The sequence below is a fragment of the Paenibacillus sp. LjRoot153 genome, from assembly GCF_964253085.1.
In the GTDB taxonomy this organism is placed as follows: domain Bacteria; phylum Bacillota; class Bacilli; order Paenibacillales; family NBRC-103111; genus Paenibacillus_E.
In genome coordinates this window covers 1607058-1662500 of record NZ_CAXUQH020000001.1, presented here as the reverse complement: position 1 = coordinate 1662500, position 55443 = coordinate 1607058, and the positions used below count along the sequence as shown (strand labels likewise).

The following is a 55443-nucleotide window of genomic DNA, read 5'->3' as shown; positions in this document are numbered from 1 at the left end:
AAGATCGGAGATTCAACGTTTATGTACAAATATTTGCATATAGTGAATGACATTGAACAGCAACTCGAACAGGGACAAATCAAAGCTGGACAGAAACTTCCTTCTATTAGAGACTTGTCACTTCAGTACACTTGCAACAAGAGCACCGTGATTCGCGCTTTTACCCATCTGGAAAGTCGTCATCTCATTTATTCGATTCCACAAAGCGGCTATTACGCTGTTCAACAGAGAGGAGATGGTCTGCAGTTACCTGAGAATATGGTCTTTGACTTCTCCTCTGCTGCGCCAGATCCCGAGCTGTTCCCTTATTTGGATTTTAAACATTGTGTAGATAAAGCCTTTGATATGTACAAAAACGAACTGTTCATTTACGGAACGCCGCAGGGTTTGCCCTCTTTATTACGGTTGCTTAGTAAGCATTTGGCTAACTATCAGGTGTTTACGAAGCCCGAACACATTCATATCACTTCTGGTGTGCAGCAGGCTCTTTCTATCTTGGCATTGATGCCTTTTCCGAACAAAAAGCGCGGTATTCTGTTAGAGCAGCCTAGCTATCATTTGTTGATTCAATTAGTCGAAAGCTATCAGCTGCCAGTACACGGGATTAGTCGGTCACCTCAAGGAGATATCGATTTAAATCACTTAGAGCATCTCTTTCGTACGGAGGACATAAAGTTCTTTTATACGATGCCACGTTTTCATAACCCGCTTGGCTGCTCCTACTCTGAGCGCACAAAGAAAGCAATTGCCAAGCTAGCCAAACGATACGACGTGTATATAGTTGAAGATGATTATTTGGCAGATCTGGAACTGGATTCGAAATCAGATCCGATCTACACCTATGATTCTTCTCACGTCATTTATTTAAAAAGCTACGCTAAAATCCTGTTCCCTGGGTTAAGGGTCGGAGTTGCCGTTCTCCCACCAGTTCTGAATGAGGTATTCCGTATGTTCAAAAAGGTTTCCGATATCGACAGCCCCATGCTTTCACAAGCAGCCTTGGAGATTTATATTCAAAGCGGCATGTTTGAACGGCGCAAACATGCCATCAGGGATGCTTATTCGAGACGATTAGAGCAGTTGCACAAATCCTTGCATGCCTACAATGAGGACAATTATGCAGTGGCTTTCCCCCGCCAGTCCGGTGTACACACGCATATCGTACTCCCTGCTCATTTGCCGATTCCGCTTTTGCTGGAAAGATTGCGAAAGAAGAAGGTCATTATTCAAAACCTTACTCCCAATTACTTATCTAGCTTTGAACCGCTGCCGCTGATGAATCTTAGCATCACACGGGTATCGGAGGATCGCATCGACACGGGTGTACGCATTATTGCGAATGAGATCAAGCATATGGAGCAACAGGGAAGACGAGTCTAAATAAGTAAAAGCTGAGCGCCGGAGACCGCGTCACTTCCTGTCGACACGGTTCTGGGCACTCAGCCTCTATGCGATTATGGTGTAATCGTTAATTTGGGCCGATCGGTGCTGGTGATACTCTCGCTTGATGCAAAGGAAACATTCCCGTTCGAGTTCACTGGAGATGTACTATACACGCGAATGGAGAGCTTCTTGCCAGTAGACATGGCCGCTTGTACCTGAGAAGTTACATTAATGGTAATTGGCGTACCTGCAACGATCGTATACGTGCCAAGCACTGTACTCGAAGATGGCTTCGTATCCCATGTGATGGCACCTTCTGTCCAGGTGTTGTCGCTAACGAGTGCGACCTCATTTTGGATGCCGCTCATTGCAGTTACAATTGGCTTAAGGGTAATCGTTGCTGCAGTCACAGATCCACTATAGTTATTGAAGTCGAATTTAAAATAACCATCTCGTTTGTAGCTGGTTAAGTCGTTCTTCGTATCCACCGTAACAGCCGTTGTTCCAGCTTGATTCGTTGTGGCGTAAGTGCCATCTCTCACATTCGTATCATCTACAGCTATCCATGTATTAGGAGTAGTCAGGACGACACCAGCACCATTGTACGCACCGCGATTCGGTGCAGTCGACGATGAGACGGTGTTACCCCAGTAGTCTTTGCCTCCATTGCTGCTAATCAAAACCCCAGAGGACAAGGCAGGGGAACCTGTTCCCAGCTTGTAGCCATTGACTGTGCTTAAACCAATGCCACCACTGCCTGCCCCAGCCAAAAGGGGATCACTCGTTAATTTATGAGCATCGTTTGGCTCACTGGCTGGATGGTTACCATAGAAAACGTTGTAATCATAGACGTCATTCGCTTTGACAGAATAGCCGCCGCTACCTGCATTGAATACGATGTTATTTTTGAAATAGAGCGGATTACTTCCGCCAATCCCTGTTGTGATATTTGTGCTTAAGCCAGAACCAATATAGAACGTATTATTATAAATTTGGCTATTCAACGGGGTGTAGCTGCTATCGAATTGGAAAATACGCGCCCGGTCGTTCTGACTGATATTATAGCGAACAATCATATTGTCGTTACGCTTCGTCCCACTCCCCATGATCAATAGGAATCCACCCTCATTGTCATGACTATAATTGTACTGAACCGTACAGCCAGTCAAGTTAAAGTCGCAGTCAAAGCCTTGGCCGTCATTTGTTGTTTTGGTATTGTAAGCTTCGTTATATTGCATAACTGGGTTCGTACTATTGATCGCCCAGATTGCCACATTATAATGTGTATCCCTCGCATGAGCTGTATTCACGACGTTATATTGAATCAAACCATTAATGGAAGCCCGCATAACAATCCCATCCCCACCAATATCATTCAGCGTGTTATTGCTAATAACGAGATTCGTGTAGGGCTCAAAGTTACCTGCCCCGTCATTGTTCCCCCATGAACTGCCGTTGCTAATTCCCGTGCGATCTGTGCGCTCAATCGTATTGCCATCAATAAGAACGTCGTTCCATTTGGTTCTTACAGCGGTTCCCGACACGGTCACAAAGATACCTCCGGTCACTTTTAGCGCATCAGTATTCGTTCCTGTGACATCGTGAATATACATATTGCGGATGTAAAAATGGTTGTAGGTTCCCACATCATGCGCCTCAACCTTGACCCCGTAACGGTCACCTGCCGAAGCGGAAGTGTTCGTTACTTCCAAATTATTAAGTTCCCAGTATTGCTGATTGTAAAAATACACCGTGCCCCCGGTTAATCCATTCCCATTAATAATCGGTTTATTACCTGTGCCGTATTTATCGATGATTATGGGGGACCCCGAAGCCCCAGACCCTAGAGGGTGCAATTGTCCCGTCCATACGGAGCCTGATTTAAAAAGAATTTTATCTCCTGGCAGAAAGGTCGTGCTGTTGACTTTGGTTAACGTTTGCCATGGTGCACCAGTGCTCAACCCATCGTTACTATCACTGCCTCCGGCCGAATCGACATAGTAGGTTGTATTGTTCGCATAAGTTGTGGTCGATAATGCAGGCACGGATACTACGATCGTTAATAGGAGTGTGAAAATTAGGCCGACAGCTAGGCACAATCGAAATGCTTTTGATATTATCATTATTCATTCTCCTCTATCCTAAAATATAAGCGCTTACATTTGTGGTCTTATCAATAACACGACTTATTGCAGCATCATTTCTTGATATATGTGCTGCACAAGCCTCACTTGTACAGCAGTTGCCAATTGCTTCACTTTCTCTGCGTAACTGGCGTCTAGCGCGCGTTGCTTTTGATCATCCGTTAAGCCACTAAGGTCCGTGTCACCTCCCTTCGGTGCAGTCTGTTCTTTAAAAGCCGCTTTCACTTTCAAAACTAAATTGGAAAAGACATAGGTATAATAGCCTCGTTCGTCATACTGCTTAGGTCCGTAGATGACTTGATTATTCTTAATTGCCTTTTCCCTGCGCTGATTTTCCGTTGACCAATTCTCGAGAAAGGTTGTATAGCTAAGGTCACTCACAAGGCCGTATTCCTGGGCTAAAAGCTGTTGAACTTTGACCTCTTTCAATCGGTCTAGTGCCAGTTGCTTGGCTTTCTCGATCGGCACCTCCCCCTGAAAGCTTGTAGTCCAGAAGGAGGATGAGTCATCCGCATTATACGTTTGCTTAAAGTAGCCAGCAGTCTGAGCCTTCGCATCATTTAAAAAAAGTTGAAACTCGCGCTTATCAATCGCGGAATCATTGATATAAGCCACAGTTGCGGGTAAGGGACCCGTTAACGAATGATTTTGCCACTCGGAGCAGCCTGTTGTCACAAAGATAGATAGAAATAAGATGATCAAGCTTAGCTTCATAATTCCCCTCCTTCATGATGGGATGCGTTGATCCTACTGCTCCGCCATCCGAAACACCCAATTGCCTTGTTGTACGGCATGACGAAGTTTAAATTGGATGCGATACAGGCTGTCGCCCCACACCCGCGTCAAGCTTTCGTCTGTTATCGTGATGTGTTCAAACTCCGCCTCCCATTGCTCATGCTCATAAAAAAGTACGAGCTGATTGTTCGCATGATCTTGCAAACGTATCTGACCCTGCTCTTGATGCTGGGGGAGTTGGCTCGACATCATATGAAGAAGTACTTGATCGGTAGACTCAGTAAGCAAGCACGATTCCCGCAGCTCAATGGCTGGGTTCAGCCCTCTATGCAGCGTTAGACTACGATGCCAGCTCAGAACACCCGCTTCAGCCGGATAAGCACGGGCTAGCTCTATCCCGAAACGGACAGCGTCTTCGCTGTGCACATAGGTTACGTCCTCCGCGTGGAAGGAACGGCCCTCCTTTTGCTCAAAACCGTTGATGACCGGAACACTATGATAGCTAGACTGCATCGTCCAAATCTCATATCGCTGGGGGCTAAAAGTCTTCTGGGTATACGTTTCCACCCCGATATCAATCAGGAACGGCTTTCCATGCACATAAACCACAAAATGACCGATGTCATTATGATTGTGGCTTTCATCGTTGTGACCGCCTTTGATCGCAACAAATAGGCCATGCGACGAACCTTCGGATTCCCTAGCGGCCATCACTTGCAGGTTCGGAAGCCACATATCTTGGACAAGTGGCGGGGCCAGCGCCGCCTCCGCATGAATACTTGCGAAGCTATGCAAGCTGATCATTTCTTGGAAAAAGGAAATTCCCTTCCCGCTTCGAACAGACACCTGATAGGTGCGGAAGCCAATCTGCCCCAATGCGCGCAGCTGATCATCCTGAATACGCGAGCCATATAAGTGGATCATGCTGTAGTCCTGTGAAGCGATCGCGGAGCCATCTGCGAAATTAACATAGTAAGAACCGTCAATATTCATGTTGTAGACGAATTGTCCTAGCTTTTTAATTAACGGTTGATCGTAGACCTGCAGTACACCGTCTGATGCTCGGTACAAAAGCTCCAGATTGACCAGCAGCATCCCGGCCGCTCTAGCCCAATAGGACGAGCCTTCATCACAGCCGCCATCCTCAAACTGCACCTCTAAGTACCGATCCAAGCTGCGCAGCACCTTGTCGAAGATCATGGCTTTCCGTTCTGGCTCCAACTCCTGCAGCATCAAGACGGTCAACATATTCGCATTGCACCATGGGTTCCAGTTGTTAACTTCTCTTTCGCCAAAGCCCATCCACCAGAAATCATTCCGCTTCATATAAGGAGCTATTATTCGCCGCTCCAACTCCACCTGAATTCGTGCTCTAATGAGGGGAGAAGTCTCATCTAGCGGCGACTTCAGCAAGTGAGATGTCCAAGAGAGCAATGCAGCGGTTTCACCTGCGGATAGATCGAACAAATGTTCTTCTAAGTCAGAAAGGACATCTTCGGGTCGAAGAGATAAATAATGATGAGCCGGAGCGCACCACGTCGTCTGCTCACAGAAGAGCCAAACGACATTAAGTATCTCCCGAAGGAAGCGACCCTTGGCTTCGATGCATTCTGCGATCAGGAGTGTGCAAAGCGCATTTCGTCTTTCTGTTTCAACCGAATCGTATGGCTTACGACTTCCCTCTTCAAAATAGGCCATGAATGCGGTAGCACGCAAAACAGGCCATTCGTAGTTCAGATACGACTCTGCTTGCGTAACCCATGCTTGCTGTAAGACCTCGGGTACGCTCGCCCAAGCCTCGCGATCATCCCGTGCAGGGAAAATGCGTCCCTCCATGCTTTTGCCTAAAATATGATTTTCCACATCGGATATGGTGATGAAATCCGTCAACTTCATATCGCTAATTTCCTCCTTGTCTGCATAAAAGAAAAGACTGCCTCATTTGCAGTTTGGCTACGAATGTGACAGTCTTCGATTCAATGGTTACTCATTATTTAATGACATCGGTGTACTGCTTCTCAATCTCGTTGGCACCGGCGGCTCTAGCCTTTTTAACATACTCGTCAAAAGTATCAATGGATTGCTCGCCTGTAATGATTTTGATGTAATTTTCGGTCGTCAGCTTCTGCAAATCAGCTGTGTACTTGCCAGAAGCCTCTACGCTTGGCAGATAAGATGGCGGCGTGCCTGTTCCTTTCACTTTATCTGCAACGGCAAATTTGGCTTTGAACAACTGCTTCACCACATCCGGATTGTTCGTAACCATCCCAAAGGTACCCACACCGCGTTGTGCTGTTTCAGTTGGATTTTTGAGTTTGGAAGCGACAGAGCCGTCTGCGTTAATGACATAATCCTTGTCTTTGACACCGTAGTTAGCCAACATGTAATAGTCCTTATCAGTGACCAGTGTATCGAGCATTTTTAAAATTGTGTCCAATTTTCTAGGATCCTTCGCAGCATTCTTCGTGATCACAAGTGATTCATTGTTATAGCCCCAAATGTTCGCACCATACGCTTTGCCATCAGGCCCTTTGATGGCTTTACCGAATGACCATGTTTCCTCATATTTGGCATCTGGCTTCACTTTCAAGAATTCTTGATAAACCGGTCCACCTTTATCTCCTTCTGTAAGAGGGGGTGTCCAGTGGTAGTACATAACGTTACCCGTCACGCCAACACGATTGTTAATAAAAGCATGAGAAGTCGCCCAGTACCCTCCCTTATTCTCACCAGTTACAAACTCAGGATCGATGACGCCGTCTTTGTACCATTTGGCCAGCAGCTTAAGGCCTTCTTTCATTTCTGGTTGAATGGCATCCATCGTCACTTTATTATCCTTCACGGTATACCAAAGGGCTGAGTAAGGTGTTGTGCCTTTGATGACATCCGTCGGGATCGGTCCGAAGGCACCAAGCACCGTTTGCATCGCCGTACTGGAGAGGCCGTACGTGTCTTTTTTGCCATTTTTATCTGGATCATTATTCGTAAACTTGTAAATCGCATCCTCAAACTCAGCTAATGTTTCAGGCACTTTGGTGATGCCAACATTTTTGAGCCAATCCGTACGCCATACGAGGCTGGTCGGGTAGGTGCCATCTAAATTGAAAGCAGACAACCCATAGTTTTTGCCTTTATACGTGCTGGAACGGAAGGCAGATCCTGCGGTGTCATTGTCCATGATTAATTTATAGTAGTTAGGTGCCTTCTGCTTAATCGTATCTACCGGAATTTCCGCCGCTACCCCGCTGTCCACAAGTTTGGATAATTCAAAGCCCTTCAGCCTCAAAATATCCGGAATCTCTCCCGATGCCATGCGGACGTTGAACACTTCGCTATATTTCTGTGAATCCGCTGTCCAGACATTGATTTTCGCATTAAAGCGTTTGGATACTTCCTGCAAGACTTCGGAGTTCGGATCTGGGGCAACATCGTTGATGTTATAGCCTGCCCATTCGATTGTGACCGGTGTTTCATTCTTAGCTGCTGCTGTTGCTGTTGCTGTTGTACCTGTAGCTGCGGGTGCTGGAGTACTTGTCGTACTGCCCTCTGTGCCGCTGCTGCATGCTGCCAAACTCCCTACTAACATTGCTGCGCTCACAAAGCTGCCTACATGACGAATTACTTTTCGCTTCATTTTTAGACCCTCCTAGACATGTATGTTAGTGAACCATCCCCTGTGAGGGGGCTGGGGTTAACCTTTCAATGAGCCGATCATGACACCTTTGACGAAATATTTTTGCAGGAACGGGTACACAACAAGCAGAGGAATCAGGGATACCATGAGTGCAGCCATTTTCATCGTGTCAGTGTTGGCGTAGATCGTATTGGCTGACTCGACGGCCTGCGGCTCGGAGCCTTCGAACATAATTTTGCGCAGTACAAGTTGTAATACGGCTTTCTTTGAATCCTTGAGATAGATCATCGCATTAAACCATTCATTCCAATGATAAACCAACGTCCATAGACCCACTGTGGCAAGGATCGGGATAGAAATCGGCAATATGATACGTGTTAAAATGACGAATTCATTCGCCCCATCGATGCGGGCTGACTCTTGAATTTCCTCTGGGAGGGACATGAAGTAATTGCGAATAATCAGCATGGTGAAGGTATTAATTGCGACAGGAAGCACAAGTGCCCATACGCTGTTATAGAGACCGACGCCTTTGACAATGAGGTACGTGGGAATCAAGCCCCCGCTGAAAAACATCGTGAATACCATGAAAATCGTCCAAAACTTGCGATGCACCAAATTCTTTTTGGACAAGGGATAGGCCGCAAGAATCATTAAGGTCATGGAGACGACGATACCTAGAATGACGCGAACGATTGTATTCTGATACCCGGTCCAGATTTGCTGATAGGCCAGAATTTTGCGATAACCATCCCAATCAAATTGCAGGGGAATCAAGTGAAAGCCATAGCTGCTAACCACCGCAGGCGGACTCATCGACACCGTGACAACCTGCATGAAGGGGATAATGGTCAGCGCACTTAGCAGGATAAGTGTCGTATAGACAATCGTGTCCACGAAATTATCTTCAAAGGTTCGTTTCTTTTTCTTACGTTGTGTTGCCATTGCAGCGATCACCTACCATAGGGAATAGTCATTGGTCTTCTTGGCTACATAATTGGTGAGAAGAATTAATATAAAGGCAATGATATTTTTGAACAAACCGACAGTTGTTGCGAAGCTGTAATCGCCTTTCACAAGCCCAATCTGATACGTATAGGTGGAAATAACATCCCCCACCGAGAGAACGGAGGCATTCAGCAAGTTGTAAATTTGATCAAAATCGTCATTAATGATGCCGCCTACCGCGAAAATGAACATGATGGTTACGACCGGCATAATCGATGGCATCGTGATGTTCCATATTTTCCGAAGTCGCCCCGCCCCATCCATATCCGCCGCATCATACAGCTCTGGATCCACACTAGTGATTGCTGCTAGGTAGATGATCGTCGACCAACCGACTTCCTTCCATATCGAGGAGAGGACTAGGATGGACCGAAAGTAGGTCTCACTCGTCACGAAAAGAATCGGTTTATGACCAAATTCCATGATGATGGCATTGATCAAGCCTCGTGTCGGTGACAGAAATTCGATTACGATACCACCGAGAATTACCCAGGAAATGAAATGCGGTAAGTAGGTGATCGTCTGAACTGCTTTTTTAAAGAATACAAGACGAACCTCATTCAGAATCAGACAGAGAATGATCGGTGCCGGAAAGCCGAAAATCAATTTGTACGTAGAGATGATAATGGTATTCTTCAGTACTGGTAAGAAATACAGCCCCGTGAATAGCTCCTTAAAATGATCTAGCCCTACCCATTCGCTGCCTGCTACACCCTTCAATGGATAGTAATTTTGAAAGGCAATCACAATCCCATATAAGGGGGCATAGTGGAAGATCAGGTAGTAGGCGATGACGGGAATTAACATGAAGAAAAAGTATTTTTGTTTCCAGTACAGCTTGATTGCACGTTCTTTATTGAGTTGCGGCAGCACGCGCTCCTTCACTTCTCGTGCTGCGATGATTGCGTTACTTTCCATTCCATGCCTCCTGTTCCGAAATCTTGTGTGCGATTTGATGCCCTAATCGTACGGCCTATGCAGGGAGATCGACAACACCCAAAAACTTTACTGGCGTGCTGTTTTTTTTACGTCTTGTTGCGAATCATGGATTCGTGGCGTGTTTCTGCTGTGGGATGACAGATTTTTTTACCTGTGTTGTTTTTTTGCTTTGGAGGGTACGAAAAAGCTGCCATGCATAAGTGCATCGCAGCTCTTGTGGGAAGACTAGCTTTCGAGGCTGTCTCGATAGCTTTTGGGGGTACAGCCAAAGTTCTCTTTGAACACATTTGCAAAATAACGGGGGCTCGTATAGCCGAGCTTCGCTGCGATCTCTTTAATCGATAAGTCCGTCTCTCGGAGGAGGCTTTCGGCGTGTTTCATTTTGATCCCAGCCAAATGTTCAGAGAAATTCGACCCCATGACCGATTTGTAGATTCGACTCACATAGCTGGAGTTCATATGAATGCCCTCACTCAAGGAGGATAGGGAGATTTCGTTATAAATATTTTGCTCAATGTAGGCGAGGATCTGACGTTCGAGTGCAGTACCCGGGTCATCGTCGGTCACATCAGTGGTGTGGTACTCCATGATTTGAACAGCTACGCCGGTGAGCCAATCCGTTAAATCAGCAACATTGTCCATTTTCCGCCCATAATCCCGAATGTCATAACCAAGGAATCGCTCTAAATCAATCTCCATTGAAATGGCGGTTGTACGGATGATCGAGATCGCATCAAACACCGTATTACGGCAATAATCAATGTGATACCTGCCCGAAACGAGCGCTTTGCGCAGTATATCCAGGATCGAGAATACCATCTCCTGATTCCGATTGCGTACGGCAACAGGAAGCTGCTCGATAATTTGCAGTCCACTGCCGTGCTCTTTACGTTGTGCGATAGCAAGATCATCATAAGCAATGCATGATTCCGCAGGCATGATGTAGGCGTAGTTCAAGCACTCGCAAGCTTCTACATAGGATTGAGCGATGTTGGAATAGGAGTGATCGTATTCATTTCCGAAGCCTAGCACAAATTTACCTTTCATCTGCTGGCTGATGCTGCTGTGAATTTTCTCCTTTTCCAAAACGTGGGAATAATTGAGTAGTACAATAATATGGCCTGCGTTATCCATCGTTGAACAGATCCAATAATCACCAAGCTCTTCCACATGCTGCAGCATACTGTATTGAATCAACATCTCGTTCTTCAGGCCAATTCCCTCTGTGCCAAAAACCTTGAGCGCCATACAAGCCGTCTTCTCTCGGTCAAAATGCAGCTGCAGCATCTTCTCCATATTCGCTACTTGCGGATCGGTTTGATCCAGGTCGCCTTGCAGTAACCGCATGATAAACTTATCGCGAATAATCGGTTTATTCGTCTCCATTTGATGATTCAAATCGGTGATGGTATGGGACACACGATCGATCACCTGATGGAGCATCGTATACTCGTTCTTGGCCTGCTTCTCTTGGCCATCTGAGCTTCCCAGATTGCGAATTGTTTGAATGATGCTGCGCAGCGGTTTATTCGCCCAATGGGTCATATAGATCGAGAAAAGCAAGCTTACCGTGAGTAGAACAATTGTGGTGATCAGTAGATAATGCTTGAGCTGCTTCGATTTTTGATACAAGGTATCGATTGAAATGACTGAAACGTATTTCCAGTTGTTATATTTGGACTTGGCGTAGGAAACGACACTTTGAACACCGTCCACCGATGCCTCAAAGGTACCCGACTCTGAATGTTTCAGGAGCGTTGTGATGTAATCCTTCTGGCTGAAATCTTGTCCAACCCATTGGCTGTCACTATGGACAAGCACTTTTCCTGACTCATCTACAATAAACAAGACTTCTCCGTCTGTTGGAGAGGATTGGATTAGATTGTGCATCGCGCTTTCTTTGATATTAATGGCGACGACCGCTTGCCGATTCGCAAGGCTATCGATCAGTGGAATATTTGAAAGATAAGTGATTACCGACGTATTCGATGGTGTGGTTACACGAGGGGGCAGCCACCGATTCGGGGTGGTCATGGTACGCAGAACATTAATCCATGCTTCATCCAAGCTTTTGAGAGAGCCTGCCGAATCCAAATACGAACTATATTTATCATTAATATACACGTTCCCCGCTGTATACCACACTTCAACGGATTGCAAGAAGTTCAGCTTGTAAGGGATGTCCGTCAAAAAGTTGCTAACTTCAGCAATCTTGTAGCCATTGCCGCTAATATCGTGCGTGAGCGGATACGCGAGCACCTCATTGCTTGGAATATCCGAGAAATAAATATTCACTAAACGAATGACGCGATCTAGGATCGTTTCATCTACGGCATATTTCAGCTTATTGACATCTTGCGTACTCTGTCTATTGATTTCTTGATTATAGGCGGTAGAGAAATAATGAATATAAATGAGCTGAGGGGCTAATGAAAGGATGATCACGAGCAAGATGTTAAACAAGAGGATTCGTGAGTAGATGGTGCTCATCCTGGCTCGGATATTGAACATGGAACATCTCCTTGCAAGGTGGGATGGTTGAAAGGCTGGATGTGATGAGAGTAAGCGTAAAATTTATAAAGCGTTTTCACAAATCGCCTCTTCTACTATAGCATAAATTTGTGACTTGTCATGGGGGTGGAAAAAAGCGAAGGAGAACAGGTAGGCATCTGCACAAACAACTGGTCACTCACCTACATATTATGAATCATGCATGATAAGTACCTACTTTTAAGGGAGTGGAATGAAACGATGAGTTTACAACAACTGCCTCCTCCGCCAGTATATACTCCTTCAAAAGCTTCTGGTTCGTATATGATCGATTGTGTGAATCAGTACACCTATGTATGGCTAAAAAATGGCGATAGTTTCTGGTTTTACCCGATTCGTGTTGAGTCCTTCGGAACATCAGGTTTTAGATGGACTGGTTCATTTTGGTTGTATTATGGCATAGATTCACGGTTTATCGATACCGTAGTCTGTCCTCCTATTCCTACCCTTTATTGATCTCACGATAAAAACCGTCAGGAGAATCATTCCTGACGGTTTTTTAGGTTCATATTTTCCAGGTATTTTCTAAAATACGCCGATTTGATGAAATTTACATGTAGGTTTTCCAGTTAATCGCTCCCAATTACAAAGAAAAAGAAAATATGACAATACTCCAATAACACATAGGAATATTGCCACACTCTACTGATATCATTCCACACTCTTACTTCTCATTATTTCTTCGCAGTTGCGTACCAATCGTTTACTTCTTTGTAACTTGCGTCTCCGCCTGAAGTTTTGAATTTTTGTTGGAAAGCTTCAATACCCGTTATCGGTTCAGCCCCAAAGATTAGCTTGGTCGTGTAGTCGCTAACCATCGTGTTAAGCTGTAGGAAGCTCTTCGAGAATTCAGGTAAAAACGGAGCAAAGCCTAACGGATCTGCAACTCTCGTATTTGCTGGTTGAAGAGTATTCATGAAATTCCAAGCGTCGAACAAACGCATATCCTTACGAACACGAGCTTGCCAATACGTTTGGTAGATTCTATCGTCTGTACCCGTCAAGAAGTTGTTGGCTTGATTGCGCTCATCGGTAAAAATCGGTTGAATTGGCGTATAAGCACCATCTTTAAGGGTAAAATGTTTATTTTCTTCACCAATTGCCATCGTTCTAAACGTATCTTTTTCAAGCTTAGCATTCATCCACTTAATCGCGTCTTCCGCATGCTTGGAAGCTTTAGGAATAAAAGTAATCCGATCAAAGCCTGCTGAAGCACTTAGACCCGTTTTTCCATCTTTCCCTTTCAAAGTTGGGATAAAGGCAGCTTTAGCTGTAGGAATATTTTTGACTAAAGCATCTGTAATGACGGGAACGTCAGCCCAGTGAAGCATGATCACACCCGCTTTACCACTTGAGAATTTCTCTTTGGCGGTAGCATCTTTATTAGCAGCGAACTCTTTATCGAGCAAGCCCTGTTTGAACAGATCACTAACATAGGTCACATAATCTTTGTAAGCAGGGTCTAGCACTCGTGGCGTTAGCTTGCCATTTACATCATTCCAAAAATTCGGTATACCAAAAGCACCGGCAAGGTTAGAAATAATCGGAGCTTCACCCTTTACCGTTAAAGGAATATTCTTGTCACCGTTTCCGCCAGGATCTTTCTCTTTGAAGGCTTTAAGAACAGCAGTTAGCTCGTCTGTCGTTGTTGGCGCTTTCATTCCTACTTTTTCAAGCCAGTCTTGACGAATGTACAAACTTTCACCTGCAAAAGAGAGCGTTGTTGTTGGGATCGCGTATAGCTTCCCATCTATTTTGGCAGCTTCCAAAGCGGAAGGAGCAATGGCTGCTTTAATGTTCGGACCAAATTTGTCGATCAACGGACCTAAGTCCGTTAAAGCTCCTTTCTTGGCATAATCTGCATATAACGCTTTGAAGTCTGTTGATCCGCCCGTCGTAATGGCATCATAAGGTTCTCCGGAAGCAATTAAGATATTCAGCTTGTCTTGCGGCTTGTCCTGTGGCAGCATATCGTATTGCACTTTATAACCTGTTGCTTGTTCCAAGTATTTAGCAACTGGATACGTATTATAGTCATCCTTTTGCCATACTTGAAGCGATTTCAATTCTGGTTTAGGTCCAGCTGAAGCAGTAGCTGCGGCTGTTGTACTGCCTGGAGATGTTGTGCTGCTTCCTGTATTCGTGCTTTTGGAAGAGCAAGCGACAAGAGATGTTACCGATAAGCTTGCTGCAACAGCTACTAGCATCACTTTTTTGTTTGCTTTTAACATGTGTAAACCTCCCTAGTCTTCTGTTTAATATATCATTAAACCCTTGATGCTCGCATCTTAGGCGTTAATGCAGATTTACCCTTTTACAGATCCAATTAGTACACCTTTGACAAAATGCTTTTGCAAATACGGATACACGAGCAACATCGGTATGATTGAAGCAATGACAGTTGCAGCTCGAATGCCTTCCGCTGATACATTCATCATATCGTCAACGCTTTTGTTCACGGCACTGGAGCTGTCTGCATCCATGACGATATCACGCAAGTAGAGCTGTAAGGGCTTAAGACTTGCATCATTAATGTAAAGCATCGGATGGAAATAATCGTTCCAGAAGTAGACCGCATAGAAAAGAGCAATCGTTGCGATGACAGGTACACTTAACGGAAGAACAATTTTCCAAAGAATCGTGAAATTGCGAGCGCCATCCATTTTGGCGGATTCTTCAAGCGCCTCTGGCAATGATTCATAATAACTTTTGATAACAAGCATATTGAACACACTAATCAGGGCAGGCAGCATCAGCGACCATAAGCTATTGATTAAATGCAGTTTCTTCATTAATAAGTAATTCGGAATAATTCCGCCATTAAACATCATGGTGAATATGAACAGTACCATAATAATGGAAATACCGGGAAGATGCCTTTTGGACAAAGGATAAGCTGTTAATGCTGTTACCAGAATCGCGATCACTGTACCTACAACCGTAATTAGGAGAGATATCCCAATGGAGTGGAGGAACTGGCTGGAGGATACCACGTATTTCATCGTATCTAGCTGGAAACCGACTGGGAAAATCCCAACTTTGCCGGATACTACAGCCGATTCATCACTAATCGCTTTGGATAAAACATTCGCGAGTGGCAGCAAAGTAGCTAAGCCGCAAAGCAGTAGAACAAGATAGATACAAATGTCAAAGGTCCAATCACTAAGTGTTTTCTTATGCATGCTCTTTCACCCCTACCATATGCTTCGCTTGATCAGCTTTTTGCTAAGTTCATTTCCAGCGATAATCAGGATGAACCCAACAAGAGAATTGAACAGTCCGACAGCTGTACTAAAACTATAATCCTGTTGACCGAGCCCTTGTCGATAAACAAAAGTACCGATTACATCGCCAGATTGATAAACGACTGAATTGTACATTGTCAATATTTGCTCCGTACCCGCTTCAAGCAAGTACCCCATGCGTAAAATTAAGATCAGAACGATCGTTGGCATAATACCAGGTAAAGTAATATGAAGCATTTGTCTGATGCGGCCTGCACCATCAATGGAAGCAGCTTCATACTGTTCTTGCTCGATACCTGCAATGGCTGCGATAAAAATAATGGCGTTCCAGCCCGATTCCTTCCAACCTGCGGTGAATACGACCACACTTCGGAAGAATTGGTTGTCTAGGAAGAAGGAAATCGGGGTCCCTCCGAACCACTCAATTGCATTGTTCACTAGACCGCCTGATGGCGACAGGATATTAATAAATAACCCTGATATGATGACCCATGATAAGAAATGCGGCAGAAAGATAATCGTTTGGATCGTCTTTTTGAAGAAAGCCTTTCGAACCTCATTCAAGAAAAGTGCAATGATGATCGGTATTGGGAAAAGAAGTACAATTTTGTAAACACTGATCAACAAGGTGTTCACGAAAACCTGATAAAACTCTTCCGAATGAATGAGCTTCTCGAATTGATCCAGACCCACGAATTTACTTCCTGTAAAACCATCGAAGATATTGAAGTCTTGAAAAGCAATGATAATCCCATACATAGGCGCATATTTGAATAAAAATAAAAATAGTAATCCCGGCACTAATAATAGGTATAAATCATAATTAGTTACAATCAGCTTCCAACGGCCGCTACCTTTGGTCTTGGGCTTGACGTGAGCTGTTTTTCGTTCAGCCTCTGTTAGTGTAACACTCATGAATGGCTCACCTCCGTGTTCTTATAGGACAATTATATAGGTCACCAGAGTCGACTTGTAGATGGTAATATTTCTGTTTCTGGTGCAATCTTATGGTATTTCGCAAAAAAAAAGCCGACCTCTTTACAGAAGAGGCGGCTTGTTTCATGACGATTTATTGATGTGACACTTGCCCTTGCTTATAAAAGACAACATTCTGACTGCCCAGCGTGCTATGAAGCGTTTCGATGGAAACGTCCTGGACAGGGCAGGCGTCATCCGTGGCGATGGATGACGCGATTCCTGCGGCTTGCCCCAATGCGTAACAAGTTGCCTGCACCCGCATGGAGGACATCGCCACATGTGTTGCCGATATCGATCGTCCCGCTACCAACAGGTTATCCAACTGCCCTGTCACCATGCATCGGTAGGGAATGTCATAGCCATCGACCTTCCGCTCATCCGTCGTTTTTTGACCATCAGGACTATGAATGTCGATTTCGTAGTTCGTTTGTGCAACCACATCCGAAAATCGTGTTCCGCGCACAACGTCTTGCTCCGTTAATGTGTAGAGACCTTGAATCTGGTTGGTTTCCCGGACGCCGACTTGATTCGCGATATGCGAGAGCACGTAGGTTTCAAATCCGTTACGCTGTAAGTAATTGACGACGGAAAACACCTGTTTCAGTGCCTCAGTCTCCGCATAGTTGACGTCTTCGATTTTCGCCCCGTTGCCTTTAACACGCGTCATATTCACAAGCAATGTGCCATCATTGTTCTTTTCCCAAAATAACCGACGCCCTTGAGGTAAATCCGATATCTCTTCATATAGATAGCAACCTTCAGGCAATATTTGCGTTACTGGCTTACCTGTATTTTGCATCATAAACATCAACGTCATGGGCTGGGTCATACCATCTTCATCTCTTCCCGACGTGTAGGGTACCCCTGCATCTAGCGCGGCTCTAGCATCTCCCGTACAGTCGATGAACTGCTTGCCTTCGAAAGCTTTCAAACCTTCACGCGTCGATACGATGACTGCCTTCACGCTTCTGTATTCCTTCACAGTGCCGATAAACTCCGCATGATAGATGACCTGTACGCCTTCCTTCTTCATTTTCTCATTTAAATAGTGTCTCAGCACGAATGGCGAATATTGCGGGGCGATCGACACGTCGTGATCCTTCGGCAAATGATCGGCCATTACTTCCGCGATCATCTCTCGATAAAGGCCAGTTACGTTACCAATCGGCATAAAAACACTAACGTTTCCGAGCGTTCCCATGCCGCCTAATTGGCCCGATTTTTCCAACAAAGTGACTTTCTTCCCTAGTCTCGCCGCGCTTATGGCAGCCGCCGTTCCGGCTGGCCCCCCGCCAATGACAACGACATCTGCCACATCGTATGTTTCGATCTTCCTTTGAAAATCATAAGTTTGGGTTGGCTGGTTGCTCATTGTCATCCTTCTTTCATTAAGTTATTGGTTGCCAGCTTCTTGCTGTTTCGCCCATGCCTGGAAAAATTTCTCCCGTTCTGCTAACTCTACATCCGCAACTTGTCGAACATAATCCAGGTCCTCACCGAACAATTCAGGCGTCCACTTGCGTCCGAATGCAGCATGCGTCACTTCGTCTGCCCAGTCGTAATCCTGGAACCGCTCCATCAATGGATGCTTGGCTTCGTCACGGCAGAACTCGTACTCCGCGATTTTGCCAGGGCGCCGCATTGCCTTTTCCTCAAAACCAATACTCAAGAGAGCATATCGCTGTGCCGGAAGCTTCTCGATGAGTGGATCATAACCGCCCACATATTGACGCAACGACATCCAATCGATTCCTTCTGCCTCGAGCGCCGCTTGACCGAACAATGCGTGTCGCACTTCATCCCACAGATGCCGAGCCAAATCCTCGTAAAACTCCCATGGCATAAGCTTCTGGTCATAAATGACGCTCGCCAGATTTTCCACTGCGGACATTTCCTCTTGTCTGGCCTTCATCATTCCGATCAATCGAATTTTCAAAGGATCCTCAGGCAGGTTCGGCACGGCCGTACGTCCCATTGTTGGTGGTCCCATCTTTTTGGCATCACGAATAGCTTGTTTCGGCATCTCATATACTTTGCTGGACCGCCATCGGGCGGGTACATGTGTGGAAGTGCCTTGTTCGCCGCTAATGCCCCCGGCTGCCTCCAAATAATCTTTGATTCGGCTTTCGAATTCCGCCGTTAGTTCCAATGATTGCCCTTCTTGCTGCAACGCCCCAATCATGCCTTCCCCCCAAGCGATCTGTTCGCGTAAATCGGAGGAAAGCGCCTTGAGCAAGCGAACCGTCGGATAATCGACTAGCTGCTGGGTATCCGTCATGTGTTGCGTAAACGCTTTCAGCAGTGCTGGTTTTATCACCCGATACACACCGACAAGCAGCTCCAGATCGGTATCCGCATGAATCAACTCGTCAAAAAGCAAAGCAAGTGTGACGTTCGGTTCTTTTTGCAAGAGCATGGGGGAAGTTCTTAACTCCAGAATTCGCCGACGAAGGGAACCTGCCGCTTCTGCATCCTCATAAAGATGCTTGCCTAACGCTGCCTTCAAATGCCAGTTCTCTCTCGCTGGAAGCTGACCGGCTGCACATCGGAACAACTGCTCATGGATGTACCTGTATCTTCGCAGCACCTTCGAATTCATCTCTACACTATATGTCCCTGTACCGAACGGATTTGCAATACCAGCATACGAGATCATAATGGCCTCCCTAAGCTTGAATGGATATGGTGTATGGCATCATTATAAGGCGAGATTACGTAGTTTGGCTTTGTCAAAATACTTAATAAATGTATCAAAACGTCTTTTCATTGTTTTTGTCTCCTATGGCTTGGCGGACATCCGAAGCGAAGTTTATACATTTTTGAAAAATGATGAACACTCGAAAACCCACAACTGTCGGCGATGTTTTGAAGTGGCATTGAGGTGCCACGTAACAGGTCCGTCGCATGATCGAGCCTTAGTTTAAGTAAATATTGATGAGGCGCCATGTCGAATTGGTTTCGGAATAGCATGGAGAAATAGGAGCGGGACATGAATGCTTTACGGGCCATTTCCTCTACAGAAAGCGGTTCAGATAGCCGATACTGCATGTAAGCTGGCACCCAGTTTAAGGAGACTGAACTTTTGTGTTCAGAGCTGTCTTGGGATGTATATTCTTTTAATAATTCCAGAATAATTTCTGAGGCATACACATGCGCTTGAAGCTGAGCCAGTGCATGCTGCTGGTTCCAGTACGCGATAATTTGCAGAAAGACATCTGCCATCCACTCATTCCTAGAAGACTTAAATACAACGGGCACAGCAATGTCAGTAAAAGTTGCTAGGTTGGGTTGCATATTGCCCAATTCTGGATGGGTACCACGCTCCACCGGCACAATCATAGGAAGTCGCTCCCCGCCTCCAGATGGGAACAGCTCAAAGTGGAGCGCCATGACCGTCAGTGGCGACTCCGATTCGAGCTGATGTACGACACCCGGTTGGATTAAACTGAACTGCCCAGGATTCAATAGATACCTATTCGCATCAATGGTTAGTTGTGCTGAACCTTCTTGCACATAAAGCAACAAATAATCGGTTATGATTCTCGCATGCGTATTCCACTGTTTAAAATGCAACAGATCCGTATATCTAATATGCGGTCTCAACTCTTGGTTTAGGATGGACTCAGTCACCAATCATATCCTTCCTTTCGACGGTCGGCGCAATGATATCTATGGTGCTAGCTGCTTAATTCTATGATTTGCCGTTGGCATTTAAATCTTGCTGTAATCGTGGTTCCTTCTCCAAGCTGCGATTGAATGTTCAGCCCGTAGTCTTCACCAGAGAACAAACGAATTCGTTCGTTGACATTGTATAAGCCATAGGAGCTTCCCGATCCATCTGTTCGCATGGCCGGCCTAGGTTCTGTAAGCAAGGTTTGGGCAAAATCAGGATCCATCCCAATGCCATCATCGGACACGGATAGGAGCAGATCATCACCATCAATATAAGCGCGAATCGTGATTTTACCTGTTTTCCCTTTTGCTTTACGTATGCCGTGAAGTAGTGCATTTTCAACAATTGGCTGCAAAGTGAGCTTGGGAATGAGACACGATTCTAATATAAGTCCAACTTTCGGGGCTTCATCCGATTCATCCTTTCCTGCTAGCTCAAAGGCGAATTCGAAGCTTTTGGGAAAACGCGTCTGCTGAATTTCTAGGTATACCTTCGCAAGTTCCAACTCGTCCGTAACCGTTACGACATCTTTCCCCTTATTCAAGCTAAGCCTGAAATAACGAGCAAGACCATCAATCATTTGGCTAATGTCGTGCGCCTTATGTCCAATAGCAATCCAATTAATCGTATCCAATGTATTGTAGAGAAAATGAGGATTAATCTGCGCCTGCAGGGCACGCAGCTGCGCCTCTCGCTCTTGTACCTTCGATCTATAGGTTTCCTCCATTAAATCCTTAACCCGATGGATGAGATGATCAACACTTTTTTCTAGTAGATTAAAATCGCCATCCGGTGTGACAGACCTTTCTTCCAGACCAGCTACACCCTCGCGTTTAATGGCTTTAATGACGGTCTGGACTCGGCGATTCATTCCTCGAACGATAAAAGCGACTAAAATGAACACGAGGATTAGGAATAATATCGTCACCCCAGTTAACGTGGCTACACTGGAAAATTGATTTAACGAAGCAGCCCGTGAGTTGATGCCCTTCTTCGGTACTTCTGCTACAAGCTTCCAACCTGTGGCGTCTATCGTAGTGTAAACAACATACTGTTGATTTTCATTTTCAACAATCTGTGATACACCTTCCTTGTTTACTGCAATAGCCTCTAGAACCGCCTTCGATTCTAGCTTTGTTCCTAGTAAGGACTTATCGCTGTGAAACACAATGGAACCATCCGGAGCAACGATAAAGACACGCTGATCTTTGTTCAATGAGATACTTGCGACGATATTTTCAAGCGTCTTAGCTTCTACGTCTAGGGATAAGAATCCTGATATGCTGTCGTAATGATCCGGGTCTCTTAGAAGGCGTATACCAGAGAATATAAACTTATCATCCTCCAAGTTGATAAATTTCTCTTGATAAACACCTGTCCATACGAGATGACCGCTAGCATACTTCACTTCCTCATACCAAGGACGTGTCATGAGTGTTTCAATTGGAAAAAAATTTATTTTCTCATGGGAAAATAGCTTTTTCTCATCTACATATAAACGAAAACGAAACACATTCGTATTCGTTTGGCCATTATCAATTAAGTATCGCAGTTCCTTCAACGCATCTATTTGCTCGTTCAAGGGTGTCGAATTACTTAAATACTGAATCAGTTTTGGATTCAAAAAAAGAGAATTCGACGTGTCGCGCAGAGAATCTAACTGATGATCCAAATTAATTTCTGCCTGTTTCAACGTTTGAAGCATCGAACGCGTCACTTCTTCTTCCAGAATGTGCGAGTATCGCTGGGAATAGGCGTATAGAAAAATGGAAGCTGGGATTATAATCAACACCACATAGGCGATCAACCATAGCCTTGCTGCAAGAACGCTTTTGAAAATCATCGTAATAAACGTCCAGCCTCTGTTCTTGAAATTCATGATGAGCCCTACTCTCTTTACATGACTTGATCTCGGAAGGAGCTCGGTGTATATCCCGTATATTTCTTAAATATTTTGCTAAAATAACTAGGATCCGAATATCCCACCGCATAACAAACTTCATAAAACTTATTGGCGGGATCTTTCAATAGCGCTTTCGCCTGCTCCACGCGAACCTTGGTCATATATTCGTTAATCGTTTCCCCAGTTTCTTGTTTAAAAAGCAAACACAAATACGTCGTAGATAGGAATACTTCCGTCGCGATATCACCTACTTGCAGATTCTCCGCATACCGTTTATCAATAATCGCCCGTGTTCGTTCGATCACATTTTTGGATTTGCCATTTCGTTTCTCACCAATGCGTTCACATGCCTCCAACAAAAACATTTCAACAAGACGATGTAAAGCGCCTAACGTTTCTTGCTGAAACACTTTGGCCATGAGCTCGTTTTCTTTGCTTTCGAGATCTTGCTTCTGTACGTGCAGTTCCAACAATATTCGAGTGGCTAGAAGCAGCAGCTGAAGGCTGATGTTACGTCCATAAGCAATACCATCTGTCCGATTACGTGAGAGTGCATTGTACATCTCGCGTAGCTCCTCCTGCACTTTCAATGTATCTGCGGACTTCAAGGATGAGACGATACGCTCTTGCTGTGAGGCATCAAACCGATACACACTCTCCTCGGCTTGCTCCAAATTGTCCATGGAAATAATCTGGTTTTTGCCTAAAAACCATCGTTGATCGGCCGCTTCCTTCGCTTGTGAATAGGATTGCGGCAGGCTAGCAAGTCTGGAAATCCGTTCACCTACCCCGATCGTCACACTGATCTTCAAATAATTATGAAGGCTTTCACGTACTTCCTCCGCCAGGGTGAACAGTAAGCTTTCCTGATCATCTTCCTGAGCCATGCGAAGAATCCCTACGAATTCTCCGATCTGATTTTCAAAAACATAGCCGCCAATATCTCGCTCAATCAGCTCCTGGACAATATTCAGAACCGAATAGGACAGCAGCTGTTGGTCTCTCTCGGATCGGGTTTGCGCAACCTCAGTGGCATCATCGATACGAATGGCAATGACCCAATAGGCGCCCTCCATCGGCAAGTTCAAATTAAGGAAATCAATACGATCTTGCACACGTGATGGGTAAATAACACCTTCCCGAATCAGAGACATAAGAAATTTCTCTTGCAGCAGGGGCATGCTCTGTATGAGCTTGACCTGCATATCTTCAATGAGCTTGCGCTCTTGCTGCTCAGCATTGAGAGAGCTTACTAACCGTTCGATAACAATCTCCAGCTCTCCCAAGTTGACGGGCTTAAACATATAATCAACCGCTTTAACCTTCAGCGCAGATTTCAAGTATTCAGCATCATCGTGACCGCTGACAAACACAATTTTGATATGAGGAAACCGTTCACTTAATTGGTTGGACATCTGAATCCCATCCATATTGGGCATTCTTACGTCCGTTAGCACGAGATCCGGTTTCTCACGCTCGATCACCTCTAGCCCAACGTCACCATCATCCGCTTCGCCTACAACCTCAATCCCAAACGCCTTCCAGTCAAAATAGTTACTCAACCCAAAACGAACTGTCGGTTCATCGTCCACAATGACAAGTTTATACATCTGGTGTCGGCCTCCCTTGTAGCAGTTCTCTTCATTATAACTTGGACAAAGCCAGGAGACATAGGAGGATCTTATGATTTCTGGTGCGATCTTAAGGTGAGGTTAGGAAGGCTGGCTTAGGATGAGATCCCTGTGGTTGTAAGACCGATATGGAATTCTCCCTGAATGCGAATATGTTCAAAAGGCAATGTCGGATTGGCAATCCGCCAAAGCATTCGATCCGCTGCGCGGTATCCCGTTTGTGAGATAGGGAGAAGCGGACGTGTAAATTCTGGTAAACCATCAGGTTGCTCGTTGAGGAAGCCGACTACAGAGATATCCTCTGGGATTCGAAGTTGCAGTGCCTTGCAAATGCTATTAACCATAGACACTTCATGATCGATGCCGCAGATGATAGCAGTTGGCTGGTGTTGTTGAATTTGATTGAAGAGATTGTTATGCCACTCCAAGTTGATGTCACGGGGGCCGATGCAATGCTCAGAAGGCGTGATCGTAATGCCAGAAGTTTGCATCGCATAGCCAAAAGCCTGCCAACGCAGAATAGATCCTCGCTGCATCTGGATATCGCCAACGTACATGATGCGCTCATGCCCTTGACTTCGCAGATAGGCCACAGCCTGGCAAGTCGCTTCGTAGACATCCCAGATAACACTGTCGATTTTGACACCGGGTGGTGGAAAGCTTAGCAGAATTCGGGGAATGGGAAGGTCAAAAAGCGCCGTTTCCCACTCCTGAGGCAGAATGCTCGGCGCAATGAATATACCGTCCGCATATAGGACTCCTGCTTCCTCTAGCCAATCTGCCATCTTCTCTTGTTTCATGCGCTGCGGCAGCATGAGCAGCTCGATGCGATGCCCGAAGGAGAAGAAACGATCTTGCAGCCCTTGCAGCAGCAAGCGATTATATGACACAGATTCCGCTGTCTGAACAAGCAGAAAGCGCAGTCGCTCATTCGGGTAAGGCGCGATATGATCCAGCCTTAAACTGCGGATCTGATCCATCGTGTAGTAGCCGAGCTTCTCGGCTGTTTGGACAATGCGTTGCCGCGTTGCCTCCGACATACCCTGCTTGCCCTTTAGCGCTTTATTCACGGTTTGTACCGTTAAGCCAAGCTCGATGGCGATCGTTTTCATTGTGACTGCTTTGCGGGTTGGCATGGGGTTACTTGCACCTCCAAGACGTAGCAATAAGTTACTTTATTACGGACATGACTGACATTACGAATTTCAAGTCCACTATATCACGCTTACTTTTTAGATGAAACAAAAATTAAACTAGTTCCTTCGTTACAGCGATCTATAATGAAAACAAAGACGGTCAACATAAACAACTGTGAAAGCATTGCGAAGCTAAGATTGGCCAATGTTCACCCACTAGGAGGAAAATTTGAATGACGAACTCAACTAATAACAACTTAACCGTAACCATACCTGCTCAAAAGTTATCTGTGAGTCACACCCCTGATGTCGTCGTTGTTGGCGGCGGTGCCACAGGTATTGCGGCTGCAATTGCGGCTGCACGTAATGGTGCCAGCACACTCTTGATTGAGCAACGAGGCTATCTAGGCGGCATGGGAACTGCTGCACTTGTACCTGCATTTTGCCCATATACCGATGGAGAAAAACCTGTCATTCGAGGTATCGGCCTCGATTTGCTAGAAAAAATGAAACACGCAGCTGGCGAGGATTTCCTTAACCGTTATGAACAATTGCTGGACTGGGTTCCAATCGATGTGGAAACGCTCAAACGCGTCTATGATGCCGAAGTGCTTGCTAGCGGCGCACAAGTGCTATTCCATACCGTTGCTGATCAAGTGCTGCTCGATGGGGATCGCATCAGCGGTCTTGTCATTAGCAATAAATCCGGCCGCTCCGTCGTGCAAGCTAAGCTGTACATTGATGCATCTGGAGATGCGGATCTTGCGGCATTGGCTGGCGTTCCTTTTCAAGTTGGCGGTGAAAATGGCGAGCTTCAGCCAGGTACGATGTGCTATGTCGTGACTGGTGCAGATAAGGATCGCTTCAGTCAATTTCTAGCTGAAACGGGCCAGCATCCGCAGCTTGAAGAACTCGTGACATTAGCCCAGCAAAATGGTGAACTGCCAGAAGGACGTAAACGAGTTTCAGGGATGGCTTGGATATCGAATTCCGTAGTTGGCTTTAACTTCGGCCACGTCTTCCATATTGACGGAACAAAAGCAGAAGATTTAACTCGTGCCGCGATCGAAGGACGTCAGTTGATTGATACACAAATCCGATTCTTGAAGAAATATGTGCCCGGCTTTGAAAATATTTTCCTTGTCCATTCCGGCGATCAAATCGGTATTCGCGAAACCCGCCGCATTCAAGGCGACTACACCCTTGTCGTGGATGATTTCCTCACGATGCGTACCTTCGAGGACGATATTGCCCGTAATTCCTACTTTATTGATATCCATTTGGCAAATGCCGGATCTACAATGACGATTAAGCATTTGCCAAAAGGAAAATCCCACGGTGTGCCTTATCGCTGTATGCTTCCGCAAGGCAAATCGAATCTCATCGTCGCAGGACGTTCGGTATCGTCTGATCGCCCCGTGCAAGGTTCGCTTCGCGTGATGCCGAACTGCTTCGCCATGGGTGAAGCCGCTGGTGTTGCTGCTTCGATGGCGAGCGCCTCCGGTATTGGTTTCCGCGAGGTGTCAATCCCTGAATTGCAACGTAAATTGATCGAGCAAGGTGCTTATCTGGGAGACAATCCAGGATTCGCGTACGCAGACCGTGAAATCGCTGTCGGTGCTGTTCATTATGAAGAAGAGAATTAATTGAAAGGGGACTCACTAACTTGCTTAACAAATGGAAGGGAAAAACCTGGGGTACCCTTGGAGACAGCATAACCGAAGCTGGCGGCTATCAGCCGCTAGTTCAACAAGCGTTGGGCTTCACGAGCGTGATCAACTATGGCAAAAGCGGCTGTCCCATGACAGCCGGCGGTGATCGTGACTATGGTGCGACGACTCATGTTGGTCGGATGATCGACCCTTCCTTGGATTGCGTCACCATCTTCGCTGGTGTGAATGATTTTCGACTAGATAAGCCAATCGGGGAGTTAGGCAGTAAGGACGTGTTTACGTTTCACGGTGCGTATGCTACCTTGATTGAGGACATTTTGACGAAAAATCCAACCTGTCGTTTGAGTCTATGGACGCCGCTTCAGCGTGACAAAGATCAATATGACATTTTCTATGTCAACGCAGCCGATCATCGACTCATTGATTATGTTGAAGCTATCAAGCAGATTGGCCTGCTTTACGGACTGCCTGTGCTTAATCTATATGCAGAAAGTGGATTAAACAAGCTGACACTGCCCCACTTCACTTCGGATGGCTTACATCCGAATGAGGCTGGTCATCGGCGGATTGCTGATATGGTTGTGCCGTTTTTGTTGGGTTTGTGATGATCAAAGGAACAGCTGCACTTGGGGGTTAGACCTGTGGTGGCTGTTTTTTTGTTTCCGCGGGGAGTGCATTGGTGGTGCGGGGGTATGGTGAGGACTAGTGAGAATTCTGGTGGGCGGGGCGGGGTTGAGTGACTAGAAGAGAGGTCTGGTGGGCGGGGGAGTGAGTGACTAGCTAGATTGGAAAAGTTTGCGAAATAACTGGATTTCATACAGCTAATTCAGCGAATTTAGCCTGTTTATTGAGAATAGATGGATTAAGTCCATCTATTCTCAGTCTTTTTGGCACTATCAGTTGTCTTCCCTGAAATTAGCTACATAATTTCCATCTAATTGGATAAATCGATGATTTCTCGATAAATTAGCTGTATATTTTCCATTAATCAATGTTAGCGAGCAAACCATTTACAGCTAATGTGTACTTAACTATGCGCTTGCCCTTTCCGCTATGAGCAGGTGTGAGCATGCCTTTCGAGCAAAGCTTCTTAAGCATCATGACCGCTGTCCGATGATCAATATCAAAATGCTGCTCCACATCCTTCGGCCGAATCGGCTCTGCACGCTGAACGGCGAGACGAAGAACCTCTTTTTCCGCCATATGGGCGCGTAGAACAGGCGTTGAACTCGCTTGGTATCTCGCCATCACCATTCGCAGCAAGGCTATGCACAGCTCAGGTCTTTGCTCAACATCATCATAAGCGAAGGAAATCACTTGATATCCCATCGCATGAAGAAACGTTTCACGATTCAATTCATTGCAAAATTTCTGCCTGTCCAGATCACGAACATGCGAGGCGTAGCCTTTTATTTCTATAAGCAGCTTCACAAAGCCTGGCAACCACGCATAATCCGCAAAGTAGGAACGCCCGCGCCAATCAAGCACCTCATATTCAGGGTGAAGATGCTCGAAGTCCCCACGCAAAACCCACCATATTTGTTTCGCAAAGAGCGCTTCCCCATGCCCATGTCCTCTCTCCAATCTGCCGCGCCGCTCCCCACTGCGATTGTCCAAATGCCTTCGAATAAACGTTTCATGCTCTTCCACAACATTCATTTTTCTCATCCCCTTCTAGATAAATAGAAAAACGCCCCGCATCCACTCAATCGAATGGAACGGGACGTTCTTCGTCACTTATTTGTCATTATAAGGGAAATATGGGTGAATGACTACAGGAAATAATACTGACTCAGATCCTTACCCTTCAAAGCATAGCGCTTGTAGTGCTGGTAATGCGCCTTATACAGGTCGCCATCCTTAGCAGGTGCATACGTTAGGAACAGCTGCTTGCGGCTTTTATCCGATGTATTCGTTCCACTTTGGTGCGGTGTAAAGGAGTGGAAAATAATAACGTCACCCGGCTTCGTCTCGACGATTTCACCAGTTCCAGGATCAATTTCTGCGATTTCCTGCGCATTCATATTCCGCAGCTCCCCTGGCGTTGAGCGAAGACGCTCGTGATACCCTGGGAACAGCTCTAGCCCCCCATTCACGACGGTAGCTCCGTCAATTGCTACCATCACGCTGATAAGCCCCTCGATCGGGAATCCTTGCCACCATGCCGCATCCTGATGCATACTGTAGCCATTTGCGCCTGGCAGCTTGAAGATCAGTTTATCTTTGAACAGCTGCGGTTCATCCAAATAAATGTCACGAAGCGGCGTTAGAATCCGCTCATCCTTCACCAAATCTGCGAATACCGCAGAAATATCATGTACCGGATCCAGTCGCTCGATTTTCACATCACCGTTTGCATACCCTTTATGCCCTGCTCGAACATTATTCGGTGCCGTGTACTCCTCTAGCGTGAGGAGCTTGTCACATTCTGCTTGAAGCACGATCGCCTCTTGCTCGCTGAACACATTTCGCAGCACAAGATAGCCTTTCTCGTTATAGCTTTGGATCTGTTCTGTGGTAAGAATATTGATTTTATTCATACGTGTAATCTCCTTTGTTTGTTGCTTGTATTTGCTTCCATGACCTAATAGTACTCCGAGATATTTACATTGCACATGCACTGGTTTATGATATTTCATATACTTTTTTGCAAGTGACACTTCACGATGAAAGGTGAATCTCGATGCCACCTATCCAAATGATTCGATACTATTGCAGCGGAATTAGGGATAGCTTCATGCTGGAAGAAGATATATATAAAGACTGGGTCTTGCTTGCCCCCCAATCCGGTGGATTCTCTTACAACTTAAGCTCCAGTACAGAAGAAAATTTCCAAGAAGTTTCGGTCGGTGAGCTTGTCATTTGTCCGCCAGGCACGTTGTTAAAGCGCAAAGTAACGTCATCCCTCTCCTTTATTTTCATAGAATTTAGTTCAGAGCGCACGTATCCCCATGGCAAAATTATGATCCGAGATATTCAGCGTTTAACATCTACCTTCACTTATTTGCGACAGCTATCCGATGAGCCTTCAGATAAAAACGGAGCCTACGCAAACCACTTAATTGCTGACCTTTTGTACCAAATAGAGAAAGAGCAAGATCATATCCCATCCTACCAGCAGGACAAAACAGACCCGATCACCTATCGAGCCCTCGCCTATATCGAGCAGCATGCTTTTGGAGCTCACTTTCAGTTGCAAGACCTCGCGAAGGAGCTTGGCCTCAGCGCTTCACAGTTAACAAGACGTTTTCAGCAGGTGTATAAGCTCTCCCCCATTGCTTACGCCACCACACTTCGTCTTCAAAAGGTACGCTCCTTACTCGTCGACACCGATCTAACGCTTGAGGACATCGCTGAGCAGTGCGGGTATCAGAACGCTTTTTATATGAGCCGCATGTTTAAAAGCAAAATAAAAATAAGCCCCTCGACCTATCGAAGGACTTACCGTTTCTAGTAGCTAGAAGCTCTAACTACTTCTTCAATTTATAGCTAACAAACGCTAATTTCTGGCTATCTGGTGACCACGAGTTGACGTTGATCGTCCCTTGTCCGCCAAACAGCGAAACTAGGGTCCGAGAAGGACCACCCGCACTTGCCATTAAGCGGATTTCAACTTCTTTATTTGGGGGATGCGCATTAGGCTGGACATCTCCCTTTCGATAAACAATATAGGCAACCGTATTCCCGTCTGGGGATACGTGCGGGAACCAATTATTGCTCTGTTCATCTGTCATTTGCGTCTGCTCACTGCCATCCACGTTCATTCGCCACACCTGCATCAAGCCGGATCGTGTGGAATTAAACCAGATATGCTGACCATCTGGAGAATACTCAGGACCATCATCAAGTCCAGGAACATCTGTCAGCTGTCGCTCCACACCACCCTGAACGGGAATTGTGTAAATATTGTACACGCCATTCCGCTCAGCACAATAGGATAATTCGCGACCATCCGGTGACCACCCATGCAGATAGCTTGGGGACATCGCTGTAATCAAAGTAGGCTGACCACCAGCTAACGGAAGGACATAAATACGCGACTGCCCATCTTCCTCCGTGTGATGACTGACTGCAATCTGCTTATTATCTGGTGATAGCACATGGTCATTATTACACCAATTCGCATACCCCGAATCGATTACTGTGCTCTCGCCTGTAGTAATTTCATAGGCATAGAGCAATCCTCTCCGGTTATAAATGAGACGTTCACCATCACGCGTCCAGTTCGGCGCCTCAATTAAATCATCGAATTCGGCCAATACTTGACGTTCCCCTGTAGCCACATCCACAATTTCAAGAGTACTAATGACATGCCGTTCTTTCCGCTTGCGAGGCTTCTGCAATGTATTCATGGGCTCCACCGTCCTTTGTAGTCCCATCATACTCACTCCTCAAAAGCACTGTCAAATCCCACCAAGATGATGCCTTCCCTAGCAAAAAAAGAGCCGCTAAACCATCAGCAGCCCTTGTTCAGGTAAAAATTGAACAGTCGTCGTATGACCATCTGCGGTAATGTCTAAGTGATCCTTAGCGAGAAGTCCTAGCATCGCCCTCGCTCCAACACGATACACATGAATGAAGCTTGCATGCTTACCCATCTGGCGATGAAGCAATGCAGTCAGCGGTACGCATGGGTCGATCGAATTGCCTGGCGTTTGGATCGTCAACAGTTCTTGGCCTGGAAGCACCAATGCCGTTTGATGGATCTGGACACTGTCCCTAAGCAAATACGTCATGCCAACATTCCATGCATCAGGGGAAAAGCGCCCCACTATAGGCAACTCTGGCAAGTTTGGTTGGATGTGAATGGGTGGATACTGGACTTTATCTGCAAAAGAGAGGTCTTTCAACTCCTTTGACTGTGGCGCGACAATAGGGTGCATCCACCACTCGATCGACTGACTATCCTCGCTCATGAGCGTGACCTCGAACCAATCCAACAGCCAGTCGCTTGTTAAAAGAAGATGACGATTCAGCCTGCAACCGACGTAGGCCATATCACTTTGCAGCCAGGCATAGGTGCTTGCTTCCGTTTGATCAAACCGCAGACACCGCCCTGTATGTTCGGCTTGTGATTTACCGCCTAGTGAAACCGTGTTATGACTGGCGGTTTCACCAAACCATGGACGCAGCGTAGATCCATACGGAACTACGCCGAAATCTGGCGTAAGTGTTTGATCCTTATGCATCAACGTTACATGCAGCTTATCTAGGTGCCCATGTGCACCCCCGTGTTCGCCAAAATCCACAAGAAAAGAGAGCGGATTACCCGCCTGCCGTCCGACAACAAAACCGGATGCTAGCCAAAGCTTCGATCCACGCGGTTTTGCAAGGGAGGAGTGCGAAATCGCAACAGATACCGTCGCGCCATACAGCAGCGCTTCAAGCCCGCAGCGCGAGCCATCCGCGGAGTCCATCTGCCGATAAGCCTCGCGCAGAATCGGTACGAGGCCTTCCACCGCATAGTGGCTCAGCCCCAGCTCGGCTACCTCCGCGATTTCCCGGGCGTAAGGCAGCCGCTCCATCGGCCCGTCGTGCAGCGCTGGCAGTACGCCTTGGTCATCGGCGAGCTCCGCTAGCGCCTCTACCATGCCGCGCATCGATTGCCCTTGCGAACCCTCGCACGCGTACAGATCTTTCTCGCATCGCTTCGCCATCTCAGCGAAAATCAAATACGCCCGCAGCACGAAAACATGATAATACGTGCTGCCTTCGAACTCCAGCTGATCGGGCTTCACGCCGATCGACAGATGATGACGGAAGCCGCCCTCGGCTTCTACTAATGCCTCCAGCTCCTGCCGCTCCCCTCTGGCGGCATATACACAAGCCAACGATGCGTTCAACCAAGCGGTATAATTGTTCTCCGCATTGTTCCGCTCGTGGATCAATATCCCACGATACGCACGCATGCTTTCTTCCAACAGATGAAGGAACGTATCTACTTTACGCTGCTCATCAGCGCTAAAAACTACTCCTTCATCCAACAAGAGGACATACGCCCGAATCAGCGTTGTAGACCAGATCGACTCCGTCAGCGCTTGATGAAACGCGCGCCCTTTCAGCATCCACGGCTGTGCATCAGGATGCACAGGATACAACGGGAACTGCACCGCATACTCCACGATTAGCCGCTTACTCAGCTCGGCATAGGCGTAGTCGCGCAGCCCCGCATAAACCGCAGCCGCCTGCAGCGCAATCCGCGCGAGCTGCTGATGCTTATACACCAGCCAGGCGCCTCGATACTCGGCGCCTTCCACCACACAGCCGTGCGGACAATGAAACTGCATCGCATCGGCTACCGAAGGATCGAACAGCAGCTCCGTATGGTGCTGCTGACACACATACTGGTGCCACCAGCCGCCTGGCTCCAGTGGAATGATCAGGCTGCCGCTAGCCTGCAGCCCATCCATCTCTTCCTTCAGCGAGTTCACCACCTCACTCGCCCAAGCTAAGCGCTGCACCTTCGCGCTAAGCGTCTCGCTCTCCTTAACGGCATCGCTCATCGCATCATCATCCCGCCGTTAACCTCAATTGTTTCCCCCGTCAGGTAGCCAGCAAGCTCAGAGGCCAAATACAGAACCGCACCAGCCACATCCTCTGGTGTGCCTTCGCGCCCAAGTGGAATGCCACCGATGGTAGCTTGACGCGCAGCGTCACTCGTGAAGGTGGCGTGGAACATCGTGTTGCCAATAAACCCTGGCGACACGTTATTTACGGTAATGCCACTTGCCGCTACTTCCTTCGCAAGCCCCTTCGAATATGCCATCACAGCAGCTTTGCTAGCTGCATAAATACTAGATCCAGGCCCACCGCCGTTATAGGCAGCGACCGATGACATATTAATAATGCGGCCGGCGCCTTTGGCCTTCATGCCGGGCAGCACTCTTTTGCACATAAACACCGTGCTTTTCAAATTCACATTCATGATGCGCTCATACATATCCTCGGTCATCTCTGCGTTCGGCACTCGCTGCACCAAATGACCTGCGTTATTCACCAGAATGTCGATGGAACCGCCAAATGCCTGCTCAACCTCGTTCACTAGCCGATCAATTTGCTCGGGATCCGTCACATCCGCTTGCACAAGAATGGCCTCCCCGCCAGCCGCAAGAATAGCCGCTACCGTTTCTTCGCCCTGAGCTATGTTAGAAAGACAATTCACACCAACCTTTGCCCCATTAGCAGCCAAAGCCAGAGCAATCGCCCGTCCAATCCCCGCATTCGATCCTGTTACAAGCGCAATTTTCTCAGTAAGATTAAGTCCATTCATATGATTTCTGCCTCCTATTGAATACCTTTTTATATGTTGATCAACCTTGTGCAGCCCGTAACTTATCCACAGAAGGTCGTAAAAACCCAGCCAATTGCTCAGCCATCCGACTATGTCCATAATCCGAAGGATGAATCAAATCACTTGTCAAAGAAGTAAAATCAATCATGATCTGCGCCCCATCTAACAGGGTCAAATTTGCATGCTGACGACTCTCTACGTATCGCTTTAGCACCTCATTAAATTGCTTTTCAGCCACACTAAACGGATGTGTCGTATCATGAAAATACGTTGCCCGATTCGGATATATCGTTGTCACAAGAATCGGTTTCGTAGGGTGATTGCGAATGATTCTATCCAATAAATATGTCGCGCGATGCTGAAATTCCTCGGTACTTACGGTTCCCCTCATATTGACGCCTAGTTCCAGATAGGCCAAATCCCAATCCTCCCGCTCCGCCAAATGATCGGCCAGCTCCGGCTCACAATAGCAAGACCCGCTGAGTCCTAGATTCAACACATCCGTACCAAGACGGCGTGCCGTCTGCTGGACATACCCGTTATAATGACTCAAAGCGCCAGCCCCTTGTGTAATCGACGAACCATAGGCAAGCATGGTCAATTGCGGTACTTCCTGACGCTCAGGAGGCCTAATCGCAAAGCCATAAGCATCTATGTCATAAAAGATCGCTGTAAACCGGTCGCAATAGATACGCCACACTTTGGAGGAGAACGCGACATTATCCAGTAACGCAGGTGGTACCTCAGCAAATCTTTCAGGTGCTTCCAATTGTAAAGTCGTGACGACACCAGCCTTCAAATCATACGCAGCATGGAAAAAATCGCCTCTGAAAACAAGCACACGTCCATCCTTTTCTTGCGCAGCCAACGTCAGCTTGATGTTCTTAGCCTCTGTCACAAATCGAATCTCACAGCCGCTGGACTCGGCAGCTTTGGTTCGACCTTTTTCGGTTAGCGATTCACGAACCTGCTTGGGAAACCGCTGCAACCTAAGACCAGGTAAATACATTCTCGATTCCAACTCCGAAACATTATGAAACGCCACATTCTCCAGCATCGCTTCTCTCCACGCTTTCTCTCTATGTTTGAATTACGGGGTAATGGTTGTAAAAATAAGGGTTGGTGCCTTGTTACTATCCGTATATTCTCTGGTATATACCGTAGCCGGATTGTCGTCCGACACCATCGTTAGTCGGAAGCTGAGTGTGCCATCGCTTTGGGTCTGAACATACTTCGTTACGTCAAACGTCACGTAACTGCCAGCGGTCACAGGAAGGTCACCTGCATCCACATCGGTAAATGCTCTTGCTGGCTGATTCGCCGCAGTGATGAGCGTTGGATCCCAACTATCCCCGGCAATCCCATGGAGCAGGAGATCAGCGCCAGCTTGCGCACTCGCCACATACAATCGCAGTTGAACCGTATCGACAGTACCTGATAATGTTGGGATAGCTACTTTCATGTAACCCGCCTGCTTCCCGCCATCTGTCTGAATGAGCATCGTTGTTGTTGTACTGTAATTTGTGTTGGCATTGGTCGATGTAACGCTGTCCACGTACGTATCTGCATCCACAACTTTCGTTGTTTGTGATGGTGTTTTAACCGTGATGGTCATGGCGGAAGACGTAAATCCGTTATACGATGCCGATACAGTTGCACTGCCTAATCCAACACCAGTAATACCACCGCTGCTCGATACCGACACTATACTTGCCTGACTACTTGTAAAAGCAGCACCTGCTGCGGTTGCATCTTCCGTTGATGAATCTGCGAAATGAGCCGTTACTAGAAGCTGCTTCACTCCACCGCCGAGTGCAATACTTGCAGGTACACCTGAGATCGTAATGCCTGTCATAGCTGGTGTAACCGCAGTAATGGTATTACTTGCTGTTGTTCGATTCGCTTGATCCATCGCTTCAACTTTAAACGTATACGAAGTACCTGGCAGAAGCTCAGACGCCGTATAAAAGGTCTTATTTCCAAAAGTAGTATCGTACAGAACGCCGTTGCGATAAATACGATAACCAACGATGTTTGTATCATCATTTGCCGCCGGCCAGTTCAACGTTACTTGACGCGGAGTTACAGTTCCAAGTGATAACGGTGTGCCTGAGCTCCAGCTTGGTGCCGTGAGATCTGTCAGAAGATCAGCGATGTACTCATCTGCTCCGACATCGGGAACACCCTCTCTTGCTTCGTGCTCTACATCTTCCGTCACGAAGGACAGTGCGCCGCCATTGCCATAATTGCCAACCGAGCTATTGATCCCTGGGCTGTTAGCTGCAAGCTTTTTATAAGAAATCGTTCTAAGTCTGTCATACTCACTTGAAGTCCAAAGCCATGCGTAGTCCGTCGGACTCAAATTCAACACCGCTTCTTTCATCATCGGATAAGCAACTTTCACTTCTGATTCAGTAAGTGCAGCCGAATTCCCCGTAATTAGGGGCACACCTTGCTGTGGAAACATGATATTGCCAGACCAGCTTAAGCCTGGGATTGGCGTCATAATTTTAATGAGTTCTTGCTGACCACCAACAACCACATTATTGGCAAAAGTTACATTCTGCGGAGCCATGCCGTAACGCACAAATCCCAGCTCGATCCCGCTTTTATTGTCCACGAGTGTGTTGTTTGCGATCATAATATTCTTGGCAATGTAGTGATTATTGCTTGGGATCGGCTGCGTCAAATTATCGTTATCGCCTGTAGTCAGGGCAATCGTCGCATCCCACTCTGTGCCTGTCAGCCCTTGAAAATAATTGTTATACACCTTGTGATTCTGACCGTAAACCCGTACACCGCCTGTACCTAACGTTCGGCTATCTGGGGTGGTTGGAATCACTTCACGACCATTTCCAATAAACATGTTCCCATAAACGCTAGAACCATTCCCCGATCTAAGGGATACTTCGCCTAAGGATTCGATGAAATAGTTGTTGCGAATGACATTGCCTCCGCTTTTGACAGAGACATATTCAGGGTCACTATCCACATGGTCGAAAATGTTGTACTGAATCGTCGCATACGCATTCAGATGCACCAAATCCGTCACGCCGAGGCGGATGCCTTCGGATTCATTTTCCTGACGAGGCAGCGTATTGCGGAAAATATTGTACTCCACCACATCGTACTGGGTAATTTCGTACGTACCCGCTACGGTGTCTCGGTTCCCGTCAAAGAGAATAAACTTCCCGCGATCCTTTTTATTTTCCATCAAATTGTGGTCAACTTGGTTGTGATGTGAGTTCCAACCGTCGATGTACACCCAGCTGGATTTCGTTGCATCTGTCGCTGAGCTTGGTGAATGGAAATAATTATTCGTGATCCGCATATGGTTACAGCCCGTGATTCGAATCCAATTCGAGGCTGTGCTGTCCATAACGAACGTCATGTCTTGGATGGTGATGTAGGAGCTATCTGTGAATTTGATAGGACCCGCGTTGAAAACCGCCATCCCTTTGTTCTTCGCTTTGATCACGATCGGATTGCTGGCATCGCCATGTTTGCCTGTGATGCTAAAGGAAGCATAGTTCCCATTCTCTAGCTCAATCACAGTGCCTGGGTTTGCTGCATTAATGGCTTGCGCGAGCTGGGTTGAGTTGCTGACGGAGACAGGCGGATTCGCAATGGTTTGCGGTGTCGCTGATACAGCTGGCGTACTATTCGAACCTTCACCTGCTGTATTCACAGCACTAACGACGAAATAGTAAGTCTGACCAACCGTTAAGCCAGTCACCGTATAGTTGGTCGCCGAGATCGTAGAGGTGTTCACCGTAGTGAAAGGTCCACTCCCACTGGACGCCATCTTCACGTTGTAGCCAGTTGCTGTAGCCGAAGCTGTCCATGCGACGTTCACGACACCTGTGCTAGGTAGGGACGTCGTTACGTTCGTCGGCGCATTCGGTACTGTCGGGGATGGTGTCGATCCACTTGTTGCCGTTGCTGTTACATCGTCAAATGCCGTCGCACCCGCATAACTATAAAGGCCGACTTGACCTGATGTATACGGTGTCGTGTCTGTTCCTGAGAGGATAAGCGTGCTGCCATAATAGCCTTCGAGTTTCAAGCTGCCATCTGTGTTCTGTGTCGATTGGAGCTTCATAGGCAAGTAGCCTAGACTGTCGAAGGAGGTGCTCATTGTTGTGTTCGTGACGGAGACGCCGCTAGCGTTCGGGGTCCCAGCTGTTTGGGGCACGGAAACCTTCGAGCTGCCTGTCACTTTTTCCAAATAAAACTGATAACTGGATGAGTTTTTCTTCATCGTAAAACGGTAATAAGTCGCCGTCGTTCCGCTGCCCGAGTATCTGGCGACGAGTCCAGCGTAGGTGCTGTTCGCGCCGGTCACTTTTAGCTTACCTGTTAGCGTGAGGTCACCCGTCTGGATTGCAGGTGTCGATGCTCCCCACTGATCATTCGTTAGGACATACGTGACACCTGTTGTGGTGTCCGTTTGTTTGAGGAAGTGATTGAGTCCGACTGCGGCGGTCTCTTCCCCCATCTGCCAGCTTGTGCTGCCGCCAACGACGGTCTTCCAAGGCTGTGCACTGGTGGAAGCGCTGCCAACTGGTGACGTGTAACCACTAGTGCCATTGCCATAGCTTTCAAAGTCTTCTTTGACCGTTTTGAGTTCTACTTTGACATCGTCAAATGCTGTCGCGCCCGCATAGCTATACACGCCGACTTGACCGGATGTGTATGGCGTTGTGTCCGTTCCCGAGAGAATGAGCGTGCTGCCATAGTAACCTTGGAGTGTTAGGCTGCCATCCGTGTTTTGGATCACTTGCAGCTTAACAGGCAAGTAGCCGAGACTATCGAAAGATGTGCTTAACGTCGTGTTCGTGACAGAAACACCGCTTGCATTCGGGGTACCTGCCGTTTGGGTCACGCTTACCTTCGTGTTGCCTGTCACCTTTTCAAGATAGAACTGATAGCTTGATGAGTTTTTCTTCATCGTAAAACGGTAATACGTAGCCGTCGTTCCACTACCCGAGTATCTAGCGACGAGTCCAGCATACGTGCTGTTCGCACCTGTCACCTTGAGTTTCCCGGATAATGTGATCTCACTTGTCTGGATTGCTGGTGTCGCTGCGCCCCACTGGTCATTCGTTATTACATACGTGACACCTGTGGTTGCATCCGTCTGTCTTAGAAAGTGATTCTGTGTCGCTCCACCGGATGCGACTTCCTCGTCCATGGACCAGCTCGTGCTGCCGCCGACGACAGTTTTCCATGGCTGGGTGCTCGTCGAAGTGCTCCCAACTGGTGAGATGTAACCGGATGTTGCGTTGCCGTAGCTTTCGAAGTCCTCCGTTAACGGCAATCCTGCTGCTGAAGCTGCAGGTGTAGGGATGATGGCCAGACACAGGGATAAAAGCAAAAGTACGGACAACATGCCACTCAAAAGCTTCCGTTTCCTAACCATCATGTCATTCATAAATATAAATTCACCATCCTTTATATTGAACTAAGACTCATTATAGTTAGGTGTGACGCTGAAACACATGATCGAATTTAAGCAGCATTGTGTTTTTTTAAACAGGTGAGGGAACGCTGGTGCGCTAGTATTATGAATTTTAGCCTTTGTACGAAGGCAGGGGAACGTCAGTGCACTATTTGCCTCACTTACGTGTGAATATGATGGTTTTGGAGGAAATAGCGCATCCTGATTCCCTTCCGACTAGAAAAAGTCTGTTTTGACCGGAATAGTGCACCCTCGTTCCCCTTGGTGAAAGGACGCAGCAAAAAGCCCCGCTCCACAAACGGAGCGGGGCTAAACTCCCCTCACGTCCCTATATTCGGAAACCGAATATAGATGCGTGTGCCGACGCCGAGCTCGCTTGCGATGCTCAGGCCGTATTGCTCGCCGAACACCAGCTGGATGCGGCGGTGAACGTTCATCAAACCGATGCCGCCACTGTTGCCGGCACCCTTATGCAGCTTGGCTTCCGCCAATTGATTGGCGCTTAGCTGCTTGTTTAGCGAAGCTAGATGCTCCGGCGTCATCCCGACGCCGTTATCCTCGAGGACGATAATCAGATCATCGTCCTGAGCCCACGCATCCAGCCGAATGTAGTGATACTCCTCGATCCCATCAGCGAAGCCGTGCTGGAAAATATTCTCGATCAACGGCTGCAATGTAAGCCGTGCTGTCTTCTTCAAGAAGAATTCCGGCGGAATTCTTACATCTAGCTCGAACTCCCGCCCCACCCTGTGCTTCATGATCGTCATGTAGTTCAGCACATGTTTTAGCTCATTGACGATTGCTGTCTCTTCGATATGCGTCTGCACCGAGTAGCGGAACATTGTAGCTATGGCATCTACAATCTCCGTAATTTCAGTGGATTGCTGAATGACGGCGTAGACGATAATATTTTCCAGCGTATTGTATAGAAAATGAGGATTTATTTGCAGTTGTAAGGATTGCAGCTCGGCCTTCTGTCGCTCCAATTCAGCGTCCTTCTTGCTGAGTTCTGTTCGGTACAAGGTGTCCATTAATTCCGATAAGGAGACGACCATCAGATTGTAGCGCTGGATCAACTCATCCAGCTCATTATTCGTTTGCAGCTGGGGGATTTTCACCCAGTTCCCTTTTTCCGTCTGGCGCATGCCATTTTTCAGTATTTGAATCGGCTTCGTGATATTTCGGCCAAATCTGTAGGATAACAACAACGCCAACAGCAGTGTAAGGCCCCCCACCCAGAAGGAGGAGTAGCGAATGCTCGATAGCGGGCGATTAATATCTGCCGTCGGAATCGACACCATGAGGTTCCAGCCCGTATAAGCTGACTTCGAGCTGACGACCATACGCTCTTCCCCAAACGAGGAATCCTTGAAGGATTTCAAGTCATTCCCTTCTATTTTCGCCATCAGTGCCTTGTTCACCGTAGTTCCAATGTGCTGCTTGTCCGGATGATACACGATGCGCCCGTCATTATCGACAATGGCAAAAAATCCACTCGGCCCCAAATTGATTCCCTTCCACAAGGTTGCGAACTCGTCCGCCTTAATTTCGATGGCCAAAATACCCTTGAACTCATTGAACACTTCGCCATGAATTTTGCGCGCCAATGTTATAAATTGGTTATTGCTCTCTGTAAACACGCTGTTACTGATAATTGTCATGTTACCTTGGGCATCCGTCTCTTTGTCCAGCTCTTCCATTGTAAAAGCAGGCACCGGATCAACAATCGACTTCAGCGCCGGATTCTCATAATACACCCAATGATCGTTATAATCGGCCAAATAGACGGTCATAATCTCCGGTGACTTAATAAAAAGCGGATTAATGACGTTATCCATTAAGTTGTCCGTGAACTGATAATACTCGTAATCGCCTGTTGGCGGGTCGTCGAGGAACTTTTTGACGGAGCTATTAGTAAAAAGCGATAGATGCGCGCGCTCATAATTTTTCAAATATAAATCCGTATGGTTGACCGCGTTCGATACAATTTCCGTCAAATGCTGCTCGGTTTGCTCCTTCAGCTTATTCGATGAAATATAGTAAGAGGAAAAACCGATCGACATGACGGTAATCAGGACAATGGCGGCCACATAGGCGAAAATGCTGCGAGCTAAAGATGGTTTCATTATTTGATCCCCATCATATGCCGGTATTCAAGCGGCGAGAGACCTGTGACTTTTTTGAACATCCGGGAAAAATGCGGGTAGTTCTCATAGCCGATCTCATAAGCGATATCGTTCGTCTTGTAATGAGGCATTTCCAGCATCCGCTTCGCCAACTCAATTCGTTTCGTGATGCGATATTGCACAAAGGTTTCCTTGAACACCTTCTTGAACAGCAAACTCAAGTAAGGAGGTGTAATCCCGAGATACTCAGCAACGTCCTCTAGGGAAAGACTATTCGTGATGTTAGCATCCATGTAAATTTTCGCTTTCTGCATGAGATCCTGACCACCTCGTTGCAGCGCCAGCTCGTCGATCATCTTCATGATTTGCTCCTGTAGCTGCAGGAAGTACGCCATCATATCTGTTGTATCGGTCATTTCTTCGGTTTTGGGCTGAAAGCTGCGAAGAGAGAGTCGCTTCTTGATCATGGGCAGACAATCCTGCAGCAGCTGAATGAACTCGGAATCCGAGGAGGAAGCCGACATGCAATACAATCGCAATTCCTCCAAATGCGCCTCTACCGCATCAATCCGCAGCGTCCAGATGGCCTCTACAATTTTCTCAATCCAATCCTCATACTTGGAAATGGATAAAATGGCATGACCGCTCTGCGAAACCAGCTTCGTCAGCAGATCATGGATTTTGACCGGCGTAAACGGTTTCAATAAATATTCTTTGACCCCATATGACATACCAGCCTGAGCATATTCGAAGTCACCATAACCCGAAATAATGACCTTTTGGATCAGTGGATATTTCTCATGTACCTGCTTACACAGTTCCAGCCCATCCATTTTCGGCATTCGGATATCTGTAAAAAGCAGCTGCGGCATCGATTCCTCGATCATTTGCAGTGCCTTTACACCATTGCTAGCTGTGCGTATCGAATCAAATTTATGCGAATGCTGCTTCAGCATAATAACCATACCTTTTAGAATAAGCGGTTCGTCGTCTACAATCAGAATTTGCTTCATCCAGCCGCCCTCCTTTATGGCAAAAAACATTTATCCTCAACCCGAGAATAAATGCTTTCCACCCAATGCACAAGCTATTTTTTAGTCACCCATCACGACGCCGTCTTTTTTGTTATAACGCTCGGTTGCTTCCTTAATGATTTCATTTCCACCTTTGGCTTTCCAATCTTCCAACGCTTTCGGCCAATCAGAGATCGGTTCCTTGCCGTACACCATTTTCAGCATATGATCTAGAATAACCGGTGGCATATCGGAGAACTTCAGACCCGCATCTGTGAACTTCGCTGTTGTTGTAAGCTCCGGTGCGAAGGAGATCCCGTTTCTTCCTTCTTTTGTCACGATGGTGTCAAATTGTGTGATTAGCTTTTTACCATCTTCGGTTGTGTTTAAAAGTGTTCTGTTAAGTGCTGTATCTTCCACAAGTCTCAGCATAACGGAGCGGAATTGCTCTTCAAGCGAGCCTTCTGGTGTAGTCGGTTGTTTGTAAACGACTTTATTATCTTGCATGGTGTAGGTATCGCCTTCAATACCGAAGTTAAAGAATCGATCGCCCGCTTCTGTCACCATGTAGTTCATCATTTTCACAATCGCGATCGCTTTTTCCTTGCTGACCTTGCTATTGATGTAAGACAATCCGCCTGTGTAGCTGTATTTCATCATACCACCCTTGCCATCATCACCAACTGGGGACGGAATAATGATGACTTCGGATTTGGCATTAGCAGGCTTCGTTGTACTAATCCAGTTCATCAGCAAGTTCGCGTTGTGATTCCATACCCCGGATTTACCTGCGTTAATATTGTTCGTCCATTTGTTACCATCAAGACTTGCGAAATCCTTCGCCATCAAGCCTTCATCGTACATCGTTTTGTAGACAGTCAGTGCTTTCTGCATCGCTTCCACTTTGAAAAATTTCGGTACAACCTGATCGCCGATCTTCTCGAACATCGTACTGTACGGCATAACATCATACGCTCCGAAAATCACATCGGAATAGACGAAATCTTTCCGGAATGCATACGGTTCAGCAACACCATTTTTCTTCATTGCCCGCAGAACGTTGAGGAAATCGTCTACCGTCTTCGGAACTGGCAACCCTGTTTGATCCAGCAAATCTTTCCGTATAAAAGTGGAGCGACGGCTTGCGTTGGACAAATATTCAGGAATTGCATAAATTTTGCCGTTATACTTCACTTCGTTCCACGCTTGCTCAGGAATCGCTTTCAATAAATCTTTGCCATATTCTTTGAGTAGATCATCAAGTGGCATGAACAATCCGCCCTTGATCGCTCCGCTCATATCTGGTCCTTGAGGAAACATACCTTGAATCGTGTTCATGACATCCGGCAGATCTGTGCTGGCGAACATTAAGGCTGTCTTCGGTTTGAATTCCGCATGTGGTACGAGACGAAGATCGAGCTGGGTATTCGTTAATTCACCTAGCTTTTTCACCCATTTATCATTGTTGATATCTGTGCTGCCGAGCGCATATTTATTTAAAGAGTCACTTAAGGAGATGGAGATTTTCACCGGTGCTTGCGCTTTTGCGGAACTTGCTGGGCTTGCTGAACTTGCTGAGCTCCCACTTGTTCCCGTCGTACTCGTCGAAGAATTGGAGCAACCCGCGATAACCGCCACCATTAGCGTTGAGACGAGACCCGTTTTCAACCAAGCTTTCATTGTATATCCCCCTATTCGATATGTTATTGATTCGTGATCATCTTATCGTGAAAGAAAAGCTTGGAACATTGTGTTTTTTAAGCTCAGTTGATCTTTATTATACAGATTTTACGATTTTATCGAACCGATTAACATCCCTTTGATGAAATGCTTTTGCAGGAAAGGGTACACGAGCATGATCGGAATCGTCGCTATGACGATAACAGCCATCTTCAGTCCTTCGGGCGATAAATTAGCAATATCCCCTGCCGTATTGGCTAAATCGGATGAATCGGTCACGACAAATTCACGTAATTTCACTTGAAGCGGGAATAGCGCACGTTTGTTGATAAAATAGAGCGCATTCGAATAGTTGTTCCACAACGCCACCGAATAAATGATACTCATCGTCGCCATCGCTGGCTTCGAAAGCGGCAAAATAATGCTCCAAATCGTGCGAATCTCCCCAGCACCGTCAATACGTGCGGACTCGATCAGCTCACCTGGAATGGAGAGAAAGAAAGAGCGCATCACGAACAAGTTAAACGCACTGATCGCCCCCGGCAGCATTAATGCCCACAAGCTATCCAGCAGGCCCAGATTACGAACTAGCAAGTAATTTGGGATGAGCGGAGCATGAAAAATCATGGTTATGAGCACGAGAATTAAAATATATTTGCGCTCTCGATATTCATTTCTAGACAGCGGATACGCTAAGCTTGCCGTCATGACAAGACTGATCAGCGTGCCCAAAACAGTAATAATTACGCTTACACTAAAGGCGCGCCATATGGCGATTTGCTTCAGAACCGTTACGTAGTTATCCAGCGTGAATTGAACAGGCCATAACACGACCTTCCCCGCACTGAGTGCAACAGGTCCACTGAAGGACTGAGCGATAATATTTAATATCGGCAAAACCATGATTAAGCTGATCAGAATGAGCCCGATCGGATTCAGTATGGATATCGGACTTGGTTTATTTAAAGCTGACTTGCTGTTAGACATACTAAGGTGCCTCCTTTCTTCAATAAGTTAGTATAAGCCTTCGCCGGTTGCTTTTTTGCTGAACATATTAGCGGTTACGATCAGAACGAAACCAATCACCGACTTAAATAGGCCAATGGCTGTCGTGTAGCTATATTCGCGCTGAATGAGCCCTACACGATATATGTACGTATCCAGAATATCCCCTTGCGAATTGTTCAAAGGATTCAAGAACACGAACACGCGCTCAAAGCCTAAATCCAGAAAATTACCAATTTGTAGAAGGAAGAGGATCGTAATCGTCGTTAAAATACTCGGAATCGTAATGGACCATGTTTGTTTCCAACGTGATGCTCCATCAATTTGCGCTGCTTCGTACAAGTCTGGATTAATCCCGCTCATTGCTGCCAAATAAATAATGGTACTCCAGCCCGCATCGCGCCAAACACTTGAGCTGACGATAATGGTCCGGATGAAGGAATCCTCACCCATGAAATAAATCGGTTCATGTCCGAACAGCGTCACGATATAGTTGACGACACCGCTTGTCGGATTTAAGATTTCGATCACAATGCCTCCAACCACCACCCATGACAGAAAGTGAGGTAAATATACGGCCGTCTGGACGAAACGCTTGAAAAACTGGTTGCGCAGCTCGTTCATCATTAACGCCAATAGGATCGGTATCGGGAAGGCGAAGAACAAAGTGTAGAAGCCGATGGCCATCGTATTTTTTAAAATGCGCCAGAAATCCGCGTACTCGAACATCCGCCGGAAATTGTCCAAGCCCACCCAATGGCTTTTCCATATCCCCGTGAAAATACTGTAGTCCTGAAAGGCCATAACCGACCCCGTCAGCGGGATATATTTGAAGATTAAAAAGTAAACAATGCCAGGAATCGACAGCAGGTACAGCACCTTGTAGCGATTGTAATAGGTCAATAACCCTGGTTTTCTCGCCATTTGCTCTTGAGGCTTGCTCAGCTCTTGCTTTACCTCTGAATAGCTCATGTTCTCCATCACCCTATCATCGTTGTTATGTATGAAGTGTACCGTAGGCGAGCCGAAAGATGGATACCGTGAATTAAGGGCACTTATCTTTTTTTAATATTGGTTTGAACTTTGAAGCCCTCTCGCTTCTTCTTAACAGCTTCCTCAGCCAACACTTTGCCCCCCTCTGCCCGACGAATAACAGGATTTTCTCCAGCTAATTTCGCTCATTTCGCCGAGTAATCGGGATTAACTGGATAAAGTACATCTAAATTCGGCCATTTGCGCCATATCGAGCAAAATCAGCCGAATTAACTACATGTTTTACATCTAAATGGTGAAATGGACGATTTCGGATGAATTAGCTGTATGTTTTCCAGTTATTCGTTGCTGGGAGGGGACTGGAGAGTGTTTTACTGGAGAGTTACTGGGGGCAACTGGGGAGCGTTACTCAGGCTACTGACGACTGCTCGAGCGTTACTGGAACCACCCACTACTTAACTCCACGTAACTAAGTGAACTAATAGTGCCTTCTTGTCGGCCAACCCCACCTCCCTTATACTTACACACAAAGGTAATGAGAGGATGATTGTAGCAGATGAAATATAGAAATATGGGACGCAGCGGGTTAAAAGTAAGTGAAATCGCTCTAGGAAGCTGGCTTACCTACGGAACAGCCGCCGAGCAAAAAGCCGCAGATGCTTGCATCGCGAAAGCTTTTGAAAGCGGCATTAATTTCTTCGATACCGCGAATGCTTATAATCGTGGCGAAGGCGAGAAAGCGATGGGAGCTGCGCTGAAGGGGTATGACCGCTCGAGCTACGTGCTCTCGACGAAGGTTTATTTCCCGATGGGCGATGGCCCGAACGATCGCGGACTGTCCCGCAAACACATTATGGAGCAATGTGATGCCAGCTTGAAACGACTTGGCGTCGACTACATCGACATCTATTTCTGCCATCGCTATGACATTCACACGCCGCTGGAAGAAACGCTTCGCGCGCTTGACGATTTGGTCACGCAAGGCAAAATCGTTTACCCCGCCGTCAGCGAATGGAACGGCGCTCAAATCACCGAAGCCGCTAGCATCGCTGAGTGCCTCCGTCTACGTCCGCTGATTTCGAATCAGCCGATCTATAATATGTTCGAGCGCTATATCGAGCGCGAGGTTCTTCCCGTGTCCGAGCTTAAGGGGCTCGGTCAGGTCGTCTTTTCGCCGCTTGCGCAAGGCATTCTGACGGGTAAATATAAGCTGGGACAGCCCCTTCCCGCTGATAGCCGTGCAGCGAACAATTCCGTGAATGGCGTCATCAATAGCTATCTCAATGACCAAGTTCTGCAGACAGTTCATGAGCTGGAGCAGCTTGCTCAAGGGTTGGATATCTCTCTCGCTCAGCTCGCGATCGCATGGGTGCTTCGTCAACCAGGCGTAAGCTCCGCACTGATTGGTGCGACAAAACCTGAACAAATCGAAGAGAACGTGAAAGCTGTTGATGTTACGCTCGGGGCAGAAGCATTGGACCAGATTGAGGCTATTTTGAAGAAAGTCGCGGACTTCTCTCCGGCACGATAATCGCTGGAGGATTATCCTTCGGCGGAATAAGAAGTCGCAACGAAAAAGCCTGTATGCCCCCTCTTTAACGAAGGGATATACAGGCCTTATTTAATAAACAGACGAGAAGTCGCACGTTAAACTTTCAATGCAGGATACAGAAATCGCAGCGCATGGGAACCTCATCCCACTCCGAATAGTCAACCTCTGGAAAGTAGGTATCTCCATCGAATTCATGATCGATTTTGGTCACATACAGTTTGTCCGCGTAGGGTAAAAATAGACGATAAATTTCTTCCCCGCCAAAAATGAAGATCTCTTCTTCTGCGCGGCACATCGCTAGTACTTCTGCAACCGAATGGGCGACCTCGCACCCGTGGGCGGAATAGCTCGTATCCCTAAACAGACAATTTCATCCGTATGCCCGCTATGGTTTGCCCAGTATGATTCGTTTTCTTCTCTACCAAATAGGGCTTAAACCCTAGCTTGGTATAAAATATCAATCCTCTTGTGTTCACATTATGACAAACAAGATGCAGCTCTTGTACGTTTAGTTCATCTTTCACTTTAGCAACCATCGTGCGGATTAAAAATTTCGGCTGCTCCCGTACCTCTGGCTACTGAAGCAACAATGACGTTGCCAAGCCAACAGTGCTTACCCTCCTCTAAACCATAAATATTTGCATACCCCAGTATCTGCCCCTTCTCATCCACCACGACTGTTTGCTTCAATCTACTCTTGGTTGACTCCATGAGTTGTTCAGAAGTAAGCGGGTATTGCAGCACAGGTGACATATAGTACAGCTCTTCTGCATTGCGCGGAAAAGAGCTAATTGTCTCGAAATCCTCGATTGTTGCTGATCTACATGTGAACATGGGAACCCCTCCTTTTATGGAAAAGTGGAATATTAAACGGAGCACTTTAAGGCCCGAAACGGGCCTTATTTCTCCTGCGCGCCGGCGCGGCTCTAGCTTTAACGCCCAAAAAGGGCGTTAAAGTGCCCTTTTCGCGCTGCGCGGCGGCCCCGGGAGCACTTTAAGGCCCGAAACGGGCCTTATTTCTCCAACACGCTGGCGCGGCCTAGCTTTAACGCCCAAAAAGGGCGTTAAAGTGTCCTTTACTCCCCGCGCGGCGGACGCGGGAGCACTATAAGGCCCGAAATGGGCCTTATTTCTTCAACACGCTGGCGCAGCCTAGCTTTAACGCCCAAAAAGGGCGTTAAAGTGCCCTTTTCGCGCTGCGCGGCGGCCTCAATCCTCCACTTGCGCATCGCCATACAATTTCGAGAGGAAGCCCGCGTTTCCTTTTTTTGTACTCCTCGATTCTATCAAACGACAAAATCAGAGCGTCCATGTCGAATAAGGAAATATATGGGTAGGTCCATGTGAGCAGGACCATAAGCACTTACTAGACTAGTCGAATCTAGTATTTAATTGAAATGACCATAGGTCAAATACATAGATTAGTTTCAGTTTCATACTCTATTTTGCAGGAGGTCTCCTATTGAAGAACTACACCTCGAAGATGACTAGAGTTTTACTAGCAACAAGTTTAACCGCAGGACTTTTCTCAACAGCCGCTTTCACAACAGCAACATCTGCATTCGCAGCAGAAACTGACCACGTTGAGGCACTTGAAGCACCACCGGTCGATTTCAATATCGTTGATGATGACCGACTGGCCAAAGGCTTAATGGACCGAGGTCTGTTAAGTAAAAGCGCTACGCCTGAACAAATCAGTAAAGCTGTCAAATCGTATGTTGCTGCAAAGAACAATAAACTGGCTCCAACAACCAAAATGGACAAGCAAAATAATGAGATCGACAGAAGATCGAAGGAGTTCATTGCGAAGCAAAAAGATAAGCTTTTATCACAGTTAAACAAAGGCCATCTGGATTTGAAGAATGGTCTCCCGGGTGGCATCCCTATTCCATCCGCCAAACAAGATTCCTACAATGGTCCTGTTCGTGAGGATAAAGTCCTTGTTCTTTTGACCGAATTCTCGGACTTTAAACATAACAATGTCAAACAAGAACCAGGTTTCATGTATGCAAAAGATTTTAACCGTGATCATTATCAAAAGCTCATGTTTGGCAATAAGGATTTCACCTTATTCGATGGTTCTAAGATCAAAACCTTCAAACAATACTACGAAGAGCAATCCGGTGGCAGTTATACGGTGGACGGCTATGTCTCAGATTGGTTAACCGTTCCAGGAAAAGCCGTGGAATACGGTGATGACAACCCTGCAGGAGGTCATGATAACCTCGCCCCCAAAGGGCCTCGGGATCTGGTGAAGGATGCACTGAACGCTGCAGTTGCAACCGGCCTTAATCTTGCTGATTATGATAAGTTCGATTTATATGATTTGGATGGCGATGGCGATCAGAATGAACCCGATGGTCTAGTCGATCATCTGATGATTATTCATGCGGGTACGGGCCAAGAAGCTGGCGGCGGTCAATTAGGCGATAATGCCATTTGGTCTCATCGTTGGACGCTAAGTAGTGTGTATGCGATCCCGGGAACAACTGCGGGGGTTGACTATTGGGGTGGCCGAATGGCTGCTTATGATTATACAATCCAGCCTGAGGATGGTGCTGTGGGCGTATTTGCTCATGAGTACGGTCATGACTTAGGACTACCGGATGAATATGATACCCAGTATTCCGGGCAAGGTGAGCCGATTGCCTCTTGGTCCATCATGAGCGGTGGTAGTTGGAACGGCAACATTGCGGGCACAACGCCTAGCTCTTTTTCACCTCAAAATAAAGAGTTTTTCCAGAAAACCATGGGTGGCAACTGGGCCAATGTGACTGAAATTGACTCCTCCGACATTACGAAATTAGGTAAGTCCGCCATCATTGATCAGAGTGTAACGAAGTCCAACAATCCAGGTATCGTCAAAGTGACTTTACCGGATAAAGCAGTGGCAGGCATCCAACCAGCGTTCGGGACTAAATATTATTACAGCACGAAGGGCGATAACCTTCATACAACGCTCTCCACGCCTGAGTTTGATTTATCCCAAGCACAGACGGCTACATTTGATTTTAAAACGCTCTATGAGGTCGAGTTTGAGTATGATTACTTAACGGTTACAGCCTCGACTTACAACGAGCAAGTAATCCTCGATATCATTGGTGACAATGACACGAATGGCGACGCGCGTGCAGAAACCACGAACGGAGCTTGGGTAGACAAGTCCTATGATTTAAGCCATTTTGCTGGTAAAAAAGTAACCCTCCACTTCGACTACGTCACGGATGGCGGGCTAGCATTGAATGGTTTTGCTATGGATAATGCGAAGTTAACCGTCAATGGTCAAGTCGTATTCTCCGACGATGCCGAAGGTGCATCCCAATTTACTTTAGACGGCTTCGTTGTCTCGAACGGAATTGAATTTAAGAAGCACTATTACTATCTGGAGTGGAGAAACTACGCGGGATCTGATAAAGCACTAGCTTTTAGCCGTGGTGTCAAGTACAATACCGGCCTTGTTGTTTGGTATGCAGATGATAGTTATTTGGACAATTGGACCGGTATTCACCCTGGAGAAGGCTTCCTTGGCGTGGTAGATTCTCATGCTGATGCGATGATTTTCAAGAAGGATGGACAGGATTCTGTCGCGCAAACGACGCGTTATCAAGTAGCAGACGCTGCTTTCTCGTTAGACAAAACACCAGCCTGGTACATCAACAACCCAACGAGAGGCGAATATACGTATAAATCCCTGCAAGGGGTTGAGGAATTCTCCGATGCCAACAGCTACATGAATACATTGATTCCAGATGCCGGACGCTTAGTCCCGAACTTTGGATTAAAGTTCCGAGTTGTGGGTGAGGCGAAGGATAATTCTGCTGGATTAATTTGGATCCATAAGTAAAGATAATAGGAACAAGAACCCCCTAGCCTAAGCTAGGGGGTTCTTGTTATTCATATTTTACTCGACGTTGCCGTAGTACCAAGCTTCACCTGTCGTCATAATCCGATAATTCAGAGCAATTCTGTCGTCCTCCGTCCAAGCTAGCGTGCTTGGATTTTGACGTATTAGGACAATGTTTAAATTAGAAAAGTCCCCTATAGCCACCGCAGAGCTGGCCAACTGGCTAAGTGGAATGACCATCTCCATCTCGCCTGTAGTTGTGTCCCACTGAGGAATGGTAACTCCTGTAATATGGTTGGTAAATGTCCAGTTTCCGCTTTGAACATTAAATTTAGAAAGATTCGTTCCATCACTCCAACGACCAACTAAATATTGGAAAGGTCGATCCAAGGTTCCTCCATACATGCCTGTTGATTTGCTCGAGGCTGCACTGTGCTTAAAGTCCTCAGCGTATACCATCATTCCAAATCGCGGAGTGGTATTGAAGCCTGATAAGGTACCGCTATTATTTTTGATACGGACGTATAGATTATTAGCATCGTTACTAACATAAACCTTCTTAATGTCGGTATCTGCTGAACTTGAGGAACTGTCTGAAACCTTATCGATATAGTAAGGAACATTACTCCATTGAGACAGATCGTTCGCTACAGTAGTCGTAACTGTGATAGCTTTGTAAGCTCCGCTATTTGATTGCGGAGGTGTAATCCGAATATCCGCTTTTCCCTCATACTGCAGGGCCGCAAGGACAAACCAAGCCGCCGTTACTGGCTCAACGGATGTACTCGGCAGCGGCTTGAGTGTAATCCGTGAAACAGCTTCTCCCGCTGACATATAGCCGACCGCCGTTCGGGATACGACCCATTGTAAATAATTAAGAGCGTTCGCTGTTTCTCCACGATCCAGATGATAAAGCGCCATATAGAGACTCATCTGCGGCCATGATGGCTCATCGCTTTGCGCTTCATTACCTGCAGGACTGAACGATGCGGTGTAGTAGAAGGTATCCCCATCATAACGGGCTATGCCATAGTTATCATGCTGCAGATTCGTTTTTATTTTGTTAATATGGCTGCTTGCCCGTGAAGAATTGGCGTCAACTACCCCATAAGCCATCAGCGCCGCTGATGATGCATCTACCAACGTATTGGCGCCTCCGGAGGTTGTTACGGCCCGATTGTAATAGTTATTCACGACATTCCACAAACCTTTGGGATTCCACGTATCTTCTCTTTGAATACTGGAACGAATTTTACTGGCTGCTCCATTATAATCGTCGGCTAAGCTGTTCAAGCTCTTCGCCCTCGCCATGTACTGTGCCGCATCCAAACCAGCTACATAGACCGCTTGTGTGAAGGCGTTGTACTCCACATTCTCCTCCCAAATACTATTATCCGGCACGCCGAATTGATACGGGTCAGACCCTAAATTCGACCAAATGAAATCAGCGGATTTTTTATATTTGGTCCAAATGTTGTTGAGGAAGGTCGTATTTCCCGTCTTTACGTAATGCAGGTAAGCGCCTATTAAGAAAATGCCGATGGAATCATGCTCAGGCTCGACAAAAGAAACATAATTATTAGTCCATAAATCGAACGTGGTCTTAAAGCTGCCGTCAGATAGCTGGCGATCCTGCAGCCAATACCAATATTTCTCCGCTTCATCGGTAAAGCCTGCTTGATCGAGCGCCATCGCGGTCACAGCTGAATCCCTTGCCCAAACCTTATACCCATAAGCGATCGGATTCGTTGCTGCCGGCATGGCTCCTGAAGTTGGTTGAATCGAATTTTTGATTGTAATTAAACCGCGCTTATACGTATCGTTGATACCGGTATCCGTGAAGTTGACGGTTTGCTTACCGGTTCCTGTTAACCAATTTGTGTAAGCCGTTCCGGTTTGGGTAAACCAATAGGAGGCTGTTTGTGCTCGCGCAGTATCAATTGAGCTTTGTGCATTCGCAAGTGAATTGCGCACTGTTGCTACAAAAGAACGCGTGACTGAGCTGTTTGCCGGAATCGTAAATCGATCCTGAAACGCTACACTGATGTCTACAGCTGTCTTGCTGGCATTGTTCTTAACGGTTCCGTTGTTGTCGAAGGTGTACCATGCCGCAACATCGGAGGCAGCTAGCGAGGACTGCGTATCGTCAGCTACCTGATAACCATCCATTGTTTGATAAGCGCCAAGGGCGACATAATACTGTCCCGAATTGCTCATGTTGACGAATAAGGTATTCCTCGCTGCATCGTAGGAGCCCGTATTTGTTTGATTCGTGCCTCCCTTGGTTTTATTGTTGACATGAATTTGTTCCAGCATGTTGTAATCAATGGCAGAGCCTGTTGGATTCGTAAACGTAAAGGTCGCAACCGTGAAATTATCATTTGGCACCATAGCAAAATCCTTCGTTACCGTAATCGGCATGTTCGTCCCGCTATAATCCAAATATTTGGTACGTAAAATCCCGTTGTTATCGTAATAAGCTTCAGAATTGAAATTATGCGGCTGATCATATTTGGTCGAGCTGGTTTCATTTCGGAAAAAGCTTGAGTAATCAACGATTTGATTCGTCGTATAATCATCGCTGATCCGCATCTCGCCAATCCTTGGTCCGAACGTGCCCGTGTCATTCTGAGACAACTTGCTAGCCATCCAAATATTCATGGCATTCGTCCAGTTGGACATATATAGGCTCGTAATGGACTGTGAAGTGGGAGAGGTCAGGGCAAAGGCTGGCACTGAAATAAGCAATAAACTTAGTATTAACACGAACGCAAGAAATAGTGCCAGCTTAGATTTATAAGTGCGCATAAGGACCATGGTTAAACCTCCTATTACTATTTTCAATTGATGGTTATATTGTAGTTCGTACCTTCCCAGCGGTCCGTGCTGTACTCAGCCACGCCATTGGCATTATCATCCCAAAGGAAAGTCGCGTTTACCGTAGTGCCTGTCGTAAAGGGTCCAACTGAAATCTCATAGTCCAAATTGCCGTTGGTAGAACCATTAGATACAAATGCGGTATCTACGACATTTGTCCAGTTGTTTACACCCCAATGAACCCAACCCGGTGCACCTACCCGGTACGTGATCCTATACCCTGCTGGAACAGTGGTAATCTGGCGATCAAATTGCCAAATATACGTTTTATCCAAATCCAGATGATCCAGATTTATCGCTCCGGCATTCGTACTGTTGTACCATAACACGATGCTATGATGACCTGGCTTCAAATGTGCTGTCATTTCCCCATATCCCCAAGTTCCCCATCCTCCGGTTGACTTTAGTTGAACGGTTCCAGCAAATTTGCCATCGACATAGACGTCCCTGCTTGCGTTAGTACCACCGTTGGCGTAGCGGAATCTGAGTACATAATCATCATCTGTTGCTGAATTGACGATAAAAGATATGCCATCGCCGGAATTCGCAAATTGATCTACAAAGCCAGTTCCCGTGTAGCCTGTATAGTTGGTATTCGTTGCAACGTTGGATTTAATCGCTGTCTCGGCTTCATAGATATCATTGGTTGGCACACTAAATGTTCTTTTCATATAAATCATATCCCAATACTTCAGGGAAGGAACGGTGAAAGAAACATATTTACCATTGGTATCAGAGCTGCTGGTGAAGGTTAGTTCTTGGGTTGTTCCATTCGAAATATCTGGAGATGCTAGGTAAACATTAGAAATCGTTTCGTCATTGCCAATATAAACCTTTGTGGCTAAATTTGACATGTTTGTTGGAGCGTTAGCCGCATTTCTCCACTTCGTATCATTATTAGTTAAGTTAATTAGATGCACAATGTCATAGTTAGTGCTGCGCTTATTTAATTGCCATATCGTACCTGAA

The 55443-nt window shown here is 46.6% G+C and carries 38 protein-coding genes and 1 pseudogene (1 of these 39 cut by a window edge); 6 read left to right on the top strand and 33 right to left on the bottom strand.

What is annotated here, in order from left to right:
* Positions 1-21 precede the first annotated feature (21 nt).
* Positions 22-1380, top strand: coding sequence for a PLP-dependent aminotransferase family protein (locus tag ACSQ8P_RS07200; protein ID WP_436234583.1), 1359 nt, complete (start codon positions 22-24; stop codon positions 1378-1380).
* Between the two features lie 74 nt (positions 1381-1454).
* Here the strand turns inward: ACSQ8P_RS07200 and ACSQ8P_RS07195 are convergent, their stop codons facing one another.
* The 16 genes from ACSQ8P_RS07195 to ACSQ8P_RS07120 form a co-directional block, all read right to left on the bottom strand.
* Complete coding sequence (locus ACSQ8P_RS07195; protein WP_436234582.1) at positions 1455-3506, bottom strand: CBM96 family carbohydrate-binding protein; 2052 nt, start codon at positions 3504-3506, stop codon at positions 1455-1457.
* 63 nt (positions 3507-3569) lie between these two features.
* Positions 3570-4241, bottom strand: coding sequence for a hypothetical protein (locus tag ACSQ8P_RS07190; RefSeq protein WP_436234581.1), 672 nt, complete (start codon positions 4239-4241; stop codon positions 3570-3572).
* Positions 4242-4274: 33 nt separating this feature from the next.
* The gene (locus ACSQ8P_RS07185) at positions 4275-6158 is read right to left on the bottom strand and encodes a heparinase II/III domain-containing protein (protein ID WP_436234580.1); all 1884 of its coding nucleotides are present in this window, start codon (positions 6156-6158) and stop codon (positions 4275-4277) included.
* Positions 6159-6252: 94 nt separating this feature from the next.
* A complete protein-coding gene (locus tag ACSQ8P_RS07180) occupies positions 6253-7896 on the bottom strand; it encodes a hypothetical protein (RefSeq protein ID WP_436234579.1) in 1644 nt (547 codons plus the stop codon).
* A 57-nt stretch (positions 7897-7953) separates the two neighbouring features.
* Positions 7954-8841 (bottom strand): carbohydrate ABC transporter permease, encoded by an 888-nt coding sequence (locus tag ACSQ8P_RS07175; protein WP_436234578.1) that lies wholly within the window; start codon positions 8839-8841, stop codon positions 7954-7956.
* A 12-nt stretch (positions 8842-8853) separates the two neighbouring features.
* On the bottom strand, positions 8854-9822 hold the full coding sequence (locus ACSQ8P_RS07170; RefSeq protein WP_436234577.1) for an ABC transporter permease: 969 nt from the start codon (positions 9820-9822) through the stop codon (positions 8854-8856).
* Positions 9823-10068: 246 nt separating this feature from the next.
* On the bottom strand, positions 10069-12354 hold the full coding sequence (locus ACSQ8P_RS07165) for a helix-turn-helix domain-containing protein (RefSeq protein WP_436234576.1): 2286 nt from the start codon (positions 12352-12354) through the stop codon (positions 10069-10071).
* Positions 12355-13067: 713 nt separating this feature from the next.
* Positions 13068-14624, bottom strand: coding sequence for an extracellular solute-binding protein (locus tag ACSQ8P_RS07160; RefSeq protein ID WP_436234575.1), 1557 nt, complete (start codon positions 14622-14624; stop codon positions 13068-13070).
* A gap of 75 nt (positions 14625-14699) precedes the next feature.
* Positions 14700-15575, bottom strand: a complete 876-nt coding sequence (locus ACSQ8P_RS07155; protein ID WP_436234574.1) for a carbohydrate ABC transporter permease — start codon at positions 15573-15575, stop codon at positions 14700-14702.
* 12 nt (positions 15576-15587) lie between these two features.
* Positions 15588-16553 (bottom strand): ABC transporter permease, encoded by a 966-nt coding sequence (locus ACSQ8P_RS07150; RefSeq protein WP_436234573.1) that lies wholly within the window; start codon positions 16551-16553, stop codon positions 15588-15590.
* Between the two features lie 154 nt (positions 16554-16707).
* Complete coding sequence (locus tag ACSQ8P_RS07145) at positions 16708-17988, bottom strand: FAD-dependent oxidoreductase (protein ID WP_436234572.1); 1281 nt, start codon at positions 17986-17988, stop codon at positions 16708-16710.
* 21 nt (positions 17989-18009) lie between these two features.
* The gene (locus ACSQ8P_RS07140) at positions 18010-19272 is read right to left on the bottom strand and encodes a hypothetical protein (RefSeq protein WP_436234571.1); all 1263 of its coding nucleotides are present in this window, start codon (positions 19270-19272) and stop codon (positions 18010-18012) included.
* 107 nt (positions 19273-19379) lie between these two features.
* On the bottom strand, positions 19380-20246 hold the full coding sequence (locus tag ACSQ8P_RS07135) for a helix-turn-helix domain-containing protein (RefSeq protein ID WP_436234570.1): 867 nt from the start codon (positions 20244-20246) through the stop codon (positions 19380-19382).
* 47 nt (positions 20247-20293) lie between these two features.
* Positions 20294-22168, bottom strand: a complete 1875-nt coding sequence (locus ACSQ8P_RS07130; protein ID WP_436234569.1) for a sensor histidine kinase — start codon at positions 22166-22168, stop codon at positions 20294-20296.
* A gap of 17 nt (positions 22169-22185) precedes the next feature.
* On the bottom strand, positions 22186-23802 hold the full coding sequence (locus tag ACSQ8P_RS07125) for a response regulator (protein WP_436234568.1): 1617 nt from the start codon (positions 23800-23802) through the stop codon (positions 22186-22188).
* Positions 23803-23918: 116 nt separating this feature from the next.
* A complete protein-coding gene (locus tag ACSQ8P_RS07120; RefSeq protein WP_436234567.1) occupies positions 23919-24959 on the bottom strand; it encodes a LacI family DNA-binding transcriptional regulator in 1041 nt (346 codons plus the stop codon).
* Between the two features lie 233 nt (positions 24960-25192).
* Between ACSQ8P_RS07120 and ACSQ8P_RS07115 the strand changes: the two genes are divergently transcribed.
* Together ACSQ8P_RS07115 and ACSQ8P_RS07110 are read left to right on the top strand one after the other, a co-directional pair.
* Positions 25193-26605, top strand: a complete 1413-nt coding sequence (locus ACSQ8P_RS07115) for an FAD-dependent oxidoreductase (RefSeq protein WP_436234566.1) — start codon at positions 25193-25195, stop codon at positions 26603-26605.
* A gap of 20 nt (positions 26606-26625) precedes the next feature.
* Positions 26626-27237 (top strand): SGNH/GDSL hydrolase family protein, encoded by a 612-nt coding sequence (locus ACSQ8P_RS07110; RefSeq protein ID WP_436234565.1) that lies wholly within the window; start codon positions 26626-26628, stop codon positions 27235-27237.
* Positions 27238-27616: 379 nt separating this feature from the next.
* On the opposite strand, the gene ACSQ8P_RS07105 is transcribed toward ACSQ8P_RS07110, so the two are convergent.
* Together ACSQ8P_RS07105 and ACSQ8P_RS07100 are read right to left on the bottom strand one after the other, a co-directional pair.
* Positions 27617-28300, bottom strand: coding sequence for a hypothetical protein (locus ACSQ8P_RS07105; protein WP_436234564.1), 684 nt, complete (start codon positions 28298-28300; stop codon positions 27617-27619).
* Positions 28301-28404: 104 nt separating this feature from the next.
* Positions 28405-29172 (bottom strand): phytanoyl-CoA dioxygenase family protein, encoded by a 768-nt coding sequence (locus ACSQ8P_RS07100; RefSeq protein ID WP_436234563.1) that lies wholly within the window; start codon positions 29170-29172, stop codon positions 28405-28407.
* Between the two features lie 143 nt (positions 29173-29315).
* On the opposite strand from ACSQ8P_RS07100, the gene ACSQ8P_RS07095 reads away from it, so the two are divergent.
* Positions 29316-30086, top strand: coding sequence for a helix-turn-helix domain-containing protein (locus tag ACSQ8P_RS07095; RefSeq protein WP_436234562.1), 771 nt, complete (start codon positions 29316-29318; stop codon positions 30084-30086).
* Between the two features lie 16 nt (positions 30087-30102).
* On the opposite strand, the gene ACSQ8P_RS07090 is transcribed toward ACSQ8P_RS07095, so the two are convergent.
* From ACSQ8P_RS07090 to ACSQ8P_RS07045, 10 genes are all read right to left on the bottom strand, one after another.
* Entirely contained in the window at positions 30103-30984 is an 882-nt protein-coding gene (locus ACSQ8P_RS07090; RefSeq protein WP_436234561.1) for a TolB family protein, read from the bottom strand.
* Positions 30985-31080: 96 nt separating this feature from the next.
* Positions 31081-33135, bottom strand: a complete 2055-nt coding sequence (locus ACSQ8P_RS07085; protein WP_436234560.1) for a heparinase II/III domain-containing protein — start codon at positions 33133-33135, stop codon at positions 31081-31083.
* Positions 33132-33902 (bottom strand): SDR family NAD(P)-dependent oxidoreductase, encoded by a 771-nt coding sequence (locus tag ACSQ8P_RS07080; protein ID WP_436234559.1) that lies wholly within the window; start codon positions 33900-33902, stop codon positions 33132-33134. Before ACSQ8P_RS07080 ends, ACSQ8P_RS07085 begins: the two co-directional genes overlap by 4 nt.
* 40 nt (positions 33903-33942) lie before the next feature.
* The gene (locus ACSQ8P_RS07075) at positions 33943-34980 is read right to left on the bottom strand and encodes an SGNH/GDSL hydrolase family protein (RefSeq protein WP_436234558.1); all 1038 of its coding nucleotides are present in this window, start codon (positions 34978-34980) and stop codon (positions 33943-33945) included.
* A gap of 33 nt (positions 34981-35013) precedes the next feature.
* On the bottom strand, positions 35014-39357 hold the full coding sequence (locus ACSQ8P_RS07070) for a chondroitinase-B domain-containing protein (protein WP_436234557.1): 4344 nt from the start codon (positions 39355-39357) through the stop codon (positions 35014-35016).
* A 347-nt stretch (positions 39358-39704) separates the two neighbouring features.
* The gene (locus ACSQ8P_RS07065; RefSeq protein ID WP_436234556.1) at positions 39705-41510 is read right to left on the bottom strand and encodes a cache domain-containing sensor histidine kinase; all 1806 of its coding nucleotides are present in this window, start codon (positions 41508-41510) and stop codon (positions 39705-39707) included.
* Entirely contained in the window at positions 41510-42523 is a 1014-nt protein-coding gene (locus ACSQ8P_RS07060; RefSeq protein ID WP_436234555.1) for a response regulator, read from the bottom strand. Before ACSQ8P_RS07060 ends, ACSQ8P_RS07065 begins: the two co-directional genes overlap by 1 nt.
* Before the next feature lie 81 nt (positions 42524-42604).
* Complete coding sequence (locus ACSQ8P_RS07055) at positions 42605-44203, bottom strand: extracellular solute-binding protein (RefSeq protein WP_436234554.1); 1599 nt, start codon at positions 44201-44203, stop codon at positions 42605-42607.
* A gap of 108 nt (positions 44204-44311) precedes the next feature.
* A complete protein-coding gene (locus ACSQ8P_RS07050; protein WP_436234553.1) occupies positions 44312-45190 on the bottom strand; it encodes a carbohydrate ABC transporter permease in 879 nt (292 codons plus the stop codon).
* Between the two features lie 27 nt (positions 45191-45217).
* Positions 45218-46132 (bottom strand): ABC transporter permease, encoded by a 915-nt coding sequence (locus ACSQ8P_RS07045; RefSeq protein ID WP_436239472.1) that lies wholly within the window; start codon positions 46130-46132, stop codon positions 45218-45220.
* A gap of 625 nt (positions 46133-46757) precedes the next feature.
* Between ACSQ8P_RS07045 and ACSQ8P_RS07040 the strand changes: the two genes are divergently transcribed.
* Positions 46758-47732 carry an aldo/keto reductase family protein gene (locus ACSQ8P_RS07040; protein ID WP_436234552.1) on the top strand — a complete coding sequence of 325 codons (975 nt, stop codon included), beginning with the start codon at positions 46758-46760 and terminating at the stop codon, positions 47730-47732.
* 157 nt (positions 47733-47889) lie between these two features.
* Here the strand turns inward: ACSQ8P_RS07040 and ACSQ8P_RS07035 are convergent.
* From ACSQ8P_RS07035 to ACSQ8P_RS07025, 3 genes and pseudogenes are all read right to left on the bottom strand, one after another.
* Positions 47890-48117 (bottom strand): annotated as a pseudogene (locus ACSQ8P_RS07035) (dihydrofolate reductase); the annotation flags it as partial.
* Positions 48110-48289, bottom strand: a complete 180-nt coding sequence (locus ACSQ8P_RS07030) for a hypothetical protein (RefSeq protein WP_436234551.1) — start codon at positions 48287-48289, stop codon at positions 48110-48112. The pseudogene ACSQ8P_RS07035 and the gene ACSQ8P_RS07030, both read right to left, overlap by 8 nt.
* Positions 48279-48587 carry a GNAT family N-acetyltransferase gene (locus tag ACSQ8P_RS07025; RefSeq protein ID WP_436234550.1) on the bottom strand — a complete coding sequence of 103 codons (309 nt, stop codon included), beginning with the start codon at positions 48585-48587 and terminating at the stop codon, positions 48279-48281. Before ACSQ8P_RS07025 ends, ACSQ8P_RS07030 begins: the two co-directional genes overlap by 11 nt.
* Before the next feature lie 649 nt (positions 48588-49236).
* On the opposite strand from ACSQ8P_RS07025, the gene ACSQ8P_RS07020 reads away from it, so the two are divergent.
* A complete protein-coding gene (locus ACSQ8P_RS07020; protein WP_436239471.1) occupies positions 49237-51597 on the top strand; it encodes an immune inhibitor A domain-containing protein in 2361 nt (786 codons plus the stop codon).
* Positions 51598-51654: 57 nt separating this feature from the next.
* Here ACSQ8P_RS07020 and ACSQ8P_RS07015 read toward each other — a convergent pair whose 3' ends face one another.
* On the bottom strand, positions 51655-54414 hold the full coding sequence (locus tag ACSQ8P_RS07015) for a glycoside hydrolase family 15 protein (RefSeq protein ID WP_436234549.1): 2760 nt from the start codon (positions 54412-54414) through the stop codon (positions 51655-51657).
* A 23-nt stretch (positions 54415-54437) separates the two neighbouring features.
* Positions 54438-55443, bottom strand: partial view of a glycoside hydrolase family 66 protein gene (locus tag ACSQ8P_RS07010; RefSeq protein ID WP_436234548.1) — the final stretch only. Its footprint extends 1901 nt past the window's final position; the window shows 1006 of its 2907 coding nt (coding positions 1902-2907); the start codon falls outside the window, past its right edge; its stop codon occupies positions 54438-54440.

Coding starts and splice junctions, on each gene's coding strand:
- ACSQ8P_RS07115 (WP_436234566.1), top strand. CDS start 25,193: ATGACGAACTCAACTAATAACAACTTAACCGTAACCATACCTGCTCAA.
- ACSQ8P_RS07145 (WP_436234572.1), bottom strand. CDS start 17,988: ATGAGCAACCAGCCAACCCAAACTTATGATTTTCAAAGGAAGATCGAA.
- ACSQ8P_RS07070 (WP_436234557.1), bottom strand. CDS start 39,357: ATGAATGACATGATGGTTAGGAAACGGAAGCTTTTGAGTGGCATGTTG.
- ACSQ8P_RS07095 (WP_436234562.1), top strand. CDS start 29,316: ATGCCACCTATCCAAATGATTCGATACTATTGCAGCGGAATTAGGGAT.
- ACSQ8P_RS07060 (WP_436234555.1), bottom strand. CDS start 42,523: ATGAAGCAAATTCTGATTGTAGACGACGAACCGCTTATTCTAAAAGGT.
- ACSQ8P_RS07055 (WP_436234554.1), bottom strand. CDS start 44,203: ATGAAAGCTTGGTTGAAAACGGGTCTCGTCTCAACGCTAATGGTGGCG.
- ACSQ8P_RS07120 (WP_436234567.1), bottom strand. CDS start 24,959: ATGCCAACCCGCAAAGCAGTCACAATGAAAACGATCGCCATCGAGCTT.
- ACSQ8P_RS07065 (WP_436234556.1), bottom strand. CDS start 41,510: ATGAAACCATCTTTAGCTCGCAGCATTTTCGCCTATGTGGCCGCCATT.
- ACSQ8P_RS07140 (WP_436234571.1), bottom strand. CDS start 19,272: ATGATCTCGTATGCTGGTATTGCAAATCCGTTCGGTACAGGGACATAT.
- ACSQ8P_RS07200 (WP_436234583.1), top strand. CDS start 22: ATGTACAAATATTTGCATATAGTGAATGACATTGAACAGCAACTCGAA.
- ACSQ8P_RS07160 (WP_436234575.1), bottom strand. CDS start 14,624: ATGTTAAAAGCAAACAAAAAAGTGATGCTAGTAGCTGTTGCAGCAAGC.
- ACSQ8P_RS07100 (WP_436234563.1), bottom strand. CDS start 29,172: ATGAATAAAATCAATATTCTTACCACAGAACAGATCCAAAGCTATAAC.
- ACSQ8P_RS07015 (WP_436234549.1), bottom strand. CDS start 54,414: ATGGTCCTTATGCGCACTTATAAATCTAAGCTGGCACTATTTCTTGCG.
- ACSQ8P_RS07180 (WP_436234579.1), bottom strand. CDS start 7,896: ATGAAGCGAAAAGTAATTCGTCATGTAGGCAGCTTTGTGAGCGCAGCA.
- ACSQ8P_RS07040 (WP_436234552.1), top strand. CDS start 46,758: ATGAAATATAGAAATATGGGACGCAGCGGGTTAAAAGTAAGTGAAATC.
- ACSQ8P_RS07155 (WP_436234574.1), bottom strand. CDS start 15,575: ATGCATAAGAAAACACTTAGTGATTGGACCTTTGACATTTGTATCTAT.
- ACSQ8P_RS07195 (WP_436234582.1), bottom strand. CDS start 3,506: ATGATAATATCAAAAGCATTTCGATTGTGCCTAGCTGTCGGCCTAATT.
- ACSQ8P_RS07165 (WP_436234576.1), bottom strand. CDS start 12,354: ATGTTCAATATCCGAGCCAGGATGAGCACCATCTACTCACGAATCCTC.
- ACSQ8P_RS07045 (WP_436239472.1), bottom strand. CDS start 46,132: ATGGCGAGAAAACCAGGGTTATTGACCTATTACAATCGCTACAAGGTG.
- ACSQ8P_RS07050 (WP_436234553.1), bottom strand. CDS start 45,190: ATGTCTAACAGCAAGTCAGCTTTAAATAAACCAAGTCCGATATCCATA.
- ACSQ8P_RS07030 (WP_436234551.1), bottom strand. CDS start 48,289: ATGGTTGCTAAAGTGAAAGATGAACTAAACGTACAAGAGCTGCATCTT.
- ACSQ8P_RS07175 (WP_436234578.1), bottom strand. CDS start 8,841: ATGGCAACACAACGTAAGAAAAAGAAACGAACCTTTGAAGATAATTTC.
- ACSQ8P_RS07020 (WP_436239471.1), top strand. CDS start 49,237: ATGACTAGAGTTTTACTAGCAACAAGTTTAACCGCAGGACTTTTCTCA.
- ACSQ8P_RS07025 (WP_436234550.1), bottom strand. CDS start 48,587: ATGTTCACATGTAGATCAGCAACAATCGAGGATTTCGAGACAATTAGC.
- ACSQ8P_RS07185 (WP_436234580.1), bottom strand. CDS start 6,158: ATGAAGTTGACGGATTTCATCACCATATCCGATGTGGAAAATCATATT.
- ACSQ8P_RS07130 (WP_436234569.1), bottom strand. CDS start 22,168: ATGAATTTCAAGAACAGAGGCTGGACGTTTATTACGATGATTTTCAAA.
- ACSQ8P_RS07090 (WP_436234561.1), bottom strand. CDS start 30,984: ATGAATACATTGCAGAAGCCTCGCAAGCGGAAAGAACGGCATGTCATT.
- ACSQ8P_RS07170 (WP_436234577.1), bottom strand. CDS start 9,822: ATGGAAAGTAACGCAATCATCGCAGCACGAGAAGTGAAGGAGCGCGTG.
- ACSQ8P_RS07075 (WP_436234558.1), bottom strand. CDS start 34,980: ATGCTGGAGAATGTGGCGTTTCATAATGTTTCGGAGTTGGAATCGAGA.
- ACSQ8P_RS07080 (WP_436234559.1), bottom strand. CDS start 33,902: ATGAATGGACTTAATCTTACTGAGAAAATTGCGCTTGTAACAGGATCG.
- ACSQ8P_RS07190 (WP_436234581.1), bottom strand. CDS start 4,241: ATGAAGCTAAGCTTGATCATCTTATTTCTATCTATCTTTGTGACAACA.
- ACSQ8P_RS07085 (WP_436234560.1), bottom strand. CDS start 33,135: ATGAGCGATGCCGTTAAGGAGAGCGAGACGCTTAGCGCGAAGGTGCAG.
- ACSQ8P_RS07125 (WP_436234568.1), bottom strand. CDS start 23,802: ATGTATAAACTTGTCATTGTGGACGATGAACCGACAGTTCGTTTTGGG.
- ACSQ8P_RS07105 (WP_436234564.1), bottom strand. CDS start 28,300: ATGAGAAAAATGAATGTTGTGGAAGAGCATGAAACGTTTATTCGAAGG.
- ACSQ8P_RS07150 (WP_436234573.1), bottom strand. CDS start 16,553: ATGAGTGTTACACTAACAGAGGCTGAACGAAAAACAGCTCACGTCAAG.